General features: G+C 65.9%; 53 protein-coding genes, 1 rRNA gene and 1 pseudogene (1 of these 55 cut by a window edge). 26 read left to right on the top strand and 29 right to left on the bottom strand.

The features are described from left to right. Positions 1–903: the 5' portion of a cation:proton antiporter gene (locus HMPREF2791_RS03395; RefSeq protein WP_070844389.1), read on the bottom strand. 687 nt of this gene lie to the left of the window's left edge; only the first 903 of its 1,590 coding nucleotides appear in the window; it begins with the start codon at positions 901–903; its stop codon lies off the left edge, out of view. 120 nt (positions 904–1,023) lie between these two features. On the opposite strand from HMPREF2791_RS03395, the gene HMPREF2791_RS03390 reads away from it, so the two are divergent. Next, the gene (locus HMPREF2791_RS03390) at positions 1,024–2,208 is read left to right on the top strand and encodes an AAA family ATPase (protein ID WP_070844388.1); all 1,185 of its coding nucleotides are present in this window, start codon (positions 1,024–1,026) and stop codon (positions 2,206–2,208) included. Positions 2,209–2,215: 7 nt separating this feature from the next. Here the strand turns inward: HMPREF2791_RS03390 and HMPREF2791_RS03385 are convergent, their stop codons facing one another. The 3 genes from HMPREF2791_RS03385 to glf are packed head-to-tail and all read right to left on the bottom strand — an operon-like array spanning position 2,216 to position 4,450. Continuing rightward, complete coding sequence (locus HMPREF2791_RS03385) at positions 2,216–2,479, bottom strand: hypothetical protein (protein WP_070844387.1); 264 nt, start codon at positions 2,477–2,479, stop codon at positions 2,216–2,218. Beyond that, a complete protein-coding gene (locus HMPREF2791_RS03380) occupies positions 2,479–3,228 on the bottom strand; it encodes a hypothetical protein (RefSeq protein WP_246825408.1) in 750 nt (249 codons plus the stop codon). Before HMPREF2791_RS03380 ends, HMPREF2791_RS03385 begins: the two co-directional genes overlap by 1 nt. 31 nt (positions 3,229–3,259) lie before the next feature. Continuing rightward, a complete protein-coding gene (gene glf / locus HMPREF2791_RS03375; protein ID WP_070471952.1) occupies positions 3,260–4,450 on the bottom strand; it encodes a UDP-galactopyranose mutase in 1,191 nt (396 codons plus the stop codon). A 159-nt stretch (positions 4,451–4,609) separates the two neighbouring features. On the opposite strand from glf, the gene HMPREF2791_RS03370 reads away from it, so the two are divergent. Further along, positions 4,610–6,556 (top strand): N-acetylmuramoyl-L-alanine amidase, encoded by a 1,947-nt coding sequence (locus tag HMPREF2791_RS03370; protein ID WP_246815154.1) that lies wholly within the window; start codon positions 4,610–4,612, stop codon positions 6,554–6,556. On the opposite strand, the pseudogene glpK reads toward HMPREF2791_RS03370, so the two are convergent. After that, positions 6,553–8,013, bottom strand: a pseudogene (gene glpK, locus HMPREF2791_RS03365) (glycerol kinase GlpK). The gene HMPREF2791_RS03370 and the pseudogene glpK sit on opposite strands and share 4 nt — an antisense overlap. Before the next feature lie 403 nt (positions 8,014–8,416). On the opposite strand from glpK, the gene HMPREF2791_RS03360 reads away from it, so the two are divergent. After that, the gene (locus tag HMPREF2791_RS03360; RefSeq protein WP_070471948.1) at positions 8,417–9,298 is read left to right on the top strand and encodes a hypothetical protein; all 882 of its coding nucleotides are present in this window, start codon (positions 8,417–8,419) and stop codon (positions 9,296–9,298) included. Here HMPREF2791_RS03360 and HMPREF2791_RS03355 read toward each other — a convergent pair. From HMPREF2791_RS03355 to serS, 3 genes are read right to left on the bottom strand one after another with little or no spacing between them, the layout of a single operon-like run. Then, on the bottom strand, positions 9,295–10,134 hold the full coding sequence (locus tag HMPREF2791_RS03355) for an HAD family hydrolase (protein WP_070844459.1): 840 nt from the start codon (positions 10,132–10,134) through the stop codon (positions 9,295–9,297). The two genes, HMPREF2791_RS03360 and HMPREF2791_RS03355, sit on opposite strands and share 4 nt — an antisense overlap. 5 nt (positions 10,135–10,139) lie before the next feature. After that, positions 10,140–10,973 carry a lysophospholipid acyltransferase family protein gene (locus HMPREF2791_RS03350; protein ID WP_070471945.1) on the bottom strand — a complete coding sequence of 278 codons (834 nt, stop codon included), beginning with the start codon at positions 10,971–10,973 and terminating at the stop codon, positions 10,140–10,142. After that, positions 10,973–12,226, bottom strand: coding sequence for a serine--tRNA ligase (serS, locus tag HMPREF2791_RS03345; protein WP_070844385.1), 1,254 nt, complete (start codon positions 12,224–12,226; stop codon positions 10,973–10,975). The genes HMPREF2791_RS03350 and serS overlap by 1 nt, the downstream gene beginning before the upstream one ends. Before the next feature lie 104 nt (positions 12,227–12,330). Here serS and HMPREF2791_RS03340 point away from each other — a divergent pair, with 104 nt between their 5' ends. The 3 genes from HMPREF2791_RS03340 to HMPREF2791_RS03330 are packed head-to-tail and all read left to right on the top strand — an operon-like array spanning position 12,331 to position 14,517. Continuing rightward, entirely contained in the window at positions 12,331–13,059 is a 729-nt protein-coding gene (locus HMPREF2791_RS03340; RefSeq protein ID WP_070844384.1) for a GntR family transcriptional regulator, read from the top strand. Positions 13,060–13,068: 9 nt separating this feature from the next. Further along, positions 13,069–14,166: a septum formation family protein gene (locus tag HMPREF2791_RS03335; RefSeq protein WP_083327877.1), complete on the top strand. Its 1,098-nt coding sequence runs from the start codon at positions 13,069–13,071 to the stop codon at positions 14,164–14,166. A 3-nt stretch (positions 14,167–14,169) separates the two neighbouring features. Beyond that, the gene (locus HMPREF2791_RS03330; protein WP_070844383.1) at positions 14,170–14,517 is read left to right on the top strand and encodes a metallopeptidase family protein; all 348 of its coding nucleotides are present in this window, start codon (positions 14,170–14,172) and stop codon (positions 14,515–14,517) included. A gap of 9 nt (positions 14,518–14,526) precedes the next feature. Here HMPREF2791_RS03330 and HMPREF2791_RS03325 read toward each other — a convergent pair whose 3' ends face one another. The 4 genes from HMPREF2791_RS03325 to HMPREF2791_RS03310 form a co-directional block, all read right to left on the bottom strand. Next, positions 14,527–14,943 carry a hypothetical protein gene (locus HMPREF2791_RS03325; protein ID WP_070471934.1) on the bottom strand — a complete coding sequence of 139 codons (417 nt, stop codon included), beginning with the start codon at positions 14,941–14,943 and terminating at the stop codon, positions 14,527–14,529. Positions 14,944–14,945: 2 nt separating this feature from the next. Beyond that, positions 14,946–15,773, bottom strand: coding sequence for a prephenate dehydratase (gene pheA / locus HMPREF2791_RS03320; RefSeq protein WP_070471932.1), 828 nt, complete (start codon positions 15,771–15,773; stop codon positions 14,946–14,948). After that, positions 15,770–16,603: a hypothetical protein gene (locus HMPREF2791_RS03315; protein WP_070471931.1), complete on the bottom strand. Its 834-nt coding sequence runs from the start codon at positions 16,601–16,603 to the stop codon at positions 15,770–15,772. The genes pheA and HMPREF2791_RS03315 overlap by 4 nt, the downstream gene beginning before the upstream one ends. Before the next feature lie 78 nt (positions 16,604–16,681). Continuing rightward, positions 16,682–17,596, bottom strand: a complete 915-nt coding sequence (locus HMPREF2791_RS03310) for a DUF2891 family protein (RefSeq protein WP_070844382.1) — start codon at positions 17,594–17,596, stop codon at positions 16,682–16,684. A 17-nt stretch (positions 17,597–17,613) separates the two neighbouring features. Between HMPREF2791_RS03310 and HMPREF2791_RS03305 the strand changes: the two genes are divergently transcribed. Both HMPREF2791_RS03305 and HMPREF2791_RS03300 read left to right on the top strand, forming a co-directional pair. Then, positions 17,614–18,312: a CPBP family intramembrane glutamic endopeptidase gene (locus HMPREF2791_RS03305; protein ID WP_070844381.1), complete on the top strand. Its 699-nt coding sequence runs from the start codon at positions 17,614–17,616 to the stop codon at positions 18,310–18,312. 31 nt (positions 18,313–18,343) lie between these two features. Further along, positions 18,344–19,633, top strand: coding sequence for an LCP family protein (locus tag HMPREF2791_RS03300; protein ID WP_083327876.1), 1,290 nt, complete (start codon positions 18,344–18,346; stop codon positions 19,631–19,633). A 276-nt stretch (positions 19,634–19,909) separates the two neighbouring features. On the opposite strand, the gene HMPREF2791_RS03295 is transcribed toward HMPREF2791_RS03300, so the two are convergent. Continuing rightward, on the bottom strand, positions 19,910–21,391 hold the full coding sequence (locus tag HMPREF2791_RS03295) for a multicopper oxidase family protein (RefSeq protein WP_070844380.1): 1,482 nt from the start codon (positions 21,389–21,391) through the stop codon (positions 19,910–19,912). Positions 21,392–21,462: 71 nt separating this feature from the next. Then, complete coding sequence (locus HMPREF2791_RS03290) at positions 21,463–22,038, bottom strand: CueP family metal-binding protein (RefSeq protein WP_070844455.1); 576 nt, start codon at positions 22,036–22,038, stop codon at positions 21,463–21,465. A gap of 402 nt (positions 22,039–22,440) precedes the next feature. Between HMPREF2791_RS03290 and HMPREF2791_RS03285 the strand changes: the two genes are divergently transcribed. The 3 genes from HMPREF2791_RS03285 to HMPREF2791_RS03275 all read left to right on the top strand — a co-directional run bounded on the left by HMPREF2791_RS03285 (position 22,441) and on the right by HMPREF2791_RS03275 (position 24,725). Then, complete coding sequence (locus HMPREF2791_RS03285; protein WP_070844379.1) at positions 22,441–23,163, top strand: response regulator transcription factor; 723 nt, start codon at positions 22,441–22,443, stop codon at positions 23,161–23,163. After that, complete coding sequence (locus HMPREF2791_RS03280) at positions 23,160–24,287, top strand: sensor histidine kinase (protein WP_070844378.1); 1,128 nt, start codon at positions 23,160–23,162, stop codon at positions 24,285–24,287. Before HMPREF2791_RS03285 ends, HMPREF2791_RS03280 begins: the two co-directional genes overlap by 4 nt. Positions 24,288–24,398: 111 nt before the next feature. Beyond that, entirely contained in the window at positions 24,399–24,725 is a 327-nt protein-coding gene (locus HMPREF2791_RS03275; RefSeq protein ID WP_063936943.1) for a heavy-metal-associated domain-containing protein, read from the top strand. A gap of 145 nt (positions 24,726–24,870) precedes the next feature. Here HMPREF2791_RS03275 and HMPREF2791_RS03270 read toward each other — a convergent pair whose 3' ends face one another. Next, entirely contained in the window at positions 24,871–26,424 is a 1,554-nt protein-coding gene (locus HMPREF2791_RS03270) for an alanine/glycine:cation symporter family protein (protein ID WP_070844377.1), read from the bottom strand. Positions 26,425–26,615: 191 nt separating this feature from the next. Between HMPREF2791_RS03270 and HMPREF2791_RS03265 the strand changes: the two genes are divergently transcribed. After that, entirely contained in the window at positions 26,616–28,115 is a 1,500-nt protein-coding gene (locus HMPREF2791_RS03265) for a YjiH family protein (protein ID WP_083327875.1), read from the top strand. A gap of 11 nt (positions 28,116–28,126) precedes the next feature. Here HMPREF2791_RS03265 and hutG read toward each other — a convergent pair whose 3' ends face one another. Next, on the bottom strand, positions 28,127–29,077 hold the full coding sequence (gene hutG / locus HMPREF2791_RS03260) for a formimidoylglutamase (protein ID WP_070844376.1): 951 nt from the start codon (positions 29,075–29,077) through the stop codon (positions 28,127–28,129). 37 nt (positions 29,078–29,114) lie between these two features. Here hutG and HMPREF2791_RS03255 point away from each other — a divergent pair, with 37 nt between their 5' ends. From HMPREF2791_RS03255 to hutI, 7 genes are all read left to right on the top strand, one after another. Further along, positions 29,115–29,849 (top strand): IclR family transcriptional regulator, encoded by a 735-nt coding sequence (locus HMPREF2791_RS03255; protein WP_070844375.1) that lies wholly within the window; start codon positions 29,115–29,117, stop codon positions 29,847–29,849. A gap of 33 nt (positions 29,850–29,882) precedes the next feature. Then, a complete protein-coding gene (gene hutH / locus HMPREF2791_RS03250) occupies positions 29,883–31,424 on the top strand; it encodes a histidine ammonia-lyase (protein WP_070844374.1) in 1,542 nt (513 codons plus the stop codon). A 354-nt stretch (positions 31,425–31,778) separates the two neighbouring features. Continuing rightward, the gene (locus HMPREF2791_RS03245) at positions 31,779–32,945 is read left to right on the top strand and encodes an acyl-CoA dehydrogenase family protein (protein ID WP_070844373.1); all 1,167 of its coding nucleotides are present in this window, start codon (positions 31,779–31,781) and stop codon (positions 32,943–32,945) included. A gap of 20 nt (positions 32,946–32,965) precedes the next feature. Beyond that, positions 32,966–34,096 (top strand): CaiB/BaiF CoA transferase family protein, encoded by a 1,131-nt coding sequence (locus HMPREF2791_RS03240; RefSeq protein ID WP_070844372.1) that lies wholly within the window; start codon positions 32,966–32,968, stop codon positions 34,094–34,096. A 33-nt stretch (positions 34,097–34,129) separates the two neighbouring features. Further along, positions 34,130–35,530 carry a YjiH family protein gene (locus HMPREF2791_RS03235; protein WP_246825406.1) on the top strand — a complete coding sequence of 467 codons (1,401 nt, stop codon included), beginning with the start codon at positions 34,130–34,132 and terminating at the stop codon, positions 35,528–35,530. 226 nt (positions 35,531–35,756) lie between these two features. Beyond that, the gene (gene hutU, locus HMPREF2791_RS03230) at positions 35,757–37,448 is read left to right on the top strand and encodes a urocanate hydratase (protein WP_083327874.1); all 1,692 of its coding nucleotides are present in this window, start codon (positions 35,757–35,759) and stop codon (positions 37,446–37,448) included. 90 nt (positions 37,449–37,538) lie between these two features. Next, on the top strand, positions 37,539–38,732 hold the full coding sequence (gene hutI, locus HMPREF2791_RS03225; protein ID WP_070844371.1) for an imidazolonepropionase: 1,194 nt from the start codon (positions 37,539–37,541) through the stop codon (positions 38,730–38,732). A gap of 144 nt (positions 38,733–38,876) precedes the next feature. Here the strand turns inward: hutI and HMPREF2791_RS03220 are convergent, their stop codons facing one another. Together HMPREF2791_RS03220 and HMPREF2791_RS03215 are read right to left on the bottom strand one after the other, a co-directional pair. Then, positions 38,877–39,800: a DUF5926 family protein gene (locus HMPREF2791_RS03220; RefSeq protein WP_070844370.1), complete on the bottom strand. Its 924-nt coding sequence runs from the start codon at positions 39,798–39,800 to the stop codon at positions 38,877–38,879. A 37-nt stretch (positions 39,801–39,837) separates the two neighbouring features. Continuing rightward, a complete protein-coding gene (locus HMPREF2791_RS03215; RefSeq protein ID WP_371335886.1) occupies positions 39,838–40,593 on the bottom strand; it encodes a glycerophosphodiester phosphodiesterase in 756 nt (251 codons plus the stop codon). Positions 40,594–40,657: 64 nt separating this feature from the next. Here HMPREF2791_RS03215 and HMPREF2791_RS03210 point away from each other — a divergent pair, with 64 nt between their 5' ends. After that, positions 40,658–42,574: an alpha/beta-hydrolase family protein gene (locus tag HMPREF2791_RS03210; protein WP_246825404.1), complete on the top strand. Its 1,917-nt coding sequence runs from the start codon at positions 40,658–40,660 to the stop codon at positions 42,572–42,574. Here the strand turns inward: HMPREF2791_RS03210 and msrA are convergent, their stop codons facing one another. Next, a complete protein-coding gene (gene msrA / locus HMPREF2791_RS03205; protein ID WP_070844369.1) occupies positions 42,575–43,228 on the bottom strand; it encodes a peptide-methionine (S)-S-oxide reductase MsrA in 654 nt (217 codons plus the stop codon). It lies immediately after the preceding gene. Positions 43,229–43,318: 90 nt separating this feature from the next. Between msrA and HMPREF2791_RS03200 the strand changes: the two genes are divergently transcribed. Continuing rightward, on the top strand, positions 43,319–43,921 hold the full coding sequence (locus tag HMPREF2791_RS03200; protein ID WP_070475864.1) for a superoxide dismutase: 603 nt from the start codon (positions 43,319–43,321) through the stop codon (positions 43,919–43,921). A 181-nt stretch (positions 43,922–44,102) separates the two neighbouring features. Then, positions 44,103–45,275 carry an MFS transporter gene (locus HMPREF2791_RS03195; protein ID WP_246825394.1) on the top strand — a complete coding sequence of 391 codons (1,173 nt, stop codon included), beginning with the start codon at positions 44,103–44,105 and terminating at the stop codon, positions 45,273–45,275. Positions 45,276–45,434: 159 nt separating this feature from the next. Here HMPREF2791_RS03195 and HMPREF2791_RS03190 read toward each other — a convergent pair whose 3' ends face one another. Further along, the gene (locus HMPREF2791_RS03190) at positions 45,435–46,910 is read right to left on the bottom strand and encodes a TM0106 family RecB-like putative nuclease (protein ID WP_070844367.1); all 1,476 of its coding nucleotides are present in this window, start codon (positions 46,908–46,910) and stop codon (positions 45,435–45,437) included. An 88-nt stretch (positions 46,911–46,998) separates the two neighbouring features. Between HMPREF2791_RS03190 and HMPREF2791_RS03185 the strand changes: the two genes are divergently transcribed. After that, entirely contained in the window at positions 46,999–47,634 is a 636-nt protein-coding gene (locus tag HMPREF2791_RS03185) for a DUF6474 family protein (protein ID WP_070844366.1), read from the top strand. A 4-nt stretch (positions 47,635–47,638) separates the two neighbouring features. On the opposite strand, the gene HMPREF2791_RS03180 is transcribed toward HMPREF2791_RS03185, so the two are convergent. Continuing rightward, complete coding sequence (locus HMPREF2791_RS03180) at positions 47,639–48,277, bottom strand: LuxR C-terminal-related transcriptional regulator (protein WP_070844365.1); 639 nt, start codon at positions 48,275–48,277, stop codon at positions 47,639–47,641. Further along, the gene (locus tag HMPREF2791_RS03175) at positions 48,255–49,532 is read right to left on the bottom strand and encodes a sensor histidine kinase (protein ID WP_070844364.1); all 1,278 of its coding nucleotides are present in this window, start codon (positions 49,530–49,532) and stop codon (positions 48,255–48,257) included. The genes HMPREF2791_RS03180 and HMPREF2791_RS03175 overlap by 23 nt, the downstream gene beginning before the upstream one ends. On the opposite strand from HMPREF2791_RS03175, the gene HMPREF2791_RS03170 reads away from it, so the two are divergent. Next, positions 49,531–50,076, top strand: a complete 546-nt coding sequence (locus HMPREF2791_RS03170; RefSeq protein WP_070844363.1) for a DUF2020 domain-containing protein — start codon at positions 49,531–49,533, stop codon at positions 50,074–50,076. The genes HMPREF2791_RS03175 and HMPREF2791_RS03170 overlap by 2 nt on opposite strands. Further along, on the top strand, positions 50,076–51,014 hold the full coding sequence (locus tag HMPREF2791_RS11520) for a TIGR00730 family Rossman fold protein (RefSeq protein ID WP_083327872.1): 939 nt from the start codon (positions 50,076–50,078) through the stop codon (positions 51,012–51,014). The genes HMPREF2791_RS03170 and HMPREF2791_RS11520 overlap by 1 nt, the downstream gene beginning before the upstream one ends. A 4-nt stretch (positions 51,015–51,018) precedes the next feature. Here HMPREF2791_RS11520 and HMPREF2791_RS12000 read toward each other — a convergent pair whose 3' ends face one another. The 6 genes from HMPREF2791_RS12000 to HMPREF2791_RS11995 all read right to left on the bottom strand — a co-directional run bounded on the left by HMPREF2791_RS12000 (position 51,019) and on the right by HMPREF2791_RS11995 (position 54,220). Beyond that, positions 51,019–51,171 (bottom strand): hypothetical protein, encoded by a 153-nt coding sequence (locus HMPREF2791_RS12000; protein WP_168160630.1) that lies wholly within the window; start codon positions 51,169–51,171, stop codon positions 51,019–51,021. Between the two features lie 2 nt (positions 51,172–51,173). Continuing rightward, positions 51,174–51,980, bottom strand: coding sequence for a class E sortase (locus HMPREF2791_RS03160; RefSeq protein ID WP_070844362.1), 807 nt, complete (start codon positions 51,978–51,980; stop codon positions 51,174–51,176). A 24-nt stretch (positions 51,981–52,004) separates the two neighbouring features. Further along, entirely contained in the window at positions 52,005–52,631 is a 627-nt protein-coding gene (locus HMPREF2791_RS03155) for a TetR/AcrR family transcriptional regulator (protein WP_070844361.1), read from the bottom strand. A 112-nt stretch (positions 52,632–52,743) separates the two neighbouring features. Next, positions 52,744–53,013, bottom strand: coding sequence for a GlsB/YeaQ/YmgE family stress response membrane protein (locus HMPREF2791_RS03150; protein WP_070844360.1), 270 nt, complete (start codon positions 53,011–53,013; stop codon positions 52,744–52,746). Positions 53,014–53,118: 105 nt separating this feature from the next. Next, positions 53,119–54,015 carry a universal stress protein gene (locus tag HMPREF2791_RS03145; protein WP_070844359.1) on the bottom strand — a complete coding sequence of 299 codons (897 nt, stop codon included), beginning with the start codon at positions 54,013–54,015 and terminating at the stop codon, positions 53,119–53,121. Between the two features lie 58 nt (positions 54,016–54,073). Continuing rightward, positions 54,074–54,220 (bottom strand): hypothetical protein, encoded by a 147-nt coding sequence (locus tag HMPREF2791_RS11995; RefSeq protein WP_168160631.1) that lies wholly within the window; start codon positions 54,218–54,220, stop codon positions 54,074–54,076. Positions 54,221–54,242: 22 nt separating this feature from the next. Between HMPREF2791_RS11995 and HMPREF2791_RS03140 the strand changes: the two genes are divergently transcribed. Then, positions 54,243–55,223 (top strand): pseudouridine synthase, encoded by a 981-nt coding sequence (locus tag HMPREF2791_RS03140; protein ID WP_246825392.1) that lies wholly within the window; start codon positions 54,243–54,245, stop codon positions 55,221–55,223. A gap of 706 nt (positions 55,224–55,929) precedes the next feature. Here the strand turns inward: HMPREF2791_RS03140 and rrf are convergent. Beyond that, a 5S ribosomal RNA gene (gene rrf / locus HMPREF2791_RS03135) occupies positions 55,930–56,047 on the bottom strand. Positions 56,048–56,152 lie beyond the last annotated feature (105 nt).

Here is a 56,152-nt window from a genome sequence, read left to right as displayed (position 1 = left end):
CACTTGCACCGCCTGCCAGATGTGCGTGCCCGCGGTGTCCAGCGCGTCGCGCACGCTCATGCCGATCAGGCCGAACGCCACGCCGGTAAACAGCAGCTCCACCGTCTCCCAGAAGGAGTGGCCGGTCAGGCGGTCTTCTGCGGTCATGGCGGAACGCGAGGACATCTCCACCGCGGCGATGACGATCGCGATGACGCCGGACGCTTCGATGGCCTCGCACCCTGCGTAGATGGCGAACGGGAGCACCCAGGTAAACGCCGTGCGGATCACGGAATCAGGCACGGAGTTGGCAAAGACAGCGGCCAGCCTGCCCACGACGAGGCCGATCAGCACCGCGGCGATGGCGGCGTAGAGGAACTGCAACACGCCCTTGCCAAAGTCGACCTCGCCGTGCGCGACCGCGGCTGCCATCGCGACGTTGAAGGTCACGATGGAGGCGGCGTCGTTGAACAGCCCCTCCGTCTGCAGCGTGCCGGTGATGCGCTTCGGGATGCCGGCCGGGCCCGCCACCGCGTCCACCGCCACCGGGTCCGGCGGGGCAATCGCGGCGGCGAGCACCATCGCGGTGGCCAAGCTGAGCCCCGGCAGCATCCACATCGCTGTGGCGGTCAGTGCGGCGATGGTGAGGAACACCAGGATGATCGACATGGTCAGCACCACGTTGAGCTGGGAGCCGATCTGCCCCCAACTCGTGCGCCGGGCCAGCGACCACAGCAGCGGCGGCAGGAAGATCGGCAAGATCAAGTGCGGATCGATGGACACCGTATCGATGCCGGGAATGAAGATCACCGGTGCGACTACCACAGTCAGAAGCGCCGGCCACGGCAGGCCGGTGCGCTCACCCACCGCGGCGACAAGGACGGTGGCCAGCAGTAGGCCGATTAGTGCTATGAAAGTTCCCACGTCGGGGTATTTTACGGCGCAATCTCCCTCGCGCACGCCAGACGTTTCTTTCCCTCTAGCCAGCAAATAGTAAAGATAGTAAAAATAGTAAAGATAGTAAGAGGTTGTAAGGAGGCAGGCATGCCGTCGATTCCAGCCCGGCGCAGAAACCCGTTCACCGCAACGGTGGGAAAAACTCCCCCGGTACTCGCAGGCCGTGATGCCTTTCTTCGAGACTTTGATTCGGCTATCTGGGACGGCCCGGGAAGCCACGAGCGCATCTCCATAGTGACTGGCCCCAGGGGCGTGGGCAAGACTGTCCTCCTCAACGAATTTGAGAGCGTTGCTAGAACTCACGCGTGGCATGTCATCTCCGAGACGACCACCGCCGGGTTCAACGACCGTATCCGAGATCGCGCGTACCGCCTCCTCCAGGACATCTCGGAAAAGCCGAAGCGACGTATCACCGGGGCAACAGGACCCCTGAACCTGGGCATCACCACTGAAGCGACCAGTACGTTCTCGCCTATCCCAAGCTTGCGCTCGGTGCTCGACGAACTCTTCGAGCAGCAGTCGGCGCTTGACGCGCGCCTCGGCCAAGAGCCCGTCGGCCTGCTGATCACTCTCGACGAGCTGCACTACGCCCACATGGACGAGGTCGTCGAGTTTGGCACAACCATCCAGCACTTGGTGCGGGAAGACCGCGAGATTGCGGTGGCGATGGCTGGCATTCCGGGTGCGGTCAAACCCCTTCTAGCCGCCGACGAAGGTCGAAACCCGGTAACGTTCCTGCGAAGAGCCAACCGTATCGAGACAGGCATGGTGCCTGTTGGAGAGGTGCGCGATGCACTTGAGCAGACCACAGCCCAGGTGGGAGTGTCATGGTCGAACGAAGCGCTCGATGCAGCCGCTGACGCAACCGGCGGCTACCCGTTCATGATCCAGCTGGTCGGGCAACACGCTTTCCGGAATCTCAGCGGGGACACAATCGACGTCGATGCGGTGAAAAACGGCATCGCGGACGCACGCCGCAAGCTTGGGCAGCTGGTACACGAGCCGTCGTTGGCCGATTTGTCCGAGGTGGACCGCACTTTTCTCACAGCAATGTCCGTCGACGACGGTCCGTCCCGAATGTCCGACATTGCACGGCGCATGGGCGTGGATTCGCAGTACGCGGGCAACTACCGCAAACGGCTCATCGACGCGGAGATGATCCGGCCGACCGCCCACGGTTACGTCGACTACGAACTTCCCTACATGCGGGAGTACCTGCGCTCGCACCCAGCAACGGAAGCGATGGAGCAGTTCAGCTTTTGGCCCGAGTGAACTGCGTTTAAACTGCGTCGAAGAACTCCACCACGGTCCCGTCGATGACTTTCGATGGAACCCCAATCTTGCCGGCTTCACGGACGGCGGCATAACCCGGCAACCGGTCACGGTATCGCAGAAAGCGCTTCAGGTTGCCCAGCTCGGTGACGTCATACAGTCCGGCGTCACCGAATCTGTCCGGATTATCGTTATAGGCGGTGATCACGCTCGCGCAGTCCGGGCAGTCGGGATGGATAAAAATCTCCGTTCGCTTTTCCTCCGCAGTCACTATTTTTGCGATTCCCTTCGCTTTGGGGCAGATTCTAGTTCACGATGCTGACGCTGCATTGAAGCCGCAAGGTTGGCCAAATTATCGTCCGAAAGCAATTCGGGCCGACGACCAAGAAGAGCAATCAAATCTTCCAGCTCCTGCTTCGGAATTGATGCAAGCTGCATGCGCACCTCGTCAATGTCTGAAGCATCTACAATCTCTGCACCCGTGACCATTCGCATCTGTTCTTCTGCGAATGCTTGAGCGGCGGTTGCAGCGATCATGCGCGCCTGGGCTTCAGAGCTGGACATCTTAGGGCGTGGAACTGGTTGGTCGCTTTCAACCAGGGCCGAGGACAAGACCTCATCCGCGACCTCGTCACCCTGGCCCACCTGAGATTGCTCTACCTGCTTGCCCCGGCCCCACTTCGCGCTGCGCCGCATCGCCCGAACCCTTTTGCCGAACCATGCTTTCGCGTGAGGAGCTACCTTACTTGCACCTTGCACTAACAGTGCAGTCAAAGCTTCGGCGATGGCTTCTTTCATCTCGTCATCGAAAAACTCTTCTCGCCGAGTGTCGCTTGTGACATAAACAGTTTCGTATACCACTGTCGGTTCAAACTCGGCTTCGTCGCTAGGCACGAAACGTGCATTTCCCTTGAGCTTTCCATCTGCGTCAAAGAGAGTTTGGTGCCAACCGCCCTCTTTCTTGCTACCGGGGCGCAGATCGGCGTCATCCCACTCGTAATAGCCTGCTTGTCTTGGCATAGCGAAGTCCGTTAATTGGCCACTCGCGCACCTAGTGCCCGCGCGGCTGGCTCAGCGGCTCGCCGGACTCGAAGAACGGGCGCAGCTGGTTGTCAAACAGGGTCAGCGCCGCCGCGATCGCCATGTGCATGTCCAGGTACTGGTAGGTGCCCAACCGGCCGCCGAACAGGACGTTGTTCTGCTCGGATTCTTCTGCCGCGAGGCGTCGATAGGCTTCGAGTTTCTCGCGGTCCTCCGGGGTGTTGATCGGGTAGTAGACCTCGTCGTCGTCCTCCGCGAAGCGGGAGTACTCCTTCACAATCACCGTCTTGTCGGTGGGATACTCGGAGCGCTCCGGGTGGAAGTGGCGGAACTCGTGGATGCGGGTGTACGGCACGTCCGCGTCGTTGTAGTTCATCACCGGGGTGCCCTGGAAGTCACCGACCTCGAGGACTTCCTGCTCGAAGTCGAGGGTGCGCCAGCCCAGGCGGCCCTCGGCGTAGTCGAAGTACTGGTCCAACGGGCCGGTGTAAACCACCGGCGCGTCCGGGTTCTCGGCACGGACCTCGGAGGCGACGGCGAACCAGTCGGTGTTCGTGCGGACGTCGATAAGCTCATGCTCCGCCATCTTCTCCAGCCACGCGGCGTAGCCGTCGACGGGCAGGCCCTCGTAGGTGTCGTTGAAGTAGCGGTTGTTGAAGGTGTAGCGCACCGGCAGGCGCGAGATGATCTCCGGCGGCAGGTCGGTCGGGTCGGTCTGCCACTGCTTGGCGGTGTAGTGCTTCACAAACGCGTCGTAGAGCGGCTTGCCAATGAGCGCGATGCCGCGCTCCTCCAGGTTCGTCGCAGCCGCGGGGTCGAGGCCTTCGCGCTGCTCCTCGATGAGCTTTTTCGCCTCTTCCGGCGAGTAGTAGCGGCCGAAGAACTGGTTGATCAGGCCGAGTCCCATGGGGAACTGGTAGGCGGTGCCGTCGTGCATCGCGAATACGCGGTGCTGGTAATCCGTGAAGTCAGTAAACCGGTTGACGTATTCCCACACCCGCTCGTTAGAAGTGTGGAACAGGTGGGCGCCGTACTTGTGCACCTCAATCCCCGTTTCCGGCTCGTTTTCGCTGTACGCGTTGCCGCCGATGTGGCCGCGTTTTTCCACCACCAGCACGCGTTTGCCCAGCTCGCTCGCCGCCTGCTCGGCCACGGTGAGGCCGAAGAAACCCGATCCAACAACAATGAGGTCGTATGCCATGAGGTCTATTTTCGCACAGTTGCCTATCGACGGAGCTCCGCCGCGACACGCCACAGAAGTCTCAAGTCTTTCTTGAGACTTGAACTTGCACTACACTTCGTTTCTGTCACATTTGCCACTGCTTTCGCAGTGAACGCCAAGAACCCCAGGAGTATTACTGTGCAGCAACGTCGCAGCATTCAGGGCGGCGCGGCCCGACCCGCCCGGGCCGCGATCATGCCCGTGATCGTGTCCATCCTCCTCGTCACAGCACTCGTTGCCGCCAACGCATTCAGCGGCAACCGCATCCTGCAGGTGCAGTCCCTCGGCGCAGGCGCCCCGGAGGTCTACACCACCACCTCGTCGTTCGCGGCCGGCGACAACATCACCGTCGACGACGCCGCCATCCGCACCCAGGGCGGCGAAGAAGATCGCGTGCGCCGCGTAGTCAAGGAGTTCACCAACGACCGCGAGTTCTCCATCGTGGGCCTGACCTGGGCTGGCGACCGGGATGTGGCCGCCTACGTGCGTTCCCAGAAGGCCGACGGCGCCTGGTCCGAGTGGTTCGAGATGGACCCGGCTGACCCACAGGCGGGCTCCGACAAGTTCGGCACCGAGCCGATCTACGTCGGCCGCACTAAGCGCATCCAGGTCTCCACCGGCAACGTGGACCTGCTTGAAGGCGGCCGCGCCGTCTCCGACGCCCCCACCACCGCCAACGACATCGAAGCCGTGTTCCTGGACGGCGGCACCGGCACCGCGCAAGGCGGCATCCAGCCGGTCGCCGATTCCTACACCCGCGGCATGCCCGAGGTGGTCACCCGCGCGCAGTGGGGCGCCGGCCGCAGCAGCACCCCGTACTACTCCGAGCCCACCACCGCCGCCACCGTGCACCACACGGCCGGTTCCAACAACTACTCCGAGGCCGAGGCACCGGGCATCGTGCGCGGCATCTGGAACTACCACACCAACAACCTGGGTTGGGGCGACATCGGCTACCACGCGCTCGTCGATAAGTACGGCAACATCTACGAGGGCCGCGCCGGCGGCATGGACCGCGGCCCGCAGGGCGCGCACGTCGGCTCTTTCAACCAGAACACCTGGGGCGTGTCCATGCTGGGCGACTACCAGACCGCCGAACCCACCCCGGCCGCGCTGCGCGCCATGGGCGAAATCATCGGCTGGAAGGCCGCCGTCGCGGGCTTCGACCCCACCGGCTCCAGCTACCACGTCGCCGAGGGCAACTTCCGCGGCTCCAAGTACGCCGCCGGCCAGGGCGCGATGTTTAACAACATCAACGCCCACCGCGACTTCCACTACAACACCTGCCCGGGCGACAACCTGTACTCCAAGCTGCCCGTGATCCGCGCAACCGCGGCCACGAAGTACCGCTCCCTGGGCGGCAGCCGCTCCGGCATCGGCTCCATCTTGGACCGCTTGAGCGGCAACGACAGCACGTCCACCACGACGACCACGACTGCGACCGCGACGGATGCTGCCCCGGCAGACCCGAACTCCCGCGCCACCGCGACCGCGCCGACACCGACGCCGAAGCGCCAGGGCAGCCCGAGCAACGGCACCCCCGACGGCACCTTGGCCGCGCTGTCCTCCGGTGACCCGAACGCCATCGCGACCGTGGCCGGCACCGCCATCGGCCTGGTGCTGCTGTTCCTGGCCGCCCAGGACAAGCTGCCCACCGTCTCCACTGCCGGCGACACCGAGGTCTTCGAGGGCCTGACGCTGGCGCAGGCAGCCGACCTGGCCAAGCAGATCAGCCCGGCCGTGGCGCCTACCCTCAACGCGTTCGGCTCCAGCGAGGCCGCCCAAGTCTGGACCGCACTTGAGCCCACCCTGGGCAAGCTCGTCGCCGGCGTCGGCGGCCCCACCGGCCCGGCAGTCGCGCTGTACTCCAACGGCATCGGCGCCCGCAACAACGAAGGCGAGATCATCGCCCTGGTGGGCAAGATCGCCGAGGCCTGGCTGCAGCAGGGTCTGGACGCCGGCCCGCTGGGCATGCCGGTGACGCAGCAATTCAACCCCACCGCCGACACCGTGCGCGTGGACTTCGAAGGCGGCTTCATCACCTTCAACCCGTCCACCAACGCGGTGGACATCAACACGAACTAGGCGAGGTTGAGGCAGCGCGACACCGCGTCCTCCCAGGCGGCGACAAGCCGGTCCCTTTCGGGGCCGGCTATTTCGTTTTCCCAGGTGGTAGTGGGGCCGAGAGTCAACGGTTCGTCGATAAGCGAAATCCCCATGCCCGCCGCCGACGCCGCACCCATCACCGTGGTCTCCGTGTTCGCGGGGCGCTCGACCGTCAGGCCCAGGATGTCGGCCTGCATCTGCATGAGCAGGTCGTTCGTGGTCATGCCGCCGTCGACCTTCAGCGCCGTCGGCTCCCCGCCCATCGCGCACACCACCTCGCGCGCCTGCAAACACGTCGCCTCGAGTGCGGCCCGGGCAATATGCCGCCTATCGACGAACCGGGTCAACCCCACGATCACCCCACGCGCATCCGGGCGCCACCTGGGCGCGAACAGTCCAGAAAACGCCGGGACGATCACCACTCCCCCACTGTCTACGACCTGGCTGGCCAACGTTTCCGACTCCGCTGCGGTGCCCAGGATGCCCAGCTGGTCGCGCAGCCACTGTATCAGCGAACCGCCCACCGCCACCGAGCCCTCCTGCGCGTACACCGGCGGCTGGCCCTGGACCTGGTACGCCACGGTGGTGAGCAGGCCGCGGTCGCTGAACTTCGGCGTCGCACCAGTGTTGAGCAGCATAAATAGCCCCGTGCCGTAGGTCATCTTCGCGTCGTTTTCGCGGATGCCGCCCTGGCCGAACAGCGCGGCCTGCTGGTCGCCGAGCACGCCGGTAATCGGCACACCCGCCAGCGGGCCGCGGGGGCGGATCTTGCCGAAGTTGCCCACCGACGGGCGGATCTCGGGGAGGATTTGCGGTGGGATGCGGAGCTCGTCGCAAAGCTGCATGTCCCACTGCAGCGTCTCCAAATCCATAAGAAGGGTGCGCGACGCGTTGGTCACATCCGTCAAATGCAGCGCACGGTCCAAGTCCTTCGCGCCGCCGGTGAGGTTCCAGATCAACCAGGTGTCGATCGTGCCCGCCAGCAGCTCGCCGTTGTCCGCGCGCTGCCTTGCGTTTGGCACGTTATCCAGGATCCACGCCCACTTCGGCGCCGCCGGGTACGAGTTGTGCAACAGCCCCGTCTTGCGCAGGTACTTTTCGGCATCGCCGTCGTGATTCGTGCGGGTGTCCTGCCACACGATAGCGTTGTAAATCGGCTTTCCGGTCTTCTTTTCCCAGATCACGGCGGTTTCGCGCTGGTTGGTCAGGCCGAGCGCGTCGATGTCCTGCTCGCTGATGTCCTCGTCCGCGAGCGCCTCGCTCAAGGCCCGGCGCGTGTTGCGCCAGATCTCCATTGGATCGTGCTCCACTCAGCCCTTTTGCGGCATGTGCTGGGAGTGCTCGAACTGCGACTGGGCGACGACCTTGCCGTCGGTGCGTGTGATGCACACGCGCGTCGACGTCGTGCCCTGGTCAATCGCCGCAATCAAAGCCATGCGCGCGATTCTACGGGTGGGCGTTGGGGTCCTTGTTCGGTGGCCGGGTGCTTGCGGCTCGCAGTCAGGGACGAGGCTGCAGACCTGCTAGTTGTTGCGAATCTGCTAGTTGCCCCCGCATCAGCCCGACCCCGAACTAGCAGATCACACTCTTACCGACAACGGCATTCAATATCACCTGGGCAAACACAAACTTGGACACTTGATCTGCTAGTTGCGCTTCCGAGCCAACTAGCAGATCAGCACTACTAGCAGATTCGTACCACCACCAGCGGGGACGCCAACGCCGACGCGTCCAAAAAGTCACCAGACTCCGCGTCCAAAAAGTGTGTAGACATCGCTGTCCACTGAAATCAACAGGCCTCCTCTTCACCCGCCCGACCGCGAGGGGCATAGTGAGCGCATGGGGGATCTACAGCAGAAACGCGACGCAGAAATCCAGCTGATCAAGGACATCGCCTCGCGGTGCAAGACAGCAGTCATCACCGGCCCGGCAGCAGCGCGCTGGCTGGGCCTTTCCACAAAGACTTGGGTGACAAAGGTGGATCTCGCCTTACCCGGAAACTCCCGGACGTGGGGCGACAAAGATCCGCGCAAGGTGTACCACGGCGGCCTCCTCCGCGACGCCGAGTTCGTCGAGCACAACGGCATCCGTACCGCGACAGCGATTCGTGCGATGTTCGACTCGTTTCGCTACTACGGCCCGATGGAGGCGCTGGTGCAGATCGAGTCGGCGCGCTTCAAGCACGAGCACCTCACCACGGACTATCTGCTGGAAAAGACCGAATCGCTCACCCGAGCCCGCGGCATCAAGGCGTTCCGTGAGCTGATCTGTTACTCTGCGGACACCTCGGCCAGCGCGTTGGAGACCATCGTGCGAGATGCGATTCTGCGCGCCATCGCGGAGGGCCGCCTCACGGGGGTGGAAACCATCGAGTTCCAGGTGGGGTTCCGCATCACCGAGGCAGACGGGTGGCCCACTGTTGCTTGGGCGGACGTGCTCATCAACGGCCTTCTCGTGCTCGAGGCGGACGGGCTGGAGAAGAACAGCGGGGTGTTCGGGGATGCAGCAGAAGCTTTACGACGGGAACGCCACCGCGAAACCCAACTCCAGAATCACGGCGCCGTGGTGCGCAGGGTCGGCTGGGACAGGGCGGGAACCGCGGAGTTCATCGCGCAGATCCAGAACGCCATTGACCAGCGTCCGGGGGTTCACCAGCTGCCCAGCCGGATCGATACGCCGTACCGCACCTGGCTCGCGGGCCTGGAGCAGCAGGCGAGCTAGAACCAGCGCTCGAGCACGCGCGCGACGCCGTACTCGTCGTTGGTGGTGGTGACGTGGTCGGCGGCGTCGTGAAGCAGGGGCGCCGCGTTGGCCATGGCCACGCCGCGGCCGGCCCAGCGAAGGAGCTCCAGGTCGTTGGGCATGTCGCCGAACGCAATGGCGTCAGCGGCGGTGACGCCGTAGCGCTCGGCCAGGTAGCGCGCGCCGGCGGCCTTGTCCACGCCGGGGCAGGACACCTCGATCAGGCCCTCGTCCATGGAGTAGGTCACGTGCGCCAGCTCCGGATCGATCTCGGGCGCGATGAGCTCGAACATCTGCCCAGACGTCATGGACGAGCAACGCACCAGCAGTTTCGCGGCGGGCTGGCTGATCAGGGTCTGGGTGTCGGCGATGCCGAATTGGCTGTCCCAGGCGTCCCGGTTGTACTCGGGGGTGATGATGAAGCACTCTTCTTCCGGCTCGAGCGCGGACGAACCGACGCGCTCCACGCCGTAGCCGTGCGGCACACCGGCGAGCACGCGCTCCGCCACCTCGACAACCTCGGCCATCGCGGACGGGGCGAGCTCGAAGGCGTGCAGTACCCGGTCGGAAGCCGGGTCGTAGACCACCGCCCCGTTGGCGCACACGCACACAGGCGAAAGCGGGAGCTGCTCCAGCACGGGGATGAGCCAGCGGTGCGGGCGGCCCGTGGCCAGGCCGAAGTGGGCGCCGGACTCGACGGCGCGGGTGACCACCGCACGCAGCCTGTCGGTGACGCGGCCGGCGGAGGTGATGAAGGTGCCGTCGATGTCGGAGATGATCAGGCGCGGGGCGTCACCGGTGGCGTCGACAGGCATGAGCATCAACCTTTCTTGCGCTGCTTCTTCGCTTCGCGTTCGGCGCGCTCCCGAGCGTAGAGCTCCTCGGCTTCTTCCGGCGTGGGGGCGGTGCCGCCGAGCGCGACCGGCATCCATGCCTCGCCCGCGCCGTCGGTGTAGAGGGAGGTGTATTCGGAGCGTGAGGCGTCGAGAAGCAATTGCATCTGGTGCTTCAGCTCGGCGGTGTCGGCCTCGGCGTCGCCGGTGAGGTGGACGGGCTCGCCGTAGCGCACGATGACGGGCACGTTGCGGAAGTGCTTCGGCAGGTCCTTAGTCCAGATGCGCTGCGAACCCCAGATCGCGCACGGCACGAGCGGTACGCCGGCCTGGTGGGCGATGCGGGCGGCGCCGGTTTTGAAGTTGGCCAGCTCGAACGACCGCGAGATGGTGGCCTCGGGGAAGATGCCCACGAGGTTGCCCTCGCGCAGCATCTCAACCGCCGGGGCGATGGAGGCGCCGCCGCGGGCGCGGTCCACAGGCACGTGCTTCATCAGCTTGAGCAGCCAGCCCAGCACGGGCACGTCGAAGACGGACTTTTTGGCCATGAACCGCACGAGCCGCTCGCCGTGCAGGTAGGGCCCGGTGCCCAGCAGGATGAAGTCGGCGTAGCCGGTGTGGTTGCCGGCGAGCATCGCGCCGCTTTCCGCCGGGATGTTTTCGGCGCCGATGACCGTGACCTCGATGTTCGCTGCGCGCATGAGGCGGCGGGCGAAGCCGACGAGACCCTGGTAGAACTTCTCCACGGCTTCGTCGCGGTTGGCGGCGATGCCTTCGTAGAGCCGCGGGACGGTGAATCCGCGGTACCGGCGCATATCCATTACGGCGTGAGCACTTCCTTGCCCACCCACGGTCGCAGCGCTTCGGGCACGCGCACGGAGCCGTCCGCCTGCTGGTTGTTTTCCAGGATGGCGACCAGCCAGCGGGTGGTGGCCAGGGTGCCGTTCAGCGTGGCGGCGGTCTGGGTCTTGCCGTCGGCGTCGCGGTAGCGGGTGTGCAGGCGGCGGGCCTGGAAGGTGGTGCAGTTGGAGGTGGAGGTCAGCTCGCGGTACGTGCCTTGCGACGGCACCCACGCCTCCGTGTCGAACTTGCGGGCGGCGGAAGAGCCGAGGTCGCCGGCCGCGACGTCGATGATGCGGTAGGGCACCTCCACGGCGGCGAGCATCTCGCGCTCCAGGCCGAGCAGCTTCTGGTGCATCTCCTCGGCGTCCTCGGGCTTGCAGTAGGCGAACATCTCCAGTTTGTCGAACTGGTGGACGCGCAGGATGCCCTTGGTGTCCTTGCCGTAGGAGCCGGCCTCGCGGCGGAAGCAGGAGGACCAGCCGGCGTAGAGCAGCGGGCCGTCGGACAGGTCGATGATCTCGTCCTGGTGCAGGCCGGCGAGGGCAACCTCGGAGGTGCCGACCAGGTACATGTCGTCGCGCTCGAGGTAGTAGATCTCCTCGTCGTGCGCGTCCAAGAAGCCGGTGCCCTGCATGACGTCCGGGCGCACCAGCACCGGCGGGACCATGAGCTTGAAGCCGGCCTCGCGCGCCTTCTGGGCGGCGAGCATGAGCATGCCCAGCTGCAGCCAGGCGCCGTCGCCGGCCAGGTAGTAGAAGCGCGCGCCACCGACCTTGGTGCCGCGCTTCATGTCGATAATCCCCAGCGGCTCGGCCAGGTCCAGGTGGTCTTTGACCTCGAAGTCGAACTCGGGTACCTCACCGACGTGCTCGATAACGACGAAGTCCTCCTCGCCGCCAGCCGGGGCGCCCTCGATGATGTTGGCGATGGAGTACTGCAGCTTCTCCAGCTTCTCCTGCGCGGCGGCCTCCTCCGCCTCGGCCTCCTTCACGCGGGCTTTGAGCTCGTTGGAGCCTTCCAGCAGCGCCGGACGGTCCTCGGGGGCGGCCTGGCCGATCTTTTTGCCAAACGCCTTCTGCTCGGAGCGCAGCTCGTCCGCCTTTTGGATGGCGGAGCGGCGGGCTTCGTCGGCGGCCAACAGCTCGTCCACAAGCGCAGGGTCTTCGCCGCGGGCCTTTTGGGACTCGCGGACAGCCTCGGGGTTTTCGCGCACACGCTTCAGATCAATCACGCTTGTTCACCTTACCTTGTCTCCCGACCCTGCAACCGACGCTGAAACCGACGCAGCAACGGCACAACGACGTCCGGTCATAACCAGTGCGCTATGGTGGGCGTATGACCCTCACGATCGCAGACGGCCCTGTGCCCAAGCACGAGCAGCTCCGCTCGCTTCTGGAGTCCCGCATTGCCGCGGAGTTCTCCCCCGGCGACCCGCTGCCGGGCGAGCGCGCGCTGGAGGAGGAGTACGGCGTCTCCCGCATCACGGTGCGCCGCGCGATCGGGGATCTGGTGGCGGCGGGCCGGCTGCGCCGCGTGCGCGGCAAGGGCACGTTCGTCGCCCCGGCCCCGTTGGTGTCGCGTCTGCACCTGGCGAGTTTCTCGGATGAGATGCGGGCGCAGCGCGTGGAGGCGTCGTCACGCATCTTGCTGTGCGAGCGCACCACCCCGCCGGAGGAGGTCGCGCAGTTTTTCGGCACTGCCCCCACCGCCACGCACATCCGTTTGCGCAGGCTGAGGCTCGGCGACGGCGAACCGTACGCCGTGGACGACGCCTGGTACAACGCCACCCTGGTGCCGGACCTTTTGGAAAACGACGTCTACCACTCCGTGTACACCCTGCTGGAAAAGCATTACGGCCTGGGCGTGACGGAAGCGGAACAGACCGTCACCGCGGTCACGGCCGGGCCGGACAACGCCCCGCTGCTGGACGTTCAACCGGACACAGCCCTGCTGCACATCGTGCGTTTCGCCCGGTCAGGGACGCACAACGTGGAGTTTTGCTCCTCCGTGTACCGCACGGACCGCTACCGGCTGACTACTCGGGTAGCGCGAGAAGTGGAATAATGGGCCGCCATGGCTTCGAAACAGAGCGCGCTGCGTTCCTTCATCATCGCCGCACTGGCGGGTGCCGTCGGCGCGGGCACGTACACGCTTGCCGCCGACACGTCCGAGCCTGAGCCCGGGGCCCAGGACTCCTCCACCGTCGCCAGCTCCACCGTCTCGCCCGACCAGGCCGCGACGTTCACCACCGCCGATGCCGGGGCCTGCTTGACCTGGCAGGTGGCCGAAGACGGCACGATCACCGGCTTCGAGCAGGCGGACTGCGAGGGCGAGCACCGCTTCGAGGTGTCCCTGCGCCAAAACCTGGCCACCTACCCCACCTCCGAGTTCGGCCCGGAGGCGCCGATGCCGAACCCGACGCGCCAGGCCCAGCTGCGCGAGGAGCTGTGCGGCGCCGGCACCTTCCGGTACTTGGGAGGCAAGTACGACCCGAACGGCCGCTACTCCATCGCCCCGATCCTGCCGCCAGCGGACGCGTGGGCCCGCGGCGACCGCACGATGCTGTGCGGGCTGCAGGAGACCAACCGCGCCGGCGAGCCGATCCTGACCTCCGGGCGTGTGGCAGATCAGGACCAGGCCCGCGTGTTCGAGGCGGGCCAGTGTGTGTCCATCGACTCGTCCAACACGCTGACGGCGGTGAAGTGCGCGGACCCGCACCAGCTGGAGATCACCAGCCAGGTCTCGCTGGAGGAGGTCTTCCCGGATCACACCCCGGCCGTGGAGGAGCAGGACAAGCATCTCCAGGACGTGTGCACCCAGGCCGCGCAGGACTACATGGGCAGCGAGGAAAACCTCTACCAGATCGCGCTGCGCCCGTTCTGGACCACGCAATCAACCGCCTCGTGGGAGGGCGGCTCGCGCAGCGTGAACTGCGCGTTGATGTTCTCGCGTCCGGAGGGCGGCTTTGCCAACCTCACTGGGTCCGCGACGCAGGGCCGTGGGCAGTTGCTTATCGACGACGCTCCGCCGCCCGAACGCCCCCAGCGCCGCCCCCTAAGGGAAGAGCAGGCTCCGCCCGCACCCGCCCCCGCTGCCGATGCTGGCGCTGGCGTTGGCGCTGACGCAGCGCAGGACCCGGCCGCTGGCGCGGCACAGGCACCGGTGCAGTAGATCATGCTCCCGGTCAGCGACGAGGCGTTCGAGGAGATGATCAACGACGCGTTGGACACCATCCCCGACAACTTCGCCCAGCACATGACGAACATGGTGGTCCTTGCGCGGGACTACAACCCGGACGACCCGACCCTGCTGGGCCTGTTCGAGGGTGTGCCGCTGACGGAGCAGCACTCGAACCACTCCGGGTTCTTGCCGGACGCGGTCTTCGTGTACAAAAACGCCCTCGAGGCGATCTGCGTGGATGAGGAACAGCTGCGCCACGAGGTGAAGGTGACCGTGCTGCACGAGGTGGGCCACTACTTCGGGCTCGAAGAGCACGAGCTCCACGCCCTCGGCTGGGGCTAGCTTTAGGGGCTAGTTCTCCGAAGAGAGCCCGCCCATCTCCTTGGCCACCCGCTGCACCTCCAGCGCGCGCTCTTCGTCCCCCATGGCGCCGAGGCCGTCTAAGCCCCGGTACTGGATCTCGTCGGCGTCCGGGTCGTAGTGCATCGCAAGACCCCAGCACGGGTCCTCGGCAGGGCGGCGCTGCAGCAGCACCTCGTACATGAGGCGGTGCAGCTGCTCCTCGAAGTGGAGCTCCACCAGCCCCACGCGCCCCTCGATTTCCCGGAGGACGAAGAAGAACACTTGCCCTCTCGGGTTGCACCCCATGAACAAGCTCAGCGGGAACTTCTCCTGCATAAAGTGCATCTGGCTGCGCACTTCGTACTCGAAGCGCTCAACCGCGTCGCCCGCCCACGGGTACCTGTCCGTCGGCATTGTGAAAACCATCGCTATCGTGCCTCCCTCGGCCAGGTTCCCAGCTGGCGCATCTCGGTGGTGTGTTCGGCCCCGGCCTCGAGCGCGTCCGCCACGTCTGCGTCGCTTGCGTGGCCCGCCAGGTCCACGAAGAAGTCGTAGGTGTTCGGTTCCTCGCGCGTGGGCCGCGACTCGATTCGCGTCATGTCCACCCCGCGCGCCGCGAATTCCTGCAGCACGCGCACCAGGGCGCCGGGTTCGTTTTTCGTGCGGAAGACAATCGCGGTGCGGTCGTTTCCGGAGGGTTTCGGCGGAGCAGTCTGCTTTGCGACGAGCACGAACCTGGTCCGCGCCGTCTCCGCGTCCGCGACACCGCGGGCGTGCACTTCCAGCCCGTGCAGCGCCGCCGCCCGCTCCGGGGCGACGGCCACGTCGGCGGCGCCATCGGCCACCATCTTCGCCGCCGCGGCGTTGGAGGGCGCCGGGATGAACTCCGTTTTCGGTGTGTTCTCGGCGATCCAGCGCTTGACTTGTTGGTGGGCGACGGGGTGGGTGGCGAGCCGGAGGGCGTCGTCAAGCTTGTGCCCTTGCTTAGTCATCACCGCGAACGCGATGGCGAGCTCGGTCTCCCCCACGATGCGCGCGCTTTCGGTGGCGGCGAGCGCGTCCATGGTGGTGGTCACCGCGCCGTCGATCGAGTTCTCGATCGCGCACACCGCGTACTCCGCCTCGCCCGCATCCAGGGCGGCGAGTGCCGCGGCCGGCGACTCGACGGGCACGTACTGCGCCCCCTCGATGCCGAAGCGGCGCGCGGCTTCTTCCGTGAACGTGCCCGCGGGGCCCAAATACGCGATGCGGGTCATGGCTGCCTCTGCATCAGCGGGTGGGTGTCGTTTGCCACGTCTCTCCAATTCTCTGCGGTCGTGCGGATGCGCTCGGCCCAATCGTCCCACGACGCGCCGCTGGTGACTTCATCGATCTGCTTGTTCATGGTGATCTGCACCTGCGCGTGGTGGAACGGCTTTCCGTCCGCTAGCGCGTCGATGTAGGCGGTGGCGAACGGCTCGAGCTCGGCGCGGGAGAACACGCCGTAGGTGTATTGGAGGTTCTCCATGTAGAAAATCGCGTCCACCTGATCAAGCTTCGTGCCCTCCGGGCCGGAAGTAAGCGCGAAGAAGGTGTTCAGCGCGGCCCAGTTGTCACCGAAGTACTGCGCCTGCTGGTGGACCTCCTGGCCGAGCCGGGTAAACAGTGCTTCGGTGAGGTGCGCGCCAGAGGGGCGGTGCGCGGGCTGCATGGCCGAGCGGTGGTACAGGTGCGCGTCCACCATCGCGTTGGCACGAGCCCCTTGCAGCCCCTGGGCGAAGCGCTGCAGCGCCGCCGCATCCGGCACACCCTGGGCCGGGTCGTACGGGTGGCTGCCGTGGTAGACAAACGAGTCGGACTGCGGCTCGAAGCTGGCGGCGTAGATCTGGGTCGGCCCGCCCTGGCCGGTCTGGGCAACCTCTTGCCAGAACACCTCGTAGAACAGCGTGCGGTGCTCGTCTTCATAGTCGATCGTCGCGGTCTGCGGTGGCTCGCCTTCCAGCTGCACCATCGCGGTGACGAAGGTTTTGCCCTCGTGCGCGATCACCACGGAGTAGAACGCCTCCACTGGGAGGTGGTTGGAAATCTGCGCGACGATGGTGCGCACTACCTGTTGATACGGCTCTCTCGGGCTGCCCGCCCCGGGGTTCTCACCGGCTCCCATAGGCACGTTTGTACACGAATGTCAGCTGGCTGGCCTGTCCTGCGCTGCGTCTTCGGCGAGCAGCGCGTAGGTGATCAGCCAGTGCGTGGCCATGAAATTCTGGCCGGTCAGGTGGGGCGAAGCTGCGTCGATAAGCATCTGCGTACCTTGCGGTTTGCCAATTTCCCGCAACAACCACGCGCGGGTGAGCATGAGCCCGATGAGGTGGGCCTGCTGGCCGTCCTCCGGGTCCGCGACCGTCATCGGCGCGGTGTAGAACTCAAACGCCTCGGGCGCGAGAAAGCCGTCCAGCCAGGTGGTGTACTCGCTGGCTGGCAGCACGCGGCGCATCAGCGCGGCCTCAGCCAGGCCGTTGGAGACGAAGTCGTGGCCCGAGACCTCCCAGGTGTGGGGATAGGCGCGGTCGTCGCCGAACCAGGCGCGGGCAGTGCGCTCCACCAGCTCGCGCAGGGCCGGTGCGGCGTCGTGGATGAGCAGCAGCGCCAGCGCCGAGTTGGAGTGCACGCCGTGGCGCACCGGCCACTGCTGCGTGTGTAGCCACGCGGTGATGTTCCGCTCCAGCTGGGCTTCAAGCGGCGTGAGCGCGGCCTGCCACCTGGTGCCGCGACACACCTTGACCAGCTGCGTCGCCCACGCCCAGCCGTACGGACGCTCGTAGACGGGATGTGTCCGCAGGTATTCGGCCTCGGCGGCGATGTTGTCTTCAGTCAGGCGCTGATCGAGGAGGTCGGCGAGCCTGTGGTCGTCGATACGCAAATGCACCTTCACCGCAGTGCAGAGCATGTGCACGCACGAGTGCCAGTCATAGGAGCCCCAAAACGCCGGGTGCAGCGTCCGCGGGTCGGGGTGGCCGGGGCCTGCCTGCTCATGGTGCATGGCGGCGGGGTACTCCTGGCTGACAACCTGCTCGATAGTGCGCGCCCACAAATCCTGCATGGCGTTAAAGTTAGCGCATGACTCGGCGCCTGAAGCTCGAAATCGTGCTCGTCCTCGCGGTCACCTTCGGCACCGCGGGGCTGCGTGCGGCGCTTCGGCTTGTGGACTCGCTGCTGAAAGCCCCGCTGAACCAGCAGAGCACCACCATCCACGACGCAGCCTCATCGATTCCCTGGCTGGACCTGGCGCTGCAGGCGACCTCCGCGCTGACGCTTCTCGCGTGGGGCGGGCTGGCATGGTTCCTGCTTGACCAGCGGTGGCGCTGGCCCCGCTGGTCCGACGCCGCGCGCGGGGCGGGGTTTGCTGCGCTGATCGGGCTGCCCGGCCTGGCGTTCTACATCGCCGCGGTGCACCTGGGCCTGTCCAAGGTGGTGGTGCCGACCACCGCCGCGGTGCAGATTCCCACCTCACTGTTGTGGTCGTTCGCCAATGGCTTCGGCGAGGAGATCGTGGTGGTGATGTACCTGGTCACACGCCTGAAGCAGCTGGGGTGGAAACCCTGGCAGTTCATCGCGGCCTCGGCGGTGTTGCGCGGGTCTTACCACCTGTACCAGGGGGTCTCCGCGGGTGTCGGCAACATTGTCATGGGCGTAATCTTTGCCTGGTACTTCCACAAAACTTCCCGGGTGTGGCCGCTGATCCTGGCGCACTTTTTCATCGATGCCGTGGCGTTTATCGCCTACCCGCTGCTGGACCTGTCGTGGCTCGGAATCTAAGCACTTCCGTCACACTGGTTACACTAAGCGCATGTCTACTACGCCCCATTCCAACGACCCCCGCGATAACGCGGGCGAGTTTGTGCTGGGCAAAGACGGCAAGCCCCTCGTGGACCGCTACGGCCGGCCCATTCGCCGTCGCACAACTGCTTCTCGACGCGATCCCGCTGCCCGCCACCCCGAAGAATTCACGCGCGTAGAACCCCGCGCGCGCAGGGTTTCTCCGCAGGTTCCTCCGCGGGTTGAGCCGGGCCACACCGTCTACGAACCCCCCGCCGCCTACGAGCCGCGCCGCGCACCGCAGCACCCGCGCCGCCGGCCCGCGCAACAGCGGCCGGCTCCGCGTCAGGCGCAGCAGCGCCCCGCCCCAGAGGAAGTCCCGCTGCAGGTGTCGAAGCGGAGGCGGAAAGGGCCGAAGGAACGTCGCAAAGTAAAGCTCCCCGGCTGCGGAGCAATACTTGCCCTGGTCATCGCCTTGCTCATCGGCTCGGTGCTGATCGCGGACGCGCGCCTCAACCGCACCGCCGCCATGCCCGACCAGCAAATCTCGAACACCTCGGGGACCAACTGGCTGCTCGTCGGCTCCGACTCGCGCACGGGCTTAAGCGAAAAGGACGTCGAGCGCCTCGGCACCGGCGGCGACCTGGGCACCGTGCGCACCGACACAATCATGCTCATGCACCTGCCGCTGCGCGGAAAACCGACGCTGATGTCCATCCCGCGCGACTCGTACGTGCCCGTGCCCGGGTACGGCTACGACAAGATCAACGCCGCATTCTCCATCGGCGGTCCGCAGCTGCTGGTGGAAACCGTGGAGCAAAACACCGGGCTGCACGTGGACCGCTACGCGGAGATCGGCATGGGCGGCCTCGCCGGCGTGGTCGACGCGGCGGGCGGCGTGGAGATTTGCGTCGCCGAGCCAATCGACGACCCGTTGGCCAACATCAACCTCCAACCCGGCTGCCAGGAGATGGACGGCCCCACCGCGCTGGGATACGTGCGCACCCGCGCCACCGCCCAGGGCGACCTGGACCGCGTGGCACGCCAGCGCGAGTTCATGACCACGCTGGTCACGCGCGTGCTGTCGCCGTCCGTGTACCTCAACCCGTTCCGCATGGCGCGGCTGCTGTGGGTCACACCGACGTTGCTGACGGTCAACTCCGACGACCACGCGTGGAACCTCGCCCGCATCGTCTTCGCCCTGCGCGGCGGCCTGGAAACCGAGACCGTGCCCATCGGCGGCTTCGCCGACACCGAGGTGGGCAACGTCGTGCTTTGGGACGACACCGCGGCCGAAGCGCTGTTCGACTCCCTGCGTTAGGGCGCCGGGCGGGACGGTTGGCGCAACAAGCGGCCACAGGCGGGAAACCGGCTACCTAGATCCGGCTACCAGGCAGGAAGGGAGCGCGGACAAAAAGTTGGAGTGTTGGGGGGCTGGAAGGTGTTCCGATGCCCGCAGGGTTTCCATCTGATATCCGCGATGGTGCGGTTGAGAGGTTTTTGGCCGGTTTGTCTGCCCGTGAGGTCTGCGACTGGGCTGAACACGCGTGTGGTTGCAGCGACTCTGCCCACCTCGGCACTCAACCTGCTGTGGGGGTTACTCATAGCGAAGCGAGCTGAGCATCCCGGTTTCCATGTGATAGGCGTTATGGCAGTGAAATGCCCACTCACCGGGGTTGTCAGCGATCAGGTCGGCGATCATGGTTTCACCGTGGCGGAGAAGGACAGTGTCCTTGCGTAGCCCGTCGCTGCCGGGCAGCGCCCACGTGTGGCCGTGGATGTGCATGGGATGGGGCATCATGGTCCTGTTGCGCATGACCATCCGCAGGCGCTGGCCCTCCTCCACGGTCGCGGAGGAGGATTGGCCGTCGGTGAGAATGCTCCATTCATACGGCATCATCTGCCCGCCCAGGTCGATGCTGACTTCTCGGTCTGGTGTGCCCTCGGGCAGGAGTGCACGGTCTGCTGGCTTCAGGGAGGACAGAAGCAGTCCGGTGGACGACAACTCGGGGAAGTCGACATCGGGGCGGGGGGCCTGGCCGCCGGCGGTGCGGATGACGGCGAAGGCGCGGTCGTCCTTACCCACCGCCAAAGCCGTGAGCGGGAAGATGCCGTCGCCGAGGATGACCTCGACGTCGACACGCTCGCCCATCGACAGGTAGATCGATTCGGTCTCCCGGGGCTGGACAGGGAAGCCGTCGGTGTGGGTGACGGTCATGCGGTGACCACCGAGGGCCACCTTGAAGATGGTGTCACCGCCCGCGTTGATGAACCTCAGGCGGGCCTTGTCGCCCGGGCGAGCCTCGAAGGTCCGGTGAGCACGGGGGATACGTCCGTTGATGAGGTAGTGCGGATACATCACATCGCCGGCATCCCCGCCCAGTACTCGGTCCGGGGTGCCGTGCATCATCTGGCCGTGACCTCCCATTCCCATCCTCCCGTTATGGTCGCCCGAACCCATTCCGGTGAGCTTGTCGAGCTCATCGTCGGGAGTGCCCTGAATGCCATCGACCCAGTCGTCGAGCACGATGGTCCACTCGACGTCCTGGTCCTCAGCGTCGTCCGGATCGCGGATGATCAGTGGGGCGTGGAGGCCGCGATCAAGCTGCAGGCCGGTGTGGGAATGGTAGAAGTAGGTGCCACCGTGGGGGACTTCAAAAACATAGGAGAAAGACTCGCCAGGTTCAATAGGGTCCTGGGTCATGCCGGGCACACCGTCGGCTGCGTTGTGGAGTGCGATGCCATGCCAGTGGATGGAGGTGCTCTCAGGCAGTTCATTGGTGATATCGACCTGGAGGACGTCGCCGGCGGTGGCCTCAATGGCCGCATCCCCGGTGTCAGAGACGTATCCCCACGTCTTGGCTTCGATGCCGCCGATATCCAGGGAGAGGGGCCGGGCGGTCAGTGTCCGGCGCACCGTCGGCTCACCGAGCGCAGTGGGGGTGGGAGTGGGGCGAAGGGAGGGACCTGGTGCCGGGGCAGCGGGTCCAGGGTCGCTGGTGCAGGCGGCCACGGCCCCGGTGCCGGCCAGGACGAGCCCGCCGAGCAGAAACTGTCGTCGGGAAAACGCGTTCGTCATGATTTAACCTTCCTTGGTGCAAGATTTCAGTGGCACGGGAGACAGGCGCAGGTGAGGATCCTGCTGAGCCATCACGTCAGGCGCAGGTCTGTGACACAGGTGGCACCGTCGTCGGTGGTGGAAAACTCCGTGGTGCCGGTACGCCCCTGGTAGCTGACCTCAATCAGGCCGGTGACATCATCGGGAAGCCAGAAGCCAATAAACCCGTTGTCGAAGGTGGTTGTCGCCTCGTCCACCAGCACCTCACCGGTCGCCTCATCGGTGATCGTGACCTGGATATCCTCATTGTCGAGTTCCCCCTGGCAGGTCGTGAGGCTGTGGTAGAAGCAGTCGTGGGTGGAGGTGAGATAGGGTGCGATCGAGACATACGTCTGATTGTCGGGAAGATCGAGCGCGACTTCCTGGTCATCGCTCGAGAGCAGCAGTTCATCGTTACGCACTGAGGCGATCAGATCCGTGGGACGCTCAGTGACCTTCTGCCGGTCGAGGTGATCAATGATCTCCACCGCGTCCATGTCGGCTAGGCCATGGGTAGTCAGGAATGTGTCCTGGGACACCGTCCCATCGGCGGTGGGTTCCGGGTCGGCGGCCGAACACCCCGTGAGGGCGAGGGCAAGGGCGGCGGCTGCGATCGCTGCTCGTTTCACGTCAATCTCCTTGGATCGTGGTAGGGCCATGAGAAGACACCGCCTCAAGGTCGATGCCATACCTTTATCTAGCACGGGTGCCTGACGGACTAAAATTCAAAAACCCTGCTCACAGCCTTATAACAGGGCGAAAAGGGAGTGAATTCGGTGGGCTGGGTCACCACCGGAACACCACCCCACAGCCGTGGGTGATGTCCTTCCACCCGCCCCGGGTATGCCGTGCAGGCAGTGAAATCCCTGGTGGCGCCTGCTGAACCTTCCAGGGGAGGCGATGCCGCCGGCCCGGGGTGGGACACAGGGGTGACGGCGCTCGAAGGGTGATGTTTGAAGATTTGATGAAGATTTCCCGCCGGGCACTGAGCGAAGGTGGTATTCCCCCTGCCCGGAGCGATACTGGGGTCTATGGCTGACCACACACCGACCACCGCCACGCCCCCGGGGCGGGTGCTGGTCGTCGATGATGAACAACCCCTGGCTCAGATGGTGGCCTCCTACCTCATCCGGGCCGGCTTCGATACCCGCCAGGCACACACCGGCACCCAGGCCGTGGACGAGGCCCGTCGCTTTTCCCCCGATGTTGTGGTGCTGGACCTGGGGCTGCCCGAACTCGACGGCCTGGAGGTATGCCGACGGATCCGCACCTTCTCGGACTGCTACATCCTCATGCTCACCGCGCGTGGCAGCGAGGACGACAAGATCAGCGGTTTGACCCTGGGGGCGGATGACTACATCACCAAACCTCTTAGCATCCGGGAACTGGTGACCCGGGTGCATGCGGTGCTGCGCCGCCCGCGCACCAGCACCACCCCACCGCAGGTGACCGCCCCCTTGATCGTTGGTGACCTCATCCTTGACCCCGTCGCCCATCAGGTGCGGGTGGGAGAGACGACCGTGGAGCTCACCCGCACGGAGTTCGAGCTGCTGGTTGCCCTGGCCCTGCGCCCCGGCCAGGTGCTGACCCGCCACGACCTGGTCACCGAGGTCTGGGACACCACCTGGGTCGGTGATGAACGCATCGTCGATGTCCACATCGGCAACTTGCGTCGCAAGCTCGGCACCGACACCCGGGGCCGGGGGTTTATCGACACCGTGCGTGGCGTGGGCTACCGGGTGGGACAGCCATGAATCACGGACCCGGCCTGACCTTCCGCTTCCTGGCCGCCCAGGTGTTGGTCGTGGTGATTAGCCTGCTGGTGGCCGCGACCGTGGCCACGATGGTGGGCCCGACCCTGTTCCATGATCATATGTTGATGAGCGGCCGGGAGAACCCCTCGCTGGAGCTGTTCCATGCCGAGCAGGCCTACCGGGACGCCAACCTGATCACCCTGGCCGTCGCCCTGCCCACCGCCTTGATCAGCGCCCTGCTGGCCAGCCTGTGGTTATCGCGTCGCCTGCGCACCCCCCTGCAGGATCTCACCCGCGCCGCTACCAGCCTGACGGCCGGCAACTACCGTGTCCGCGTGCCCGCCGGAGAAGCAGGCCCCGAAGTCACCACCCTGGCGCATGCCTTCAACACCATGGCCGACCGGCTGGAACACACCGAACAGGTCCGCCGCCAGATGCTCTCTGATCTGGCCCACGAAATGGGCACCCCCTTATCGGTGCTCACGGTCTACCTCGATGGTCTCCAGGACGGGGCCGTGGACTGGAATAATGCCACCCACACGATCATGACTGACCAACTCACCCGCCTGACCCGGTTGATGGAAGACATCGACGATGTCTCCCGGGCCCAGGAACACCGGATCGATTTGGACCTGGCGGAGGAAGGTCTCGGGGATCTGCTCCATACCGCCGCTGCTGCCGCGGGGGAAGCTTATGCTGACAAAGGCGTCGATTTACAGGTCGAGACCATTACGGACACCGCCCAGGTGCTCGTGGACCGGCAACTCTTCGGCCAGGTGATGAGCAATCTCCTGTCGAACGCGCTACGGCACACCCCGGCCGGCGGGCAGGTCCGGATCAGCGTCCACCGACAGGGGGCGTCCACCGCGCTCATCCACGTCGCCGATGACGGCGAGGGCATCCCACCTAGCCAACTTGGACACATCTTCGAACGCTTCTACCGGGGGGATGCCGCCCGCAGCCGGGACAACGGCGGGGCCGGTATCGGTCTGACCATCTCCAAGGCATTGGTCGAGGCCCACGGCGGCACTCTCACCGCCACCTCCCCCGGACCCGGTCGCGGAGCGGTGTTTGCCCTCCGCCTCCCGCTATCCCCTCCCGACAGCGAGGATGCCGCTCGGTGACCACACCCTGCCCCGCGTGAGGGCCGTGCCCTCCACCCCTTAAAAATGTACCCCCGGGGGGTATATGCTAACGAGCGTTACCGCATCCCAACGACCCATAGGAGCTTTCCCATGACCACCTCCCCGCCCCACCTCTTGCCGATGGCCTCCCACGGCTGCAGCTGTTGCGGACCCGCCTCACATGCCGACACCGCCTCCACCCCTGCCGCCAGCGACTCGTCAGCAGGAGGATCCTCCCCTAGCTACCAGGTCACCGGCCTGACCTGCGGGCACTGCGTGAAAAGCGTGACCCAGGCCCTTCAGGCCCTCCCCCAGGTCGACGACGTCCAGATTGATCTCGCTGCTGGTGGTGTTTCCACCGTCACGGTCACCGGTGCCGTACCTCCGGAGATGGTTCGCCGGGCCATCGAAGAGGCCGGCTACACCGTCTTATCCTGATCAGTTTTGCCCATCATCTCGACCCCGACCGGGTTGATGCGGAAGGAACCTCATAAGCACTCCCCACCATTCCGGAGATCACCATAGTGATCACCCCGCCCCGGAAAACAGACCACACCCGCCTAGGTAGCCGGTTTGATTACGGCTAGTTGTTGCGGGTCGTCGTGACAACCTTGCCCTCAACGCCCGGCCAAGTGCCAGCCTCGATCATGCGGTTCTTGCGCTCGACCCAGAAGTCGGCGTTCTTAATGCCCAGCGCCTCGGGGTCGAAGTGCGGGTCGATGCCAGCCTTCTTCTGGCGGCGGTAGTCCCACAGGCACTTCAGCGCCGGGACCTGCAGGAAGAGAATCGCCACGATGTTGAGCCACGCGGTCGCGCCGACGCCGATGTCGCCGAGCGCCCAGGCGGTGCCCGGGGTGGTGGTTGCGCCGATGAAGACGGCCACGAGGATCAGGGCACGCAGCACCCAAATAATGGCCTTACGTGCGCTTTCGCTCTTCACCCAGCGGTTCAGGTAGGTGAAGTTGGTCTCTGCCATGTAGTAGTACGCCAGCACGGTGGTGAAGGCGAAGAACATGATCGCTAGGGCGATAAACGACGGGCCCAGGCCGGCGGAGAAGGAGTTCAGGCCTTCCTGCACGTAGCCGGGGCCGACAGGGATGCCGTCGGGCAGGGAGCCGTCGTAGACCACCGCGCCGTCTTCGGACTGGCCCTCGAAGACCTTGTACATGTCGGTGGAAATGATGATGAAGGCGGTGGCGGAGCAGACGAACAGGGTGTCGATGTAGACGGCGAACGCCTGGACGAAGCCCTGCTTCGCCGGGTGGGAGACCTCGGCGGCCGCCGCGGACTGCGGGCCGGTGCCCTGACCGGCCTCGTTGGAGTAGATACCGCGCTTGACGCCCCACATGATGGCGGCGCCGAGCATGCCGGAGAACGCGGCTTCCTTGTCAAAGGCGGAGCGGACGATGGTGCCGAAGACTTCGGGGATCTGGGAAGCGTTCGCGAACAGCACCACGATGGCGATGATGATGTAGATGCCGGCCATGAACGGCACGACCATGGAGGCAAAGTTCGCGATGCGCTTCACGCCGCCGATGATGATGAAGGCGAGGAGCACGGTCATAATTGTCGCGGAGACCCAGATGTTGACGCCCCACGCATTATCGACGGCCGCAGCCACGCCGTTGGCCTGGATCCCCGGCAGGAAGTAGGACGTGGCCAGCAGCATGCACACCGCGAAGATGATGGCGTAGACCAGCATGAACGGGGCTGCGGAGGTGTGCTTGTACGCCTTCTCGATGTAGTAGGCGGGTCCGCCGCGGTACTCGCCGGTGTCGCGGTCCGTCTCTTTGTAGATCTGGGCGAGGCAGCACTCGATGAACGAGGTGGCGGAGCCGAGCAGAGCCACCAGCCACATCCAGAACACCGCGCCCGGGCCGCCGAATGCGATGGCGGTGGCCACGCCGGCGATGTTGCCCACGCCGACGCGGCCGGCGAGCGAGATCATCAGGGATTGGAACGAGGAAATGCCCTGCTCGGAGCTTTCTCCGGACTTGAGCTGACGGATCATGTCGGGCAGGCAGCGGATCTGCAGGAACAGGGTGGCGAGCGTGAAGTACGCGCCTGCGCCGAGGCACAAATAGACGAGAGCGTTGGACCAAATCACACCGTTGAGGGTGTCGATAAAACCTTCCACGGGACCCTCCTAAAGGGGTATGTGCTGGGGATTTTTCGGGAAACCTTGCAGGTATCTAAAAAACATAGGCCATCCGGTTGTGCTTTGCGTCACTTTCTATGTAAAAATTATGCGCCGACACCGAAAACATTCCGTTCTGCGTGATATCCGCAGGGTTTTGCGGTGCTGAACGCAACAGATGGAAGGACACAATGAACGAGACTGCGAAGCCGGTGCACTCCCGGCGCAGGTTTTCCCCCGCATGGCCGGTGAAGAACTTGCCTGCGGGTGCAGAGGCGCTCATCCCGGAGCTGAACAACCCCCGCTTCGAAGGCATCGAGGACCCCACCGACAACACCGAAAGCATTACCGGCACGGAGCAGCCCGGTCAGCGAAGCACCGCACCAGAGACTGACCCGAAGCCGAAGGCGGTGTGGCGCTTTTTCCTCTACAGCGCCATCGGCATCTTCGCGTTCTTCGTGCCGTTTACCATCGGCGATTCCAAGTCCACGATTCTGTTGGACCACATCGTCAGCTGGATCACCACCACGCTCGGGGAAGGCACCCGCTACCTGGCGTTATTCGCCATCATCGCGGGCACGGTCTACCAGTTCGTCTCCGGGCGCTGGAAAGAGGATTACCCGCGCATGGCCTTCGCGGCGCTGTCGGTGCTGGCGATCGTTTTGTGCGCGATGCTCACCTTCGGCTTCGGCCCGGCGTGGCTGTTCAACCCGGATATCGGCCCGTTCATCCTGGACAAGCTGGTCATCTCGGTGGGCCTGCTCATCCCGGTCGGCGCGATCTTCCTCGGCCTGTTGGTCGGCTTCGGCCTGATGGAGTTCATCGGCGTGATGGTGCAGCCGATCATGCGGCCGGCGTTCCGCACCCCGGGCAAGTCTGCGGTGGATGCGGTGGCGTCGTTTTTGGGCTCCTACTCGCTGGGCCTGCTGATCACGGACCGCATGTACAAAAACGGCAGCTACAACGGCCGTGAGGCGTCGATTGTGGCGTCGGGATTTTCCACCGTGTCCGCCACGTTCATGGTCATCGTGGCCAAGACGCTGGACATGATGGAGCACTGGACCGCGTACTTCTTCATCACGTTCATCATCACCTTTATTGTCACCGCGATCGTGGTGCGCATCCCACCCATCACCCGCATTCCCGAGGACTATTACCCGGGCGCCACCCCGCACCCGGAAAAAGAGGTCGAGGGCAACCGTTTCAAGGCGGCGTGGCGCGAGGCGAAGTTGGAGCTCAACCGCGCCGAGTCTCTGGGCAAGGTGCTGTGGGCGAACTTCCGCGACGGTTTGATCATGGCCGTGCAGGTCACCCCGGGCATCATGGCCGTGGGCACGATCGGCCTGGTGCTGGCCACCTACACGCCAGTGTTCAAGATTCTCGGCGCGGCGTTCTTCCCGGTGGTGTGGCTGCTGCGCCTACCGGATCCGTGGGCGACCTCGGGTGCGCTGGCGTCGGGCCTGGCGGAGATGTTCCTGCCGGCCACGCTGTCCGCAGGTTCGGACGACATGGTGCTGAAGTTCACCATGGCTGTGGTGTGCGTGAGCCAGATTTTCTTCTTCTCGGCGATGGTGCCGGCGGTGCTGGCCACCGACATCCCGCTGAGCATCTGGAAGATGGTGCAGATCTGGTTCATCCGCGTGGTGCTCACCGTGCTGATCACTGTGCCGGTGGCGCACCTGATTTTCTAAAGAGCAGCTGCTTATCGACGCAGCTTCGCCCCGACAACCGCATCGTCAATCAGCCGCGCGGCGGCCTTGGCGGTGCGGTAGTCCACGTCGAAGTCGGGGTTGAGCTCTACGACGTCCAGAAGCGCGACGCGCCCCGTCGCAGCCACTGCGGCGACCATCGCGCGCAGCATCGCGTACTCCACGCCGAACCCGGCCGGGGCGGACACGCCCGGCGCGACCGCCGCCGGCAGCACGTCCAGGTCGATGGAGAGGTGGATCGGCCTGTCGCCGGCCACAGCGGCGACGGCTCGCTCGGCGGCTTCGCGCACGGTCATTGCCGCCAGTTCGGTGTCCAGTACGGTTGTCACGCCAAGTTCGTCGGCGGTGTCGAAGAGCACCCTGGTGTTGTTGGGCTTGGAGATGCCGAAGACGCTGTAGTCGAAGTCCTCGCCCACCAGGCCGGCGATCTGCTTGAACGGGGTGCCGGAGGTGGGGCGGGTTTCGGTGCGCAGGTCGAAGTGGGCGTCGAAGTTGATCACCTGCATCGGCCCGATCGCTTCGTAGGCGCCGCGGTGGGTGGCAAAGGAGGTTTCGTGGCCGCCGCCGAGCACGACAGTCATCCCGTCTGCGCCCTGCGCCGCCACGAGGTCGCGCACCCGGTCGGACAGCTCGCGTTGGGAGCCTTCGAGGTCGGTGTCTTGGGTGGTCACGGTGCCGGCGTCGAGAAGCGATGTGCTCTCGTGAACCGCGAGCGAGCCGAGGGCCGCGCGCAACGCCTCCGGGCCTTTCGCCGCGCCCTGGCGGCCGCCGTTGCGCTCGACGCCTTCGTCGGAGGCGTAGCCGATCAGGTGCACGGAGCCCTCGGTGGGCTCGGCGGCCGTGTCGATGACGCTGTGCCAACGGGCGTGCTCAGGGCCGGGGCCGTCGTTGCGGCCGGTCCAGTTGGAAGCGGGGGTGAAAAGCGATGCAGTTACAGTGTTCATGCCCTCCGAGGGTAGCGCCGTGGGCATACTAAGTGCGATGACTAAGCCGCAGGTTCCCGCCGCGCACAACGTGTTGCGCATCCTGGCGCTGCTGTCCACCACGGACGCGCCGATTTCCGCCACCCGCATCCAGCGCGAACTGGACCTGCCGCGTTCCACCACCTACCACCTACTGCGGGAGCTGGAGGATTCCGGGTTTGTGGTGCACCTGCGCAAGCCCGGCACGTACGGGTTAGGGCTGGCGTCGTACCGCATGGCACAGGCGTACACCACGCAGCAGCCACTGGTGCGGCTGGCCACGAAGCCGTTGGCGCGGATCGCGCAGCTCGCGGGCGGTTCGGCGCACTTAACGCGCCTCGCTGGTCCGGAGATTGTGTACCTGCACGAGGTGCGCGCCCCCGGTGCAGTGTCGCTGGTCACGGAAGTGGGCGTGCGTTTGCCGTCGTTGAAGACCGCCTCGGGGCGCATCATGCTTGCGCAGCTGCCTGAGGCGGAGCTGCGCGCCGCGTACAACTCCTCGGGCGAGCGCCGCCGCTACAGCGAGGTCAAAGAGGAGCTTTCTGCTTATCGACGCCAAGGGTTCGCCACCGAGCACGAAGCCATCTCGCGCGGCCAGGAGTCCGTGGCGGTGGCGGTGCTGGACCACCTTTCGCGCCCAGCGGCAGCGCTCGCGGTGACCTTCGCCGTGGGCAGCGCGGACACGCAACAGCTGGTCAGCGCGCTGCGCACCGCCGCAGAGGGGCTGCGGGCACAGTTCTTCGGAAACGTGTGATCGGACACACTTGTTTGGACTACTATCACGTCCATGACACACACAGTTTCAGTTGGAATTGGGGCCCTGTCCATCGAGGACGTTGTGGCCGTCGCCCGCCACGGAGCCGAGGTCGCCATCGACCCGGCGGCCCTTGAAGAGATCGCCGCGACTCGCGAGCGCGTCGAAGAGCTCGCCGCGGATCCCACCCCGGTCTACGGCGTCTCCACCGGTTTCGGCGCGCTGGCCACCAAACACATCCCGGAGGACATGCGCGCCCAGCTGCAGGTCTCGTTGGTCCGCTCCCACGCTGCGGGTACCGGCGCTGAGGTGGAAGAAGAGGTCATCCGCGCGCTGATGCTGCTGCGCCTGTCCACGCTGTGCACCGGCCGCACCGGCGTGCGCCCCGTGGTGGCAGAAACCTACGCCGCCGCGCTCAACGCCGGCATCACCCCGGTGGTGCGCGAGTACGGCTCACTCGGCTGCTCCGGCGACCTGGCACCGCTGGCGCACTGCGCGCTGGCGCTACTCGGCGAGGGCGAAGTCCGCGTGCGCGGCGGCGAAATCGTGCCGGCGGCTGAGGCGCTTTCGGCTGCCGGCATCGAGCCGCTGGTGCTGCGCGAAAAGGAGGGCCTGGCGCTGATCAACGGCACCGACGGCATGCTCGGCATGCTGTGCCTGGCCATCGCGGATCTGCGCGAGGCCGCCAAGGTCTCCGACATCGCCACCGCCATGAGCGTCGAGGGCCTGACAGGCACCCTGTCCGTCTTCGACGAGGACTTGCAGGAGCTGCGCCCCCACCCTGGCCAGGCGGATTCCGCCTACAACATCCGCACCGTCGCCGCCGGCTCGCCGATCCTCGACGCAGCCCTGGACGGCTTCAAGGCCAACGAGGTCCAGGACGCCTACTCCGTCCGCTGCACCCCGCAGGTCGCAGGCGGTTTCCGCGACACGCTGACCCACGTCACCACCGTGGCGAACCGCGAGCTCGCCGCCGCCAACGACAACCCCGTGGTGGCCAAAGACGGCCGCGTGGCCTCCAACGGCAACTTCCACGGCGCGCCTGTGGCTTACGTGCTGGACTTTTTGGCGATTGTGGTGGCGGACTTGGCGTCCATTAGCGAGCGGCGCACCGACCGCTTCCTCGACCCTGCCCGCAACCGCGGCCTCAACGCCTTCCTCGCCGGCGACCCCGGTGTGGACTCCGGCCACATGATCGCGCAGTACGCGCAGGCCGGCATCGTCGGCGAGCTCAAGCGCAACGCCGTGCCGGCCTCCGCCGACTCGATCCCGTCCTCGGCGATGCAAGAAGACCACGTCTCTTTGGGATGGTCCGCCGGCCGCAAGCTGCGCCGCAGCATCGACGGCCTGCAGCGCGTGCTCGCCGTGGAGGTCCTCACCGCCGCCCGCGCCCTGGACATGCGCGACGGCGAGCCCTCCGCAGGCACCGGCGCGGCCGTGTCCACGCTGCGCAAGCTTGTCGACGGCCCCGGCACCGACCGCTACCTCTCCCCCGAAATCGAGCACTCCGTGCAGCTAGTCAAGGGCGGCGACTACGTCGAGGCCGTCGAGGCCGTGGTAGGCGAGCTGCGGTAGGGCCCAGGTTCGGAAGCCCCTTTCCCGACACTTCGCGGCGGAATCTGTCAGACGGCCCGGAAACCCCAGGTCGCCACAAACGGCTGCCATGATTTGTCAGGAACCCCGCCCCATCCCCATGCACACCCTGGGAACTCATGCACACCCTGGGAACCAAAGCCTGGGATCGCGCCGATTTTGGCCATTCCCAGGCTTAAGATCCCAGGGTTTGTTTCTTCCGCTACGCCTCACGCCCCCATGTGCGAGTCTCGGATACAAGACAACTCGCGCGGGAAGCCAGATGTGACCTCCTAAAACCTCCATACACTGTCGCGCACACCATAGTTTCGCGTCGATTGTGATTGGAGTCTCATCATGGCTGGACGGTACCCGAACGGCGATTTCTACGATTTTGAGTCCGAGCTGCCCGCGGAGGAAAAGGACATCCTCTACAACGTCCGCGATTGGGCTAACGAGAAGGTGTTGCCCATCGCCGCGGACTACTGGAACCGCTCGGAGTTCCCGCACGAGCTGCTGCCGTCGATAGGCGAGCTGAACATCATCAGCCTCGTGCGCGGCCAGGGCCGCTCCCGTCTGCTGGCCGGCCTGGTCGCGGCAGAGATCCACCGCGCGGACGGCTCCGTGGGCACGTTCTTCTCCGGCCAGGACGGCCTGTTCACCGGCAGCATCGAGCTGCTTGGCTCCGAGGAGCAGAAGGAACGCTGGCTGCCGGACTTGTACGCGGTGCGCAAGACTGGCGTGCTGGCAATCACCGAGCCGGAGGCCGGTTCCGACGTCGCGCAGGGCATGCGAACCACCGCCACCAAGGTCGACGGCGGCTGGATCCTCAACGGCGCAAAGCGCTGGATCGGCAACGCCACCTTCTCCGACTACGTTGCCGTCTACGCCCGCGACCCGGAGGACGATCAGGTCAAGGGCTTCATCGTGGACACCACGGCGGAGGGCTACACCGCCACGCTGATGGAAAACCGCATCGCCATCCGCGCGGTGCAAAACGCCGACATCACCCTGGACAACGTTTTCGTCCCAGACAGCGACAAGCTCGAGGGCGCGAACTCGTTCAAGGACATCAACAAGGTGTTCAAGAGCGCCCGATCCACGGTGGGCTGGCAGGCCGTCGGCACGCAGATGGGTGCCCTCGACGTCGCGCTCGGCTACGCGGACGAGCGCATCCAGTTTGGCAAGAAGATCTCCTCGTTCCAGCTCAACCAGAACAAGCTGGCCACGATGCAGGGCAACCTGGTCGCCTCCGAGTCAATGATGGCGCAGCTGGCGCGCATGGAGGACCGCGGCTCCGCCAACAACGAGCAGTCCGCGCTGGCCAAGGCGTTCACCTCGAAACTCATGCGTGAGACGGTGGCGCTCGGCCGCGAGATCCTGGGCGGCAACGGCCTGATTTCGGATTACCGCATGGCGAAGATCTTCAACGACGCGGAGGCGATCTACTCCTACGAGGGCACGTACGACATCAACCAGCTCATCGTCGGCCGTTCCATCACAGGCGAGTCGGCGTTCGTCTAAAACACGCAGGAGGAAACACCATGAATGCACCACTTTCCGGCATCCGCGTCTTGGACCTTTCCCGCGTGCTCGCAGGCCCGTTCTGCTCCATGATCCTGGCGGATCTGGGCGCCGAGGTGATCAAGGTGGAGTCGCCCTGGGGCGATGATTCGCGCCAGTTCGGACCGTTCGTGGACGGCACGTCCGCCTACTACCGCCTGTTCAACCGCTCGAAGATGGGCATCACGCTGGATTTCAAAAACGACGACGACAAGGAGGTCCTGCGCGACCTGGTGCGCCGCGCCGACGTTGTGGTGGAGAACTTCCGCCCGGGCGTGTTGGAGAAGCTCGGTTTGGGCCCGGAGGAGCTGTTGGAGGTCAACCCTCGGCTCGTCGTCACGAGCATTTCCGGCTTCGGCCAGACAGGATCTTTGGCCAAGGAGCCCGCGTACGACCTGGTCGCGCAGGCGATGAGCGGCCTGATGTCCATCACCGGCTGGCAGAACTCCAAGCCGACGCGCGTGGGCATCTCGCTCGGCGACCTCATCCCGGGCCTGTACGCCGCGATCGGCACCGTCTCCGCGCTCTACCAGCGCGAATCCACCGGCAAGGGCCAGCATTTGGACCTTGCCATGTACGACTCGCTCATCTCCGTCATGGAGTCCGTGGGCATGCGCGCGCTTTACGACGACACCCCGCCCACCCGCATCGGCAACGATCACGGCCTGTCAGCGCCGTTTTCCACGTATGCGACCAAGGACGGCGACGTGGTCATCGCAATCACCACGAACCGGCTGTTCGAGCGCCTGGCCAACGCGCTGGGCATCCCGGAGATGGCCACCGACCAACGCTTCGCCGAGCCGGTGGCCCGCTCCGAGAACCGCGTCGCGCTGCGCGAGCTGGTCGAGGAGGCCTTGAGCACGAAAACCCGGGCCGAGACGATCGCGCTGTTTGAAGAGCACGGCGTGCCCACCGCCCGCGTCTACGACTTGGACGAGGCGCTGCGCAGCCCGTTCGCCGAAGAGCGCGGCGTGATTGCTGAAGAAACGGATGGGTTCCGCACCCTCGCTTCCCCGCTCAAGCTGGCCGGCATGGAAGGGCCAACGCCGGCGCCGGAGCTGGGGCAACACAACGACCGCATCGAGTCTTGGCTGAGCGAAGACCCGCGCTAAGACCCGCGCAAAGTTCCGCGAAGGAGCAGCACCATGGAGGACCCCCTCAACACCCGCCGCCGCGGCGGGAGCACCCGTTGGATCAAGGGCGAAGGCATTGCCCCTGTGCCCTCAATGCCCGAGCCGCATGAGGTAGACAGCACCGACCCGAAGCAGAAGTGGCGCTTCTTCCTCTACAGCGTCATCGGCTCGTTCGCGTTCTTCGTCCCCTTCACTGTGGGCGAGAAGAACACGATTTTGCTGGACCACATCGTGGGCTGGCTGCAAGAAGGGCTCAGCGCCGCGCTGCCGTACATCACGCTGGTGATGATCACCGCCGGCGCCGTCTACCAGTTCGCCACCGGCAAGTGGCGCGAAGACCGGGCACGCGCGGTGTTCGCGTTCCTCTCCGCGCTGGCCGTGCTGCTGTGCGCGATGCTGGTGTTCGGGTTCGGGCCGGAATTTCTTTTCGACGAACGCCTCGGCCCCTTCATCCTGAACAAGCTGGTCATTCCCGTCGGCCTGCTCATCCCGGTGGGCGCGATCTTCCTCGGCCTGCTAGTCGGCTTCGGCCTCATGGAGTTCATCGGCGTGATGGTGCAGCGCTTCATGCGGCCCGTCTACCACACGCCGGGCAAGTCCGCGGTGGACGCGGTGGCGTCGTTTTTGGGCTCGTACTCGCTCGGCCTTCTGATCACCAACCGCGTGTACCGCACCGGCGGCTACACTGCCCGCGAGGCGTCTATCATCGCCGCCGGGTTCTCCACCGCCTCGGCGACGTTCATGGTGGTCGTGGCCCGCACCCTGGACCTGATGCACATCTGGGGCGTGTACTTCGCAGTGACCTTGATCGTCTGCTTCCTGGTCACCATCGTCGTGGTGCGCATCCCACCGCTGTCCACCATCCCGGACGAGTACTACCCGGGTGCGACCCCGCAGCCCGAGGAGCGCGTGGAGGGCAACGTGTTCGCCGCCGCGTGGAAGGAAGCGATGACGTTTCTGGCCCAGGCTGACTCGCTGCCGAAGACGCTGTGGCGCAACTTCAAAGACGGCGTGATCATGACCATCCAGGTCATCCCCGGCATCATGGCCGTGGGCATCATCGGCCTCGCGATGGCGTTCTACACTCCGGCCTTCAAGATCCTCGGCGCGGTGTTCTACCCGCTCGCGCTGCTATTCCAGCTGCCGGACCCGTGGCTGGCCTCTGAGGCGTTCGCCATCGGCCTGTCCGAGCTGTTCCTGCCGGCGACGCTGGTGGCGGGCAACGAGTCCGACGTGCTGCGGTTTACCGTCGGCGTGGTCTCCATCAGCCAGGTGTTCTTCTTCTCCTCGATGATCCCTGCCGTGCTGGCCACGGACATCCCGCTGAAGATCAGCCACATGGTGATCATCTGGTTCCAGCGCGTGGTGCTGTCCATCATCCTGACGGTGCCGATCGCGTACCTGATCTTCTAGCGCCACCCCACCCCCCGCCACATACCCCGAGCAAGGGATCCAGAGTTTGCCCCAAAACAGGGCATCCTCTGGTCCCCTTGCTCGGGGTTTGCGTGCAAATAGCACCCGCGCCACACAAAAGTCTCATATCCGAGACAAATAACCCCGAACCACCCCACCCCGACCATGTGACGGGCGTTACTGTCTATCCGATACCTCGATTGGGCAACAACAGAAAGGAATTCCCATGGCGAAGAACTGGTCCGAAGGCGCACGCGAGGTCCGCTCCCCGCGCGGCACTGAGATCTCGGCGAAGTCGTGGCAGACCGAGGCGCCGCTGCGCATGCTGCAGAACAACCTCGACCCGGAGGTTGCGGAGCGCCCGGACGACCTGGTCGTCTACGGCGGCACCGGTCGCGCTGCTCGCAGCTGGGAAGCCTTCGACGCGATCGTCGATACGCTGAAGGACCTCGAGTCCGACGAGACCCTGCTGGTGCAGTCCGGCAAGCCGGTCGGTGTGTGGAAGACCAACGAGTGGGCGCCGCGCGTGCTCATCGCAAACTCCAACCTGGTGGGCGACTGGGCTGACTGGGAGCATTTCCGCAAGCTCGAGGACGAGGGCCTGATGATGTACGGCCAGATGACGGCCGGCTCCTGGATCTACATCGCCACCCAGGGCATCCTGCAGGGCACCTACGAAACCTTCGCGGCTGTGGCAAAGAAGCGTTTCGACGGCACCCTGGCCGGCACCCTGACCCTGACCGGCGGCTGCGGCGGCATGGGCGGCGCGCAGCCGCTGTCCGTCACCCTCAACGGCGGCGCCTGCCTGATCGTGGATGTTGACGAGGGCCGCCTGAAGCGCCGCCAGGGCAAGCGCTACCTCGACGAGGTCACCACCGACCTCGAGGAAGCAATCAAGCTGGTCACCGAGGCGAAGAACGAGAAGCGCGCCCTGTCCGTGGGCCTGGTGGGCAACGCCGCTGAGGTGTTCCCGGAGATGCTGCGCCGCCACCGCGCCGGCGAGTTCACCGTGGACATCGTCACCGACCAGACCTCCGCGCACGACCCGCTGTCCTACCTGCCCACCGAGATCCCGTTCGCGGACTGGCACAACGAGGCCGACGCGGATCCGACCACCTTCACCAAGAAGGCCCGCGAGGCCATGGCCGCGCAGGTCCAGGCGATGGTGGAGTTCCAGGACGAGGGCGCCGAGGTCTTCGACTACGGCAACTCCATCCGCGACGAGGCCCGCAAGGCCGGCTACACCCGCGCCTTCGAGTTCCCGGGCTTTGTCCCGGCCTACATCCGCCCGCTGTTCTGCGAGGGCCTCGGCCCCTTCCGCTGGGTTGCACTTTCCGGCGACCCGGAGGACATCAAGGTCACCGACCAGGCCATCAAGGAGGCCTTCCCAGACAACGAGCACCTGCACCGCTGGCTGGATGCCGCTGAGGAGTACGTCGAGTTCGAGGGCTTGCCGGCTCGCATCTGCTGGCTGGGCTACGGCGAGCGCGCCAAGGCCGGCGTGATCTTCAACAACCTGGTCAAGGAGGGCAAGGTCAAGGCCCCGATCGTCATTGGCCGCGACCACCTGGACTCCGGCTCCGTGGCGTCGCCGTACCGCGAGACCGAGTCCATGCTCGACGGCACCGACGCCGTCGCGGACTGGCCGCTGCTCAACGCCATGACCGCCGTGTCCGGCGGCGCGACCTGGGTGTCCATCCACCACGGCGGCGGCGTGGGCATGGGCCGCTCCATCCACACCGGCCAGGTCACGGTGGCTGACGGCACCGAGCTCGCCGAGGCGAAGCTCAAGGCCGTGCTCACCAACGACCCGGGCATGGGCGTTATCCGCCACGTCGACGCCGGCTACACCCGCGCCGACGAGGTGGCTAAGGAGCGCGGCGTGCGCATCCCGATGGAGTTCAAGGCGCGCGACTAATCCACACCCCAAGCGCTGACGTTTCCCCTCGCGGGCGCGTCAGCGCTTTTCACTACCCTGGGCCCTGCAAAACCCCGAAGAAAGGCACTCATGAGCACCTTCATCACCGGTATTTCCGAGCTGCGCACCGTCTCCGAGCTCGGCACCATCAAAGACGCCGCAATGCTTATCGACGACGGCGTGGTCACCTGGGTCGGCCCCGCCAACGAGGCGCCGGATGAGGCGGCGAAGGCGGCGGAAACTGTAGACGTCGAGAAGCGAGCCGTGCTCCCCGGCTGGGTGGACTCCCACTCGCACATGGTCTTCGACGGCAACCGCGCCGAGGAATTCGAAGCGCGCATGGCGGGCGAATCCTACGCCGCCGGCGGCATCGCCGTGACCATGGAGGCTACCCGCTCCGCCGGCGAGGATCGCCTGGACAAGCTGGTAGCGGAGCGCGTCGCAGCTGGTCATGCGGGCGGGTCCACCACGTTTGAGACCAAGACCGGCTACGGCCTGAACGTCGAATCCGAGGCGGAGGCCGCGCGCGTGGCCGCCCGCCACGTCGACGAGGTCACCTTCCTCGGCGCCCACCTCGTGCCGCCGGGGGCGGACGCCGACGAGTACCTCGACGAGGTCGTCGGCCCGATGCTCGACGCGGTGAAGGACCACGTGCAGTGGATCGACGTGTTCTGCGAGCGCGGCGCGTTCAACGAGGAGCAGTCCCGCCGAGTGCTCGAGGCCGGCAAGGCGGCTGGCCTGGGCGTTCGCGTGCACGGTAACCAGCTCGGCGAAGGCCCGGGCGTGAAGCTCGCCGTGGAGATGGGCGCGGCCAGCGTCGACCACGTGAACTACCTGTCCGACGAGGACATCAAGCTGCTCGCCGGCTCCGACACGGTCGCCACCCTGCTGCCCGCCTGCGACCTGTCCACCCGCGAGGAGCTCGCACCGGGCCGCAAGCTCATCGACGCCGGCGCCACCGTCGCCATCGCCTCCAACCTGAACCCGGGCACCTCGTTTACGTCCTCGATGAACTTCTGCGTCACCACCGCGGTGCTGCAGCAGCACCTCACCCTCGACGAGGCCATCGAGGCCGCTACCACCGGCGGCGCCAAGGCCTTGCGACGTCACAACGTCGGCGACGGCAAGGACCCCCAAGGCCGCCCGGCGAAGGGCACCCTGGTGCCGGGCGCCGCCGCTGACCTGCACATCCTCGACGCCGAGAACGCCATCAACCTGGCGTACCGCCCGGGCATGCCGATCACCTGGCAGACCTGGGTCGCTGGCAAGAAGGTCTACGGCTAGCGCGGGGCGCACCCCAGCGCCCCAGCCCCCGCCGCCCCCCCAATCCGCGGATCCAGCTAGTAAGACCCAGCTATTCGCCAAAAAATAGCGATTAGCTGGGTCCTGATAGCTGGATCTGGCCCGACTGGGCCGGGGGGCCGAGCGCTAGATGGTCACCTGGCGGGACTTGATGTTGTCCAGCTGCTTGCGCTCGTCCGCCGTCAACACATCGTCGTTGGCGTACTCCGCCTCGATCTGCTTATTCAGCGCGGCCAGTGCTTCGTCGTAGGAGCCTGCCTCCACGGACGGGTCAAGGTCGAACACCGGCACGACCAGACCGTGGGTGCGGAACGCGCCGGCAAACTTGGTGCCCTCGCCCAGGTTCAGCTCGCCGCGCGCGGCGATGCGGGCCAGCGCGGAGAGCATCTGCGCCTCGTTGTCCTCGGTGCGCACCCAGCGGATGTGCGCCTTGCCGCCGCCGGGGTTGACCCACCAGATCGCGCCCGGCAAGTCCGCGCCGACCTTCTCGGAGGGCAGAACGGCGTCGTTGGCCTGCTGCAGCGCCTGCTGGATCTGCGGCGGCACCGAAGCGCCGTCGGGGAACCACCAGGAGAAGTCCTGGTAGGTGGTGATTTCGGGGGTAGCGGAGCCGTCAATAAGCGAAGAAAGCTCCGGCTGCGAACCGTCGGCGACGGTGGACTGCAGCGTCTCGCCCGGCGCGGCATCGACGACCCAGTTCAGGGCGTACGCAAGGTCGCGGCCCGGGTTCTGGGAGTGGGAGGTGACCTGCAGGGCAACGAAGCGCTCGCCGCCCTGGGACTCCTCGCGCACCAGCGCGGCGCCAGCGCCCGGCAGCACGGTGGCGATGTTCACCGAGGTGCCCTTGACGTCGAAGGTGGTCACGGCGGACGGGACGAACTCCTGCAGCGCGACCAGGTCGGCCTCTGCGGCCAGGCCGCCGAACGGGCGGGGGTCCTTCTGCAGCTTCTCGCGCTCGGCTGCGCGGGCGGCCAGCTTGACCTCGCGGCGAGTCATGCCCTCGGGCAGGTCCTCGCGGTTCTTCTTCTTTTTCGGCTTGCGTTGCACCATGCGCGCAATCGTACCGGCAGGCGAAAAGCCCCGAGCGCTATCCCGCCACCGCCGCGGCCGGCACCTGCTCGAACGCGGCCAAAGCGACGTCCGGCAGGTCGGTGGCGATGACGTCGACGCCGTTGTCGGCGCACCAGCGCATCTGGCGCGGGGTGTTCACGGTCCAGGTGTAGGTGCGCAACCCCCGGTAGCCCAGCAGCTCTTGGCGCAGCTGCAGGTGTTGCAGTGCAGGCCCGACGCCATAAGGACGGGAGAGCATGCGACCCTTGCGGTTCCACCGCATCTCTTTCAGGCGGAACAGGTAGAAGGTCTCCAGCTCGGGTGCCATGTGGGTGAAGTAGCGCACGGCGCGGTGGGAAAAGGAGATCACGTGCACGTTCTCGGATTCGTGCAGCCCGGCGTAACGCAACGTTCGCAGGGTTTGCTCGTCCACCTCGGGCCCGTAGATGGTGGGGTGCTTGGTCTCGATGTAGAGGTGCTTGTCGGGGTAGTCCTGCATGAGTTCGAGCAGTTCTTCCAGGCACATGATCTGCTGCGGCTCGTCCTCGGTGCCACAGTTGAGCTGGAGCAAATCAGCGAAATCCATGCAGTCAACGCGTCCGCGGCCGTCGGTGGTGCGGTTGACCGACGCGTCGTGGAAGACCACCACCCGCCCGTCGCGGCTGAGGCGCACGTCGCATTCGATGCCGTGGATGGGCAGCTTCAGCGCTTCTTCGAACGCCCGGCGCGTCAGCTCGGGGTGGTGTCCGGAGAATCCGCGGTGCGCAACGATTTTGGGCATCTTCTCGTTCACGGCTGCGAGGCTACCTGCGCGCAGCTGGCCCCGCGACCGGAACATTTTTGGAACAATTGCTTCCGTGCCTTCCAACTTCCTCGCCAAAGCCCGCACCGCTGTAGATCAGCTGCCAGATGCGCTTCAGCGCGCCCGTTCCCGCTATTCCGTCAAGCGCGACGGTGTGCTGGCGCTGCCGATGGGTGTGCTGGAGGTGTTGGCCGATATTTCTCCGGGCGTGCGCATGGGTGGTCTGCGCCGTTTGCCTCCGAGTTTCCGCGCGGGGCTTGCGGGGGCTGAGGTGGCGACGTGGGGTGCGGTGTCGCCGTCGCTGCTGCCGCACAGCTGGTGGGCGACGGCCGCGAACGTCGGTGTGTTGCAGGGCATTGGCCATGGCTTTGCGACGGCAGCTTCGCAAGCCCTCCGCCCAGCAGCGCCGGACTCCACCAAGGGCCCACTGCCAGTCCCGGTGCGTTTGGCCATGACGGGTGTGACAGCCGGTGTGTTTGTCACGTCGCTGCGCCGTCGCGCCCACCAGGAACAGTTGGTGGAAAGCGACGAGAAGTTCAAGGTCAGCCCCCAGATCCTGGGCATCACGCTGGGTACGCTGGGCTACGGCGTGGTGCTGCTTGTCGGCGATGCGATCCAGACGTTCATCGACGCGATCAACGAGCTGTTGGGCAAGAAGCTGCCGCCGGTGGCGTCGTGGCCGCTGGCGATCGCAGGTGGCGGCGCGCTGCTCATTCTGGTGGGCGACCAGATGGTGGTGCGCCGCTTCGCGGAGCGCGTGAGCCGCCAGGCGCAGGAGCTGGACCGCGAGTTCATGCGGGGCGCCGACCAGCCGAAGCGGCCTGAGCGTTCCGGTTCGCCGGATTCCGCGGTGGATTGGAACACGATGGGCCGCCAGGGCCGCGCGGTGGTGGCCGGCGGCCCCCGCAAGGAGGACATCGAGCGCCTCGTTGACGGCGGGGCGATGGAGCCGATCCGCATCTTCGTCGGCCTGGACACAGAACGCGACCAGGACCCGGACTTCCAGGAAATGGCCGCCGTAGCCATCGAAGAGATGCACCGCACCGGCGCGTTCGAGCGCAGCCACATCGCGGTGATGTCGGCGGCAGGCACCGGCTGGATCAACGACTTCCACACCTCGGGCTTCGAGTTTGTCACCCGCGGCGACTCGGCCGTGGTGGCCATGCAGTACTCCTACCTGCCCTCGGCATATTCCTATTTGGCGGACCGCAAGAACCCGGTGCGCTCCTCGCGCGTGCTCATCGAGGCGATTCGCAGCGAGCTGGAAACACTCGACCCTGCCACGCGCCCGAAGCTTTACGTCGGCGGCGAATCGCTGGGCGCGTACGGCGTCTCGGACGCGTTCGAGACCGTCGAGGAGTTCCTCGAGCACACCTCAGGCGGCGTGTTCACCGGCACGCCCGGATTCGCCAGCAACCACAGCTACCTCACCAGGCACCGCGAGAAGGGCTCCCCGCAACGCCTCCCGCTTATCGACGGCGGCCGCCACGTCCGCTTCACCGCCCATCCCGCACACCTGCGCCACGACTTCCGCGGCAACGCCTACGCCAACACCTGGGCAGAACCCCGGTTCGTCTTCGCCCAGCACGCCTCCGACCCGGTGGTGTGGTGGGAGCCGTCCCTGGCGTGGAAGGCCCCGGATTGGCTGCGCGAACCCGGCTCGCGCGGCGAGCCCGCCCCGGCCGCCCAGCACTTGGACGCGCTGGACACGATGCGCTGGATGCCGCTGGTGACGTTCTGGCAGGTGGGCATTGACCAGCTGCCGTCAAAGGACTACCCGTCACCCCACGGGCACAACTACCACGACGAGACGGTCGCCTATTGGAACGCCGTGATCCACGGCGCGGGCGACGACGCCGATGACGCAGCGCTTTCCCGCCCCGAGCTGGTGCGGGTAGCGCGCTGGATCCACAACGACGCCACGAAAACCCGCATGCCCAAAGACGGGTTCCCCTCAAAGCACGGCTACTAGCTAAATCCCGCAGGCCACGCCGGTGGAGTGGTGCGGGCAGTAGCCGTTCGGCACCTTGTGCAGGTACTGCTGGTGCTCCTCCTCCGCCAGGTAATACTTCACTCCGTCTTTCTCCACCGACTTCACTTCGGTGGTGATGTCGCCGTAGCCGGCGCTTTGCAGGTCCTGCTCGTACTGGCGGATCCACCCGCGGATCTGCTCCGCCTCTTCTTCAGTGTCGGTGTAGAAGGCGGAGCGGTACTGCGTGCCCACGTCGTTGCCCTGGCGGTAGCCCTGCGTCGGGTCGTGTGCCTCCAGCGCAGCCTTCACAATGTCTTTCAGTGTGACCACCTCAGGGTCGTAGACCACTTCCACCGCCTCGACGTGGTTGGTCTGCCCGGAGCACACCTCGCGGTAGGTCGGGTTCGGGGTGATGCCGCCGGCGTAGCCCACCGACGTGGAGTTCACGCCGTCCATCTGCCAGTACATCTTCTCCACGCCCCAGAAGCAGCCGATGCCCACCAGCACGCGCTTCTGCCCCTGGCGCCACGGCCCTGTGGTGGGCGTGCCCAGCACCGCGTGCTCGCGCGGGTTGGCCAGGACGGGCTCGGGGCGGCCGGGGAGGGCGGAGCTGACGTCGACAAGCTTTGGCGATGGTGCGAAAAGAAATCCCATGCCCCCTACAACGACTTTGGCCACAACACTGTTCCCAAATTTTCTCTACCATGGGTCCCGCAACTGATTCGCAGACGAAAGGAATCAATCATGGCTGTTTACGAGCTTCCCGATCTCCCCTACGCATACGACGCTCTGGAGCCGCACATCTCCGAAGAGATTATGACGCTGCACCACGACAAGCACCACGCGACCTATGTCGCTGGCGCGAACGCCGCGCTCGAGGCTCTCGAGGCTGAGCGCAACGGTGAGGCGAACCCGGACCGCCTGCGCGCCCTGTCCAAGAACCTGGCGTTCAACCTGGGCGGCCACACCAACCACTCCATCTTCTGGAAGAACATGGCACCGAACGCTGGCGGCAACCCGACCGGCGAGATCGCTGAGGCCATCGACCGCGACTTCGGTTCCTTCGAGGCCTTCAAGAAGCAGTTCGCTGGCGTCGCCACCGGCTTGCAGGGCTCCGGCTGGGCAGTGCTGGGCTACGACCACATCGCTGGCCGCCTGATCATCCAGCAGCTGACCGACCAGCAGGGCAACATCTCCGTGGACTTCACCCCGGTGCTCATGCTGGATATGTGGGAGCACGCGTTCTACCTGCAGTACAAGAACGTCAAGGCTGACTACGTCGAGGCGTGGTGGAACGTTGTCAACTGGGACGACGTCAACGAGCGTTACGCTAAGGCATCTGCTTAACGACGAGCTCCGCCTCCCCTAACACCAGCGCCCGCCACCTCCTTGTTGGAGGCGGCGGGCGTTGGCTTTCCCTGTGATACGTCGAGTCCCTGCGAACTCAGAACTGATCCTAGGCTAGGCTTACCTTATCTCGCAAGAGGTTTTGCGAAATTCCTGCTGCGAATTTCCTAGCATGGTGGGCATGCAGAAAGGCAGCCTGGAGTACAGACGCGCAACGTGGGCCATGCTCGCGTTCGGGCTGGCCATCTTCAACGCCTTGTACGCCACGCAAGCGCTGCTGCCCACCCTCACAGCCGAGCTGGCAGTCAGCCCGTCTACCGCCGCGCTGACCGTCTCCGCCGCCACCGGTGCCCTGGCGCTGTGCGTGGTGCCCGCCTCGATCCTGTCGGAGAAGTACGGCCGCGGGCGGGTGCTGGTGGTCTCAGCGCTGGGCGCGACCGCGCTCGGCCTCGCACTCCCGCTGGCACAAACGGCGGGTCAGCTCATCGCCCTGCGCGCGGTGCAGGGCGCGCTCATCGCCGGCACCCCGGCGGTGGCCATGACCTGGTTGTCAGAAGAACTCGATTCGCGCGACCTGCCCGGCGCGATGGGCCTGTACATCGCCGGTAACTCCATCGGGGGCTTAAGCGGGCGCCTCATCCCTGCCGGGCTTCTAGAGGTCACCTCCTGGCGCTGGGCCATGTTCGGCAGCGCACTTGTGGCGTTCATCTTGGCGGCGCTGGCGGCGTGGGCGTTGCCGCAGCAGCGCAACTTCGTGCCGAAGGCGTCGATACGCCCCAGCGTTGAAGTGGGCGCGATTCTGGGCCACCTGCGCAACCCGCGGCTGGTGGGGCTGTATGCCACCGCGTTTATTGCGATGGGCGTGTTCGTGTCCATGTACAACTTCTTCGGCTTCCGCGCCGTGCTGGACTACGGGCTTCCCGCGGCCCTGTCTGGCCTGGTCTATGTGGTGTACCTCTCCGGCACCTGGTCGAGCGCACGGGCCGGCGTGTTTTCTAAACGATACGGGCGCGGCGTGGTGGTACTCGCCTCTGCGCTGCTGATGCTTCTCGGCGCGCTCGCCGTAGCTGCGCCGAGCCTGTGGATCGCGCTGGCTGGCCTGTTGGTGTTCACCACCAGCTTCTTCGCGCTCCACTCGACGGCCTCCGGCTGGGTCGGGCTCATCGCCGAACACGACCGCGCCGAAGCGTCCAGCATGTACGTGTTCTGCTACTACATGGGCTCTTCCATCCTGGGGGCCGCTACCGGCTGGGCGTACGAAGGTTTGCCGTGGGCCGGCTTCGTCGCGGTGCTCGCCGCGCTGCTCGGTGTGCTTGCTGTGGTCTCCGCGGCGCTGTGGAGGGGCGCGCGGTGATCTGCTCGTTCCCTGATGTGCTAGTTCCAGAGCATTGCCCTCCGGGGCCACCTAGCAGATAACGCCGTTATTGAATATGGCGTTCAACACGACCTGGGCAAACACTAACTTGGACGCGTGATCTGCTAGTTGCCCAAAAAGGCGAACTAGCAGATTCGGCTACACCGACCCGAACTCGGGCACGCCCGGCGCGCCCGCGTCCAGGAAGTCGCGCACGGCGCGGGTGGCGCGGCAGTCGTCCTCGTTGTAGCGCAGCAGCATGTCGCGCGCGGCCTGGTCGCCAAACCGGGCGGAGCGGCGCAGGGCCACGGAGCGTTCGCCATCGACGTCGTCGTCCTCCCACTCAAAGCCCACGACCGGGCCAAGCACCTTTAGCCCCAGCCCGTCGGTGCCCACGAGCGAGCGGCGCACATGGGCGAACACGTCCACCCACTCGTCGGAGGCGATGAACGCGGCGACGCCCCCGGCGTCTACGGAGGCGAAGCGCTTGGCCGACGAGCGCAGCCAGTGGTTCTCCCCGCCCGCGGCGTAGCAGTAGGCGCGGAAGGTCTTGCCCTCCGCATGCGCTTCGGCCCGACGCGCCATCAGCCAGGACCAGAACGCGGCGAAGTTTTCCTCCTCGGCTTCGCCGCCGACCTCGTCCCAGGTGGCGAAGGCGCGGTAGTCGGTGCCGTCGAAGGTGCCCCACAGGTAGGCACCCTGGTCCAGGTAGGCCTCCATGTCCACGTCCACCTCCACGTCGGCGCGGGGTGCGGGCGTGAAATCGGATCGCCGCAGGATGGGAATGCCGGCGCGCCAGGCGCGGGCGAGGGCGGCGGGTTCGGGCGGAGCTTCGTCGATAAGCTGCTGCACCGTATGGATGCCGCGCTCGCGCCAGTAGTCCCCGCGGCCGCCCGGAAGCAGCAACGAGATGTCGTCGAGCTCAACCAGGCGCGGCTCACACAGCGGCCAGAAACGGCAGGTGGCGCACTGTTTCAGGCGCTTCGGCTCGGTCGGAAGCGGCGCCAGCAGCGCGCCCACGAGCGGCTCGATGTAGCGCGACGGGTCGCACAGATACGCTCGCGTGCGGTCCTGGCCGACCACAGCCCCGCGGCCGTCCGCGCGCTCGCCGAGCAGCAAGTGCGCCAGCGTGACGCGGTAGCCGTCCACGGTGTGGTGACGCGCCTTCGCGTGCACCGTCAACGGCTGACCCAAGCCCAGGCGTCCGGTGGGGATCATGGAAAGCTCGGCACTCGGATGAGCCCGCGCCACTCGGTGGTTGGAAATCACCACGGGCAGGTACCCGGCGTCGGTGCGCACGAGCACGTCCACGTCGGCTTCCGCGTCCACGCCCTCCACCGCGCCTTCCAGGGTGGCGTTGGTGATCAGGTGCGCGCGGCGTCGAAAAGCATCCTGCGTTGCCGCGACACGGTCCGATCCGGGGTCGATGTCCACCCGCACAAACGCCTTGCCGGCGCCGTCGCCCAGAGCGCGCTTGACGGGCAGCAGGTCGAACACGGCGGCGCGGGCGGCGTCGATCTGCGGCTGGCGCAGCAGCGCCTCCGGCAATTCGGGTACGTCCGGGTGCGCGCGGCGCTGCCGTTGGCGGAAGCGGCAGCCCACGAGGTCCGAGGCGCGCACAGGTTCGTTACTCACAATGCCTCAAACGATACCTGGGCAGGGGTAGTGCCCCGGAAGGTACAGTGTATGGGCGTTAGAGCGAACGATTAGAGGAGAGCAAACCATGGGTGTTTTCGAGGCCATCCGCAAGTCCCGTGCGAAGACGAAGGCCGAGGTCAAGGCGGCGCAGACGCACGCGCGCCAGCTGGCCAAGCAGGAGGCGAAGGCCGACGAGCGCGTGGCCAAGCTTCTGGACAAGGCGGAGAAGCGCCTGCTCAAGGAAGAGAAGAAGGGTCTGAAGCGCAAGCAGAAGCACGAGAAGGACCTGGCCAAGGCGCACCTGAAGCGCATCCAGGAGTCCGGCGTGACCCAGAAGAAGGCGAAGCAGTGGGTCTCCGCCGCGCGCATCCTGGTGCCGGTGCTGCTGCCGTTGGCGTACAAGGCGCTGACCTCGTTCCAGCAGGGCCAGGTGAACAACCGTGCCGCCAGTCTCGGTCTGACGTCGCAGGATCTCGCGCGCCACTCCGGCCGCGGCGCCGAGCTCAAGGCGCGTATCGACGCCGTCCGGCAGAACATCGAGCAGACCGACAACCTCGGCGAGGGCTTCAAGGGCGACGCGCGCGTGCGTCTCGACGAGCTGGAGCAGGCCGTGCGCAACGCCGAGCACGCGAACCCGGAGCAGCGCCGCCTGGCGCACAACTCCATCGACGAGGACCTGAACACGCTGGCGGCAGAAGTGCACGCCAAGCTTTCCAAGTAGGCCGCTACAGGACCCCCTGCTCGCGCGCGGACGCCACGGCGGAGGTGCGCGAGCGCACGCCCAGCTTGTCGTAGATGTGCACGAGGTGGGATTTCACGGTCGCCTCGGAGAGCATGAGCTGGCGGCCGATTTCGCGGTTGGAGGAGCCGGCCGCGACCAGCTGGAGCACTTCCAGCTCACGCGGGGTGAGCGAGGAGCGCGGGGTGCGCTCCCTGGATTCGAGCCGGTCGCGCACGACGGGAGACATGGTGGCGTCGCCGCGTGCGGTGGAGCGCACAGCCGCGACGAGCTCCTCCGGCGGGGCGTCCTTGAGCAGGTAGCCCACGGCGCCGGCCTCGATGGCGCCGAGGATGTCCGCATCGGTGTCGTAGTTGGTCACCACCAGCACCTTGGGCGGGTTGGTCATGTTGGCCCGGATGGCGGCGGTGGCCTGGGCGCCGGTGGTCACGCGCTGGCCTTCCGCGCCCGCGCCGAAGCGCAGGTCCATGAGGATGACGTCGATGCCGCCGGCCTGCGCGGTGGCAATCGCCCCTTCGGCGGTGGCTACCTCGGCCACCACTTTGATGTCCTCGGCGGCTTCCAAAACGGAGCGCAGGCCGAGGCGGACAATCTCGTGGTCGTCAGCCAGCAGTACCCGGATCAACGTCGGTCTCCTCGTTAGAGTCAAGGTCAGTCTTTTGGTTGATCCTAACCGGCACGGCCACGGTCAGCGCCGTCGGCCCGCCGGGGGCGGACTCAATCTCCAGCTTTCCGCCCAGCTCCGCGGCGCGCGAGCGCATCGCGTCCAGCCCCAGGTGGCCCAGCCCGCTGGGTTTGAGATCTTGCGCGTTCACGTCGAAGCCGCGGCCGTTGTCCACCACGTCTAGGCGCACTTCCTCCGGCGCGTAGGTCAGGGTGATGCGGGCGGCGCTCGCCTCGGCGTGGTTGACCACGTTGGACACCGCGCCCTGGGCGATGCGCAACAAGCCGGCCTCCACCCGCATGGGCAGCGGCACGGCCTCGCCGTCGACTTCCACCCCGATGTCCAGGCCGCCGGCCTCGCCGAAGTCCCCGGCCACCCTTGCCAGCGCGTCGCGCAGCGAGGACTCTGTCAGCGGCGCGGGGGCGAGCGCGGCGATCATCGCGCGGGTCTCTGCCAGGTTGTTGGAAGCAGCCCGGCGCGCCGTCTCCATCTTCCTCAGCGGCGCCTGCGCAACCCCCTCCGGCAGACCGCTTGCCCGCACGTCCTGCTCTGCCGAGTGCAGCAGCATTTGGATCGAGGAGAGGTTTTGCGCCACCGTGTCGTGCAGCTCGTGCGCGAGGCGTTCGCGCTCCTGGGCCACGCCGGCGGCGCGTTCGGTGTCGGCGAGGCGGTCGCGTGTGGCCAGCAGTTCGTCGATAAGCTGCTGCCTCTCGCGGCTCACCCGGGTGATGGTGTCGAAGGCGTACGCGATCGCCACCACAACCACCGCGGACAGCGCCGGGCCCATAATCCCGCCGAGGGTGAGCCCCGCCGGGATCTGCATGGCAATCGAAATGCCCAGGCACACCACCACCCACGCGTAGCCGACCCAGTTGTCAAAGGCGCGCAACGCCACGAAGAACAGCACGAACACCCAGTACACGGCCACGGGCGAGACGGTCATGTCCGCCACCCACACCGCCGTCGCCCCCAGCATCCAGGCGACGCGCCCCCACGCGCCCCAGCGGTACATCTCCACCATGCCGTAGAACAGCAGAAACGCGAACGCGGCGGTCAGCACAATGTGCAGCAGCGCCTCGTTGAGCGGCATGCGCGCGAGCGCGCCGAAAGAGACGAGCATGAGACACACCGCCAGCACCGTGATGCCCAAATCGAGCGCCCGGTAGTCCGCGGTCTTTCCGGGATGCTGCTCCAACAGCACTAATCTGGAGCTCATGCGTCTGAGAGTACCCACCGCCCTGCTCGTGCTCGCCCTCGCCGGGTGTTCGCAGGAGCCTTCGCCTATCGACGACCCTCCGGCCGCCCCCGCACCCGAACCTTCCCTGCCAGTAGAGGCACTCCCCGACACCCCGCGCGATAGCTGGACCGAGTGCCCCTACCTGGACACCGAGTGGGTGGCGCAAACCAACGGCCAGCGCGTCACCGGCGTGGGCACGGACACCCGCTTCGACCCGCCGGCGTGCCAGTTCTGGTCCTACCCCGAAGAACCGCAGCTGACCGTGCTGGTGCGCCACATGGACTCCGTGGAAGACGCCCGCGCCGTGGTGGACTTCGTCGCCCCGGTAGACCTGACCCAGCCGGCGACACTGCCCGGCGGGTGGGACGGCGGCCGCCACGGCGGCGGGGACGTGCCCGGCCGCATAGGGGCAGCGTACGCCGTGGCCAAGGGGCCCACCGCGGTGGCGGTGTTTACTAACCAGCACGAATCCGTCAAGGCCGAAACGGTGGCCAAGGAAGTAATCGCTAACCTGGCCCTGTGATGATCTCCGTAGCCGCCATCGTGTTCACCGACGACACCGGGAAAGTGCTGTGCGTGCGCAAGCACTCGAGCCCGCGCTTCCAGCTGCCGGGAGGCAAGCCGGAGCCGGGCGAGACGCTGGTGGACACCGCGCTGCGCGAGACCCGGGAAGAGGTCGGCCTGGATGTCGACCCGGAGGACTTAAGCTACCTGGGCCAGTTCAGCGCGCCCGCCTCCAACGAGCCTGGCTGCACCGTCACCTCGACGGTGTTTCTGCACCCCGGCGCCGGCCTGGCCCCTGCGCCGGCCGCGGAGATCGCAGAGGCGCGCTGGATCGACCCCGCCGCTCCCGATGCCGAGCTCGCGCCGCTGCTGCACGGCGAAATTTTCCCGGCGCTGAAGTCCCGCGATATCGAAGCGATCGCCGTCTACGCCGGGGCGCGCGAAGGCACCAACCCCGCCAACGCCGCACTGGCCAGGGCGTTCGGCGAAGCTCTGGCGGAGGCCGACATCACCCTGGTCTACGGCGGGTCCAAATTGGGGCTGATGGGTGAGGTGGCCGAAGGTTCGTCGAGAAGCATTGGCGTCCTCACCGAGCACCTGGTCAACTACGAGCTGCAGTACGAAGGCCTCGAGCGCCTCGAGGTGGTGGCCACGATGTCCGAGCGCAAGGCGCGCATGAGTGAGCTTGCAGACGCCATCGTGGCCCTGCCCGGCGGCGCCGGCACCCTGGACGAGCTGTTCGAGGAATGGACCAGCCAGCAACTCGGTCTGCACAACAAGCCCATCGGGCTGCTCGGCAGCGAGTTCTGGGCACCCCTGGTGGCGATGATCGACCACATGGTGGACCAAGGCTTCATGCGGCGCACAGACCGCGCCCACATGGTCGTCGCCGACGACCCGCAGGAACTGCTGGCCAAGCTACGTGCTTGGGCGCCACCGGTGCCGCGCTGGCTCTAGGTTGCTACACCGCGACGTCGTTGTACGGCATCAACGACGACACCCACGGGTAGACAACCTCCATGAGCAGGAAAAACACACCCACCAGAATGATCAGGGTGAGCAGCCACTTCACCGGCGCAGGACCGGGAAGCTTGCGCCACAGGGCCGCATACATCGCTATCGCACCTCTTTCTGTGCCTTCATGGCGGGCGGCAGCGCGCCCGACGGGTCCTTCGGCTGCACCTCCGTGCGCACCGCGTGGATGATCATGCGCTCCGCGTTGGAGAACTGCGGGTGGCACGTGGTCAACGTGATCAGCCCTTCCATGCCCGGCTCGACCTTCGTCGAACGGTTGCCCGGGATGGGGTTGACCACCTCGATGTTGCCCGGCAGCGTGATCTCGCGGCCTTTGACCTGTGCATAGTCGCCTGCCGCGATGCGTTCGTTGAGCTTGCCGGGCAGGCAGTCGATGCCCTCCCTGCGGCGCTCCCCCGGGTCCTGCGACATCGGCATCACCCGGTAGGTCACCCACTCGGTCTGCGTTTCCACCACGATGGCGTCGCAAGCCTTCAGCGCGCCTAGGTCGTTGAACGGGGCACCCTTACCCACGCGGTGCCCGGCGACGGCGAAGTTGCCGTCCTCGCCCGGCATCTGGGTGCCCGGGTAGCGGCCCGGGCCGGTGAGCAACTGGTGTTCCTGCACGCCCTCCACGATGGCGAACTGGTAGTCCTGCCCGAACGCCGGGATGTACATGCGCGCGAACGCGTCGCCCAGCTCCGTGGCCTTTGCCTGGCGGGGGTTGACCCACTGCTCTTCCAAGCGGGTCTGCACCTCGTCCTGCATCTTGCCCGAGGCGATATTGGTCCAGAAGGACTCGTAGAACGCGAACAGCAGCAACAACACGCCGAACGTGAGCAGCAGCTCGCCGATCACCTGCGAAACGGTGATGCGGCGCGGCGGCGTGTGCGTAGGGGCCGTGGTCATGCGGCACAGCGTAGCGCCGGTGCGCTAGATGGAGTAATCCGGCGGCGGCGCGCCCAGCGTGTTTTCCGCCAACGCGCGGGCAGTGCGCAGCGGCTCGACGCTGTGCAGGATCCGTGCGCCGGACAGACCGCCGTCGAGGAAGATCAGCAGCTCGTCCGCTAGAGCGGAGGACTCGTAGCCGTTCTTCTCCGTCAACAGTGCGGTGATGGTCTCGTGCATCCAGGACCGGTGCGCCATGCACGCCGCGATGATGCGCTCTTCCGACTCCGCCTCGGGGCGCGGGTACTCGCCCGCGGCGTTGAGGAAGGGCGAGCCGCGAAAGTCCTTGTCCGGCTCCTCGTCAATTGCCATGTCGAAGAATGCGAGGATCTTCGCGTCCGCATCCGGTGCCTTTGCGGCGCGCTCACCCCAGCGCGCCCGGAACTGCTCGTCCAGCTGCTCCAGGTAGGCGATGACGAGGTTGTCCTTCGAGCCCAGCAGCGAGTACAGCGAGGCTTTCGCCACGTCTGCCTCGCGCAGGATCCGGTCGATGCCGATGACGCGGATGCCCTCTTCGGTGAACAATTTGGTTGCAGCGTCCAGCAGCCGCTGGCGCGGGCTCGGCCGGTCGCGGCGCCGCTGCGCCGGCTTCTTCTTGCTGGTGGTTGCCAAGGAAAACTCCTTCGTGCGTTGGTCGCATATCAATATAGACAAACCGGTACGTATAGTCCACCGGGCGCGAAAAAATCCCCCGGGTTCAACCCGAGGGATTTCGCGCTTTTGCCTATCGACGCTTGCTGGTCACCATATTGATGATCCACAGCAGAATCACCGCGCCGAGCAAGCAGGTGAGGAAGCTGAAGAACAGCCCGCCGCCGGCGACGTCGACACCGAACACCGACAGCAGCCAGCCACCGAGCAGACCACCGATAATACCGACGACGATGTTCAGGCCGATGCCCATCTGTGCGTCACGGTTCTGAATCTTGGAACCGATCCAGCCAGCAAGGCCGCCGATAATAATCCAACCAAGAAGACCCATTGCAGGTGCCATAGTCTTTCAAACCCTTCTAATTGCTTTTCATCAGTACGGGAGCCATTATGCACCCCTTATGGTTCGGGCGAGCAACACATCGCATGCAATTGCGTAACAATCTGCTTACGAATCTTGTGTACGCACGACCATCATGGGGCACGGTGCCTCCTGCAGCAGCGCGCGCGAGGTCGACCCCAGCAGCATGCCCTTGAAGCCGCCGCGACCGTGGGAACCGGTGACCAGCAGCTGAGCGCCTTCAGCGGCGCTGGCGAGCGCTCGCACCGGGCGGTCACGCGTGATGATTTTCTGTACCGCAACGTCCGGGTACTGCTCCGACAGCTCGTTCAGGTACGAGCCCAACAGCTCGTCCTTCTCTTCCTGCACGGCCTTCCAGTGGTCCTCGGAAACCGCATAGCCCGCGCCCGGCCCCTGGATCTGGGTGTCCACCCAGGTGTGGACCGCATGCAGCTCCGCACCGCGCGCAGCCGCCTCCTCGAAGGCCACCTCGGTGGCGCGGCGTGACACCTCGGACCCATCCACGCCGACCACGACAGGGCCATACTTGTTCGCCTCCGTCACGGCGTTGTCCTCGCGCACAACCACCACCGGGCAGGACGCGTGCGAGACGACGGCGCCGGACACGGAACCGAGCACCATGCCCGAGATACCGCTCAAGCCACGGGAGCCCATGACCACCATGGTCGATTCCTTGGACATCTCCAGCAGCATGTCAATCGGGGACCCCTCCGCCACCGCGTGGCCAATGTGCAGGTCCGGCGCAACCTCGAGCGCGATCTCGCGTGCGCGGTCCACGGTCTGCAGGGTCTCACGCTGCAGCTCGTCGAAGACCTCCTGCGGCGGCACCATGCCCTCCGCGTAGAGGAACTGGGGCATTGAGTACGCCGCGGCCAGGCGAAGCGGGATGTTGCGCTTCATCGCCGTGTTCGCGGCCCAACGAACTGCATTGTCGGAGGCAGGGCTGCCATCTACGGCAACAACAACGATATCTTCCTGGGTCATGTGCAAACCTTTCCTCGGATCGGCTGGTTATACCCCCAGTCTAGTGCCGTCAGAGAAGTTAGCGGGGCAGTTCCTGCGGCGTCGCCGCCGGAGCGTTTGCCGGGAACAACACCTGGTAGATCACGCTCAAGACGTCCATGATGGCCTTGCCGATGCCCTGGGAGAAAAATGCCGTCAGCGGTTCGACCAATGCTCCTAAATCCATGGCGGCTAATCTACTACACAGCATGGCACGGAAAAAGACTCACAAGACGGGGCCGCTGCCGCCCCGCGACGGCCTAGGCGCAACCCGCGCCCGCGTGCCAGAAGACCAGGGCATTAAGGCCGCCGACTTCATCTGGCACCTCGTGTCCACCCAGCGCCACCGCCATCCCGACGACAACGTGGATGCTGTCTTGGCGAGGTTCGCCGAAGGTGCCGTCGTGAAGCGCGATGGCTCCCCACTGTCCCCAGAGACCTGGCTGGATCCCGGCACCGACGTCTTCTTCTACCGCCGGCCCGCGCCCGAAAGGCCAGTCCCCTTCGAGATCACCACAGTCTTCGAGGACGACGACCTCCTCGTCGTGGACAAACCGCCGTTCATGGCCACCATGCCGCGCGCCTCCCACATCACCGAAACCGCAACGGTGCGCCTGCGACGCGCAACCGGCAACGAAGAGCTCACCCCCGCACACCGCCTCGATCGCGCGACCTCGGGTCTCCTTCTACTGACTAAGCGGCGCGAGATCCGCGGCGCGTATCAGGAACTTTTCGCGCGCCGCGAGGTGCACAAGGAGTACGAAGCAATCGCATTACTTCACGACGTCCCTCCGGCCACCCCCTGGCACCACCACCTGACCAAACAATCCGGCGAGCCCGCCGCCCGGTTGGTACCAGACGTCGAACCGAACGCCTCGACCGTGGTGTCGGACGTTTCGCGGTTAGAGCCTGCTCTCGAGGTGGCGTTGCAGAGACGCTATGGCGTTGCAGGCGCGCTGGGTCGTTATGTCTTGCAGCCCGAAACCGGCCGCACCCACCAACTCCGCGTCCAAATGATGGCGGAAGCGGCACCAATCCTCGGCGACAGGATCTACCCCAATCTCTTGCCGGCAGACACTGAGGACTTTTCCGTGCCGATGCTGCTGCGATGCACAGCTCTGGAATTCACCGACCCACTGAGCGGCAGCAAACGCGAGTTCCGTCTGGGCGAGACTTGGCCAACCCTATAGCCGCCGTTTCTCTAGACCGCTACCCGTATTACGATTGTGGGTGCACACCCATAGTTGGTGCCGCCGTGATTGTCCGCAATGCGGAGTCTGGCCCCAAAACCGCGGTTTCGTGGGTGTACACCCATCGTTGGTGGTTCCGGTGTTGTCCACAATGCGGATGTTCGCGGGGGCGGCTTTCGTAAACGTTGACGATCCAGCCATTTTCGGCCGCTGTTTGCCCAGGTGGGAAAACATGACTGTCAACTTCTACGAGAGAGCCAGCCAGGTAGTTCGTGGGTGGGCACCCATCATGGGGCTGGCTCTTGTTGTCCGCGATGCGGATTGTGGACCATCCCTGGGTTGTTGTGGGTGTGTTGTTGGTCGAGTGGTGGAGGTCGAGTCCATTGGTGTACGCGGGTGTACTCGACGTCCGGTACTCGACTTTCGCCCCACGGTAGGCGTCATCGTGGCTGTGTGCGCTGGCCCCGCGACCTCTGTGGCCCCTAGCTGGCAGATTGCGCCCTGCCGGGTGGTTTCACCCCGGGGTTTTCATGGGTGTGCACCAATGATGGGTGCGGGTGTGGTTGTCCGCAATGCGGTGTGTGGCCGAGGGGTTCGTTGACGAGCGCGCCGTTTCCCCCCAGGTGGTTTCGTGGGTCACTGGCCGCGCATAGCAAGCACCCGCCGCAAGCGTGTGCTTGTGGCGGGTGCTTGTGTGAAGTTGTTGGGTCGGCGGTAACCTACTCTCCCACTCCCTCCCGGGAGCAGTACCATCGGCGCGGGCGGGCTTAGCTTCCGGGTTCGGAATGGGACCGGGCGTTTCCCCGCCGCCATCAACCACCGACACACCTATAGGGGCATGTTCGGCTGATCAACAATCAGCGCTATGCAATTATGCTGGCCAACCTTCGCCTCGTGGCGGTGTTGGTGTGTTGTGTCAGTGACTGCAC

The organism is Corynebacterium sp. HMSC034A01 (genome assembly GCF_001838175.1).
Taxonomy (GTDB): Bacteria; Actinomycetota; Actinomycetes; order Mycobacteriales; family Mycobacteriaceae; genus Corynebacterium.
Note: the sequence above shows the minus strand (reverse complement) of the source record. Positions and strands in the feature narration are given on the sequence as shown.

Coding starts and splice junctions, on each gene's coding strand:
- HMPREF2791_RS03390 (WP_070844388.1), top strand. CDS start 1,024: ATGCCGTCGATTCCAGCCCGGCGCAGAAACCCGTTCACCGCAACGGTG.
- HMPREF2791_RS03380 (WP_246825408.1), bottom strand. CDS start 3,228: ATGCCAAGACAAGCAGGCTATTACGAGTGGGATGACGCCGATCTGCGC.
- glf (WP_070471952.1), bottom strand. CDS start 4,450: ATGGCATACGACCTCATTGTTGTTGGATCGGGTTTCTTCGGCCTCACC.
- HMPREF2791_RS03360 (WP_070471948.1), top strand. CDS start 8,417: ATGGGGGATCTACAGCAGAAACGCGACGCAGAAATCCAGCTGATCAAG.
- HMPREF2791_RS03355 (WP_070844459.1), bottom strand. CDS start 10,134: ATGCCTGTCGACGCCACCGGTGACGCCCCGCGCCTGATCATCTCCGAC.
- HMPREF2791_RS03350 (WP_070471945.1), bottom strand. CDS start 10,973: ATGGATATGCGCCGGTACCGCGGATTCACCGTCCCGCGGCTCTACGAA.
- HMPREF2791_RS03340 (WP_070844384.1), top strand. CDS start 12,331: ATGACCCTCACGATCGCAGACGGCCCTGTGCCCAAGCACGAGCAGCTC.
- HMPREF2791_RS03335 (WP_083327877.1), top strand. CDS start 13,069: ATGGCTTCGAAACAGAGCGCGCTGCGTTCCTTCATCATCGCCGCACTG.
- HMPREF2791_RS03330 (WP_070844383.1), top strand. CDS start 14,170: ATGCTCCCGGTCAGCGACGAGGCGTTCGAGGAGATGATCAACGACGCG.
- HMPREF2791_RS03325 (WP_070471934.1), bottom strand. CDS start 14,943: ATGGTTTTCACAATGCCGACGGACAGGTACCCGTGGGCGGGCGACGCG.
- pheA (WP_070471932.1), bottom strand. CDS start 15,773: ATGACCCGCATCGCGTATTTGGGCCCCGCGGGCACGTTCACGGAAGAA.
- HMPREF2791_RS03310 (WP_070844382.1), bottom strand. CDS start 17,596: ATGCAGGATTTGTGGGCGCGCACTATCGAGCAGGTTGTCAGCCAGGAG.
- HMPREF2791_RS03305 (WP_070844381.1), top strand. CDS start 17,614: ATGACTCGGCGCCTGAAGCTCGAAATCGTGCTCGTCCTCGCGGTCACC.
- HMPREF2791_RS03300 (WP_083327876.1), top strand. CDS start 18,344: ATGTCTACTACGCCCCATTCCAACGACCCCCGCGATAACGCGGGCGAG.
- HMPREF2791_RS03295 (WP_070844380.1), bottom strand. CDS start 21,391: ATGACGAACGCGTTTTCCCGACGACAGTTTCTGCTCGGCGGGCTCGTC.
- HMPREF2791_RS03285 (WP_070844379.1), top strand. CDS start 22,441: ATGGCTGACCACACACCGACCACCGCCACGCCCCCGGGGCGGGTGCTG.
- HMPREF2791_RS03280 (WP_070844378.1), top strand. CDS start 23,160: ATGAATCACGGACCCGGCCTGACCTTCCGCTTCCTGGCCGCCCAGGTG.
- HMPREF2791_RS03275 (WP_063936943.1), top strand. CDS start 24,399: ATGACCACCTCCCCGCCCCACCTCTTGCCGATGGCCTCCCACGGCTGC.
- HMPREF2791_RS03265 (WP_083327875.1), top strand. CDS start 26,616: ATGAACGAGACTGCGAAGCCGGTGCACTCCCGGCGCAGGTTTTCCCCC.
- hutG (WP_070844376.1), bottom strand. CDS start 29,077: ATGAACACTGTAACTGCATCGCTTTTCACCCCCGCTTCCAACTGGACC.
- HMPREF2791_RS03255 (WP_070844375.1), top strand. CDS start 29,115: ATGACTAAGCCGCAGGTTCCCGCCGCGCACAACGTGTTGCGCATCCTG.
- hutH (WP_070844374.1), top strand. CDS start 29,883: ATGACACACACAGTTTCAGTTGGAATTGGGGCCCTGTCCATCGAGGAC.
- HMPREF2791_RS03245 (WP_070844373.1), top strand. CDS start 31,779: ATGGCTGGACGGTACCCGAACGGCGATTTCTACGATTTTGAGTCCGAG.
- HMPREF2791_RS03240 (WP_070844372.1), top strand. CDS start 32,966: ATGAATGCACCACTTTCCGGCATCCGCGTCTTGGACCTTTCCCGCGTG.
- HMPREF2791_RS03235 (WP_246825406.1), top strand. CDS start 34,130: ATGGAGGACCCCCTCAACACCCGCCGCCGCGGCGGGAGCACCCGTTGG.
- hutU (WP_083327874.1), top strand. CDS start 35,757: ATGGCGAAGAACTGGTCCGAAGGCGCACGCGAGGTCCGCTCCCCGCGC.
- hutI (WP_070844371.1), top strand. CDS start 37,539: ATGAGCACCTTCATCACCGGTATTTCCGAGCTGCGCACCGTCTCCGAG.
- HMPREF2791_RS03220 (WP_070844370.1), bottom strand. CDS start 39,800: ATGGTGCAACGCAAGCCGAAAAAGAAGAAGAACCGCGAGGACCTGCCC.
- msrA (WP_070844369.1), bottom strand. CDS start 43,228: ATGGGATTTCTTTTCGCACCATCGCCAAAGCTTGTCGACGTCAGCTCC.
- HMPREF2791_RS03200 (WP_070475864.1), top strand. CDS start 43,319: ATGGCTGTTTACGAGCTTCCCGATCTCCCCTACGCATACGACGCTCTG.
- HMPREF2791_RS03195 (WP_246825394.1), top strand. CDS start 44,103: ATGCAGAAAGGCAGCCTGGAGTACAGACGCGCAACGTGGGCCATGCTC.
- HMPREF2791_RS03185 (WP_070844366.1), top strand. CDS start 46,999: ATGGGTGTTTTCGAGGCCATCCGCAAGTCCCGTGCGAAGACGAAGGCC.
- HMPREF2791_RS03170 (WP_070844363.1), top strand. CDS start 49,531: ATGCGTCTGAGAGTACCCACCGCCCTGCTCGTGCTCGCCCTCGCCGGG.
- HMPREF2791_RS03175 (WP_070844364.1), bottom strand. CDS start 49,532: ATGAGCTCCAGATTAGTGCTGTTGGAGCAGCATCCCGGAAAGACCGCG.
- HMPREF2791_RS11520 (WP_083327872.1), top strand. CDS start 50,076: ATGATCTCCGTAGCCGCCATCGTGTTCACCGACGACACCGGGAAAGTG.
- HMPREF2791_RS12000 (WP_168160630.1), bottom strand. CDS start 51,171: ATGTATGCGGCCCTGTGGCGCAAGCTTCCCGGTCCTGCGCCGGTGAAG.
- HMPREF2791_RS03160 (WP_070844362.1), bottom strand. CDS start 51,980: ATGACCACGGCCCCTACGCACACGCCGCCGCGCCGCATCACCGTTTCG.
- HMPREF2791_RS03150 (WP_070844360.1), bottom strand. CDS start 53,013: ATGGCACCTGCAATGGGTCTTCTTGGTTGGATTATTATCGGCGGCCTT.
- HMPREF2791_RS03145 (WP_070844359.1), bottom strand. CDS start 54,015: ATGACCCAGGAAGATATCGTTGTTGTTGCCGTAGATGGCAGCCCTGCC.
- HMPREF2791_RS11995 (WP_168160631.1), bottom strand. CDS start 54,220: ATGGATTTAGGAGCATTGGTCGAACCGCTGACGGCATTTTTCTCCCAG.
- HMPREF2791_RS03140 (WP_246825392.1), top strand. CDS start 54,243: ATGGCACGGAAAAAGACTCACAAGACGGGGCCGCTGCCGCCCCGCGAC.